Raw genomic sequence first — 57,671 nt, forward strand, 5'->3', positions numbered from 1 at the left:
AGAAGATTTTGCCCGGCGGCGTCGACAGCCCGGTACGCTATTTCGAGCCGTATCCGTTCTTTGCGGCTTCCGCAAGGGGGAGCAAGCTGGTTACTGCCGACCACAAGACGCTCACCGATTACTGCATGGGCTACGGTGCCATGCTGCTTGGGCACGGCCATCCTTCCGTCCTTGACGCGGCAAGAGCGCAACTTGACAACGGCACGCTGTACTGCGTGCCGACGGAACTAGAAATAAAACTTGCAGAGCTGATAGCAAAGGCGGTCCCCTGCGCCGACATGGTCAGGCTGGTCAACACCGGCTCGGAGGCCACGATGAACGCGATACGCCTCGCAAGGGCGTTTACAAAGAAAAAGAAGGTGATAAAGTTCGACGGCGGGTACCACGGCGCGCACGACTATGTACTCGTAAAGGCAGGGTCCGGCGCCGCAAGCCCGCCGGCGTCAGAGGGCGTGCTTGAAGAGGCGTCGGCGCAGACAGTGGTTGCGCCGTACAACGACGCGGTCGAGCTAGAGCGCACCATCGAAAAGAACCGCGACTCGGCGTGTTTGATAATGGAGCCGGTGCTTGCAAACATCGGCCTCGTGCTTCCTGACAAGAACTACCTGAGCGACGTCAGAAAGATAACGCAGCAAAACGACGTCGTCCTGATATTTGACGAGGTGGTCACGGGTTTCAGGCTTGCGCTGGGCGGAGCCGGCGAGTTTTTCGGAATAAGGCCGGACCTTGCGACGTTTGCAAAGGCGCTTGGAAACGGCTTTCCCATAGGCGCGATTACGGGAAGAAAGGAGATAATGCAACAGCTGGCGCCGGCGGGCAAGGTCTATCAAGCAAGCACTTTTGCGGGAAACCCCGTGTCGGTGTCTGCGGCAATCGCAGTCCTGTCAACGCTTCTTGAGGCCAAGGATTCGATCTATCCACAGGTCGCAAGGACGTGCGGAAGCATCGTGGAAGGAGTCGAAGAGGAGCTTGAGGACATTGGTGGCGTCGACTGCACGATAAACTCTATCGGCTCGATGTACCAGGTGTTTTTCACCGCTGAAAAAGTGAGGGACGAAGCGAGCGTGAAAAAGGCAGATTCTGTCAAGTTCAGGAGGTTGTTTGACGAACTGCTAAAGCGCAACGTGTTCATACCTCCTTCGCAGTTTGAGACGTGCTTTGTCTCGTACGCGCACGACGAGGACGATGTCGACAGGACGGTGGACGCGTACGGCGAGGCTTTCAAGAAAATAAAGGAACAAAAATGAAGAATAATAATAATATCATTAGGGTAGGAACGAGAGGGAGCAGGCTTGCGGTGGCGCAGACAGAGCTGGCGCTTGCCGCGCTCAGAAAGGCGCATCCGGGAGCAAAGTTCGAGGTCGTGACGATAAGCACGAAAGGAGACGTCGATAGGCGGCCCCTGTTCACGATGGACGAAAAGGGGATTTTTGAAAAAGAGGTCAACGAAGCCGTGAAAAAGGGCGAGGTCGACTTTGCGGTGCACAGCCTCAAGGACGTCCCCTCCGACCTTTCAGAAGAATTGATAGTCGCGTGCATACCGAGGAGGGCAAGCCCTAATGACGTGCTGGTGAACGAGAAAGGGCAAAAGCTGGAGGAGCTTGCCGCCGGCTCGGTGGTGGGTACGAGCAGCCTGCGCAGGGCGATCCAGCTGATGAAAGAAAGGCCAGACATTTCAGTAAAACCTATACGCGGAAACGTCGAGACGCGCGTGAAAAAGGTGATAAGCGGCGAGTTTGACGCAGTCGTGCTTGCAGAGGCAGGTCTAACTCGGTTAGGCATGAAGGACGTGATAGTGGAAAGGTTTAGAGTGCGCGACTTTGTCCCGGCGCCGGGTCAGGGCGCGATTGCCATAGTGTGCAGGCGCGACGACAAAAAGACGACAGAGATGCTCCGGAGCATCGAGGACCCGAGGTCGAGGGCAGAGGTGACTGCCGAGCGCGCGCTCATTGAAAAGGTGGAAGGAGGGTGCAGGTTCCCCCTTGGCGCGGTCGCCGTGACAAAGGAAGACAAGATAACTCTTTATGCAAGCGTGTTTTCGGCAGACGGGAGCAAGAACATCAAGGTGAAAAAGACGGGCAGCGCCAAAAGCGCAGAGAAACTGGGCAAGAGCGTCGCAAACCTTCTCATCAAGCAAGGCGCGCAAGAGATGGCAGAGGGCTGGCGCAAGGCAGTAGAGGAGTGGAACAAAAAGGCATGAGTACAGCAACAGGCAAAGTGTACATCTGCGGCGCGGGACCCGGCGACCCGAAACTTATGACGGTGCGTGCGATGGAGCTTTTGAAGAGCTGCGACGTGGTGCTGTATGACCGGCTCGTGGGGCAGGAGATCGTAGACCAGATACCAGAGAGCGCGGAAAAGGTGTACGTGGGCAGGGCAGTGGGCGATCCGACGACGCACCAAAAGCGCACGAACGAGCTGATGGTCAGGCACGCGAAAAAGAAAAAGAGCGTGCTCCGGCTAAAAGGAGGCGACCCGTTCATCTTTGGCAGGGGCGCCGAAGAGGCTGAATACCTGCTGGAGCGGGGCGTCCAGTTTGAGATAATCCCGGGCATCACGTCTGCGATAGCAGGCCCGGCATACGCCGGCATCCCGCTGACCCACAGGCGCTACTCATCTGCCGTCGCCATTGCCACTGGGCACGAAGGGGTGGACAACAAGGGCGAGGTGTCGGTCGACTGGAAAAGGCTGCCGGGTGCAGTTGACACCGTCGTCGTGATGATGGGAATCGGCCAGCTGGAACAGATTTCAAAAGACCTGATAAAAGGCGGCATGAAGAAAAACACAAAAATCGCGATAATCGAAAACGGCACCACCGCAAAGCAGCGTGTAGTCATGGGGACGCTCGCAACGGCCGCCAGAGTCGCGGCCAAGAGCGGGATAAAGCCGCCTGCGATTGTAGTGATAGGCAAGGTCGCTTCGCTTCACAAGAAAATCGCGTGGTTTGGAGGAAGAGGAGAAGAAGGAGGCAGTGGCAAGGGTGCCAAGCCTTGAAGGCAGGACCCTTGCGATAACGAGGGGCAGAAAGGAAGCAGCCGAGTTTTCAAGGCTCGTGAAAAAAGAGGGCGGAAGAGCACTCCCCGTCAAGGCCATTGAAATTGTGCCGGAGGGCCGCAAGGCTGCGCAACGGTTCCTGAAACTCCTCAATGAAAAAAAACACGACTATTGCGCGTTCATGAGCGCGCAGGCAGTCGCCATGCTTTTTGATCTCGGCGGAAAAGAAAAAATCGCTTCCGCGCTAGGGTCTACAGAGGTCATCGCAGTCGGCCCAAAGACGAAACAGGAGCTTGAAAGGCGCGGCGTCAGAGTCGGCATGATGCCCCGAGCTTTTTCCTCTGCGGGGCTCGTGGAGATGCTGCTGTCATCGTCAAAAAAAAGCCAGAAAGGCAAAAAGATCATAATCCCGCGCAGCGCGGAGGCAGGCGACTATGCCGCAAAGGCCCTTTCGGATACTGGCATGACAGTCGACGAGATGTTCATGTACAGGGTGCGCCCCGCCAGGGTCACGCAGACGTGGAAGAAATTCTACAGGATGCTTTTAGACAAAAAAATCGACGTGCTGGTGTTTACCAGTGCTTCAAACGTCCGGTCGTTTTTTGAGATTATTGACAAGCTTGGCGGCAAGACGCGGATCGACCGGCTCGTACAGGTGGTGTCGATAGGCCCTTTTACAAGCGCCGAACTAGAGAAAAGAGGGATAAAGTACCGCGAAGCAGAGGACCACACAATACAAGGGACTGTACGGATCGCGATGAAGCTTTTTACGGGCCGTTCAGGGTAAAGACCAGTTTGACGATTGCAAAGACGATTATCGCCGCTCCAGCCGCAGCAGCGAGCACAAATTTCATCTTTGCAGGCGCCATCAGGCAGGGTTTGACCAGGGCAGCTTAAAAGTTGTCCGAAAGGAATTACCGTTCATAGATGATTGTTATATAAGCAGCTACAGTCTGCAATCCATCCTGTACCCGCGTACAGAGCCTGACAGGAGTAGACGATAACAGAGCCGAGATTGAGTTTGCTTAAATAAATCATGAACGTTGCTACAATATGACAAACTCAGACGACGATTTGTACGCCCAGCTCCGCTTGCTTGGAATGAATGTAGAGTTTTTCAGGCAGACCAAGCCTTCGAGAGAGCAGCTGTCAGAATTGCTCACCAAGGCGACAGAGCTGACAAGAAGATATCGCAACGTATAGCCATCATGATAATCACGCTTGAAAGAAAATGCAAAGGCAGGCGGGCTTGACAGTATCAGCGAGACGCCGCCTGCTGCCGCCACAATTATAGAAACTGATATGCTTGTTATGGGAATAGCTCTTTTCAAAAAGCGGCCACGATGATGTTTGTGAGCTGATTGCCCTGCAATTCCAGATTCTTTCCGCGTGCTCCCCATTCCCAGATGTTTATCTCACTTGGCAATTTAGGCAGTCCAGAATTAATGAGAGAGGCGTCTAGGAGCGTCATAAAGAAGAAGAGAAGAGAGAGCGGTTTCCATCGTATTGTTCAGTTAAACGGTCCACGTCTTGCATTGACGGCCAAGCATGAAAATGACATTCCTGTTTATTAGCAAACGCAGCTTTAGCTAGAAGCAATGCCGCTAATCATTGACAACAGAGAAGTTGGCGCAGTCCTCGAAGCTTTACGCGCGATTTCTGTTTACCTAGGCAACGAGTCAGAGTACAAGCGCTTTATATGGTGGGTGAAACAGGCAGAAGAAAGCGAAGAAAAGCCGAGCCTCGACTATATTGCAGAGAACACTCCGTATTTCATTCGCGCCCTTGCGCCTGCATTAAGAAGGCTCTACGGCGACGGCTACAACAGCGGCTTTGAAGATGCAGGCGTTTTGTGGCGCAGCATTTTTTCGCCACAGGCATAGCGGAAGAAGAGTTCAGCAGCTGAAATATCTCTCCTCCTAGTTCTCAAGTACCAGATTATCGCTTTGCCGATACGTATAAAAAAATGCGCGTTAAATTTTCTAGAGATAGTAATCAGAATAAACGGGGAGTGGGATGCGGCGAGACGAGCTTACGATTTACTTTTTTCCTTTTTCTTTTTTCTGTTCAGGTCATCTTCTGTCTTGCCGAAAAGAACCCTGGCAAGGGGAGTAAGAGCTCCGTCCACATTTGCGGACCACATAGGCAGTGGAAAATATGGATCGCCATATGGAACTGGTTTGGATTTTTGCCGGCGGTGAACTTCATAGTGCCTCTCCAAGTGCTCCTTGTCTGGCAGTTCTAGATCGCATATCTTGCATTTGATGGACTTTTTCTTTTCCAAAGGGCTGTAATTGCCATCGATAGATGCATTTGCTTGCAAATAAAGCAAGCTCCAGCCTCGAAAAAATCAAGGCTAAAAGACCGGGGAACCTGCTACTACCGAGACAGGGATTGCAATCTGTTTGGTAAAAGACTTGCATCCGGGTGCTTGTGCCGTAGTCTAGACTTTATCTCGTCTTGATATAGCGCCTATCACGGCATTATCACGCGAGCCTGTGGCTTTTCTGTTGTTATCTTTGACCCCGTTATTGCGCCGATGATGCCCGCAAGCGCGCTTGGAAGAGCAGTCATGCCAATGACCTGCCAAAGTGTGGCATACATGCTTGGCAGGGTGTCAGCGATGGACGCATTGGGTTGGTGCAGGATTTCTGCAAAAGCCATTGGAAGCATTGGATAGTTAAAGACATAGAATGTAACTCCGATCAGGGCTCCTGCAATCATCATTCCTGTCCGAGTGCGCACCTTGTGGATGGCAACGTCTGCTCCAATAATGGCGGGGATGATGCTGAGCAATTGCCAGGGAAGGAATGCCCCCAAGGACTGGTATGCCGGAACGGTGTTTGCAAGCACGTTCATGCTGATTACAGCGCCTGCAACTGCGGTCGCTGCGCCCAGCCTGCCGATGGTCCTGGCTGAAACCAGAAAAATCAAAGCGCTCATGAATGGGAGAGCGGTGGTTGCAATTACTATAGCGGCTGCAGGGTTGGGATTGAACGTAAAGTGCTGGCCGTTTGAGAGAGGCAGCACAAAGAAAAAGATGTACCAGATAGTTGAAAACCAGAGGGCTGCAAATGCCGGGACCAGCGCGGTTTTAGCTAGCCTTTGATTCCTCTTTGATTCTAAATGCGGCAGAATCCTTGCAAGCCCGACTACGGTTGCAATAGTACTGATTAGAATGCCCGTTGCAAGCGACAAGTGCGGCGGGCTCATGAGACCGTCGACGCCAAAGGTTGAATGCCACATAAAGTCACTGGGCCCAGAGACGAGCTGGATGGCCGCTCCTATTATCAATAATTTAAAAGCAGTGTAAAACGACCAGCTGCGGATTTCTTGCTTATTTTTCAGAATAACTACCAGACCAATGGTCGCGGCAACAACAGTCAGGCCCGCGCCCATGTAAAGCACCGCATGGGATGGCGTGAAAAACGTTTCTGGCTGCCTCATGATGTGGGATGTAATGTCCCAGCTGGCGCCGCCTATCTGCAGGATTCCGCCGGCAGTAGCCAAGAGTAATGCTGTCAGAAGGATATTCATGCGGGAAGCAGACAACTTTAACGACATGGCAGTTAATACGATGCGGCTATTAATAAATATGACTGACTGGTCAGTCATATTAATAAATAAGGGTTTTACATTACAAACACTGAAAGAGAAGACAAGTACGATGCGAACAAAAGCCACTTCACAGTACAGGGCAGAGCTCAAGGAGAGGATCATCCAGTCGGCAATCGAGAATTTTGCCAAGAATGGGTTTGACAAGACAAGAATGGAAGATATTGCCGCGTCGTCCGGGTTGGCCAAGGGCACGCTGTACCTTTACTTCAAGAGCAAAGAAGATCTCTTTATCGCCTTATGCGAGTACAACCTGGAACAATTGAGAAATCAGCTATCCAGATCATTCAGCAAGAAAGAGGACATCATGTCAGATGCCGAGAGGTTTTATGACGAATACAGGAAGGTGAGTCTGGGCAGCGACGCGTTATGGTTTGAGATGATTGCACTGTCCACGCGCAACCCAAAGTTAAGGAAAATACTGGCTGAAAATCAGGGCAAGGTATACCAGACAGTAAAAGAATTTCTAAATGCCCAGATTGAGAGGGGCTTTTTCAGAAAAGACATCGACGCCGACGCTATTGCTGTGGGCCTCATGGCCCTCTACAACGGCCTGACGACAAATAAACTGCTATTACAAACGAGTAACTCTGAAAACCAGAGAGTATGGACTGAAACGATAAGGGCGATAATAGGGGCAGCGGCAAGCAAGCAGTAATAACAATAGTGACGATTTAACGGGTTTTACTTTTCTTGTCGCAGTTGCACATCTCAAGCTCATGGCTTGAGGGGACGATGATCGCCGTACATATGCTAGTAGCCAGTGAATACTTCTATCCTGATCCTATCCTGGGGCACTTTGATTTTCTCTGACAAGAGCTGCCGCATGGCATTTAGCATGGCAGGAGGACCGCATATGTAAAAGATGGAATTGGCTAGCTCTTCTCTGGTCAAATATTTTGTCAACATTGCTTCGTCTATGTATCCCCTTTCGCCCTCCCAATCCGATGATGGATTTTTTGCCCCATTCTCTGAAATTGTATAGATGATCTTCAAATTGGCATTGGCTTTTGCGCAGCTGTCAAACTCATCTTTGAATATGATGTTTGCTTGATTTCTGTTGGCATCGAACATTGTTATCTTTATGGGCAACTGCTTGTCCGAAGCATATTTTATCATGCTTCTAAAGGGAGTCACCCCTATTCCGCCTGACAAAAACACCAACGACGGCTTTGAATAATTTTCTTCAGGAGGAAGGGTAAATTTGCCGGCGGGAGCCGTGATTTTTACCATGGTTCCCTCTGCCAACTTTGAAAGCTTTTGCTTGAATGGTGTGTCCCTTATCCTTGTAGTAATCATGATTGCGTCTTTTTCTGTCGGCGAAGACGCTATTGTAAAAGAGCGGGTTGGTCCCTCGGGGTCTTCTCTAGTCCCCAAATCAACTATGGAATATTGTCCTGCCCTGTAGTTCAGAGTATTGTTATTCTGGCCATCTGTACGTGAAAACCTAAAGGACATGACATCCGTTCCTGCATGAGGCACCTTCTCCAGCAACTTTAATTCAAATTTCAGCGGTTGTGCTGGTACGACACCATCTTTTTCCTCCGCAACTGCAGTTTCCTGCGGCGCGATGCCGGGGCTATCGCTGCCGCTATCCGAATGGGACGCGCCAGGATTTGTCTCTATTGAAATCAGTCCGCTTGCGTCTTCGATGACGACTCTATAAGAATGCAGGTCCGTAACCCAATCAGTTTCAGGAGACGCTTTAGCCGTACGTATGTCAAAAATTCCTTGGTGCCAAGGACAAATAAGGGAATAGTCTTGAATCGTCCCATCTTCCAGCGGACCCCCTTCGTGCGAACAAACCGCATCCATCGCATAAACCTTGCCTGATACCAAAGCTAGAACGATTGCTTTGCCATCAACATCTACCCTGACGGGTTTGCCCTCCTGTAAATCCCCTTTTCTAAGCGCCGTAGAGTACCTCGGCATAAATGGTGTTCATCTCTAATCGATATAAGGAATTCCTCAAGCGAACACGTCTACGGATTCTATAGAAATTTACGTTAATCGCTCTGGGCAGGCGTGTACACATTATTGTTTCTAACCCGCCAGTTAAGTATCAGACATGTGTACATGAAATCATCATATGAGCAGTAGCAATAAGGACGCTGAAAGAGAGGAAATGAAAGAAGAGACGCATGAGGAGGAAGATCAGGAACAAGACGAAGAGGAAGATGAAGAGGAGGAGGAAGTAGAGTAAGAACAGTGAGATAGTGTTGCCCTTCACGATCTATTCTGAATGAGCTTTTTATATCCAAATATTCAATTCTTCACGGATTTCTCTACCCATATTTGTTGAAAAGATGTGAACTAAACCCTTACATGAAAACTACTCTAACTTGAGAGTTGTGAAGACCGTAGCAGTTCTATATCCCGGGGGCGAGATAGCAAGAAAGACGCCGGAGTTACTGGGTTGCGCAGAGAATGCTTTAGGATTGACAGATTTTCTGAAAAGTCAAGGCCACGAATTTGTCGTATTAACCGATAAGGAAACAGAGCTTGACAAACAACTTCCTACCACCGATGTATTGATTACTACCCCGTTTTGGCCAGCTTATGTTACCAAGGAAAGAATTTCAAATGCTCCCAAACTCAAGTTAGCAATAACTGCAGGAGTTGGCTCTGATCATGTTGATTTGGAGGCGGCAGCTGCACACAACATTACTGTGGCCGAGATTACCGGTAGCAACGTAGTCAGCGTGGCAGAGCAGGTGGCAATGCATATTTTAGCACTTGTGCGCAATTACATTCCTGCTTACAAACAGGTTCCCGAAGGAAAGTGGGATATTGCAGAAATTGCGGCAAAAGCGCACGATTTGGAAGACAAGGTTGTGGGAATATTTGGAATGGGAAGGATTGGGCAGCGCGTGTGTGAAAGATTGAAGGCATTTGATGTCAAGATGATATACTATGACTATCACCACTTGAGTACCGTAGAAGAGCATGTACTTGGAACGCGTTATGTCATTTTGGATCAACTTGTCGAACAGTCCGACATCATCACTATCAATTCTCCTTTGACACCTCAGACAGACGGATTGTTTAACAGAGATCTTCTTTTCCGTATGAAAAAAGGTGCATATCTTGTCAATTGTGCCCGGGGCAAGATAGTGGATACAAATTCTCTCGTGGAAGCACTAGAAAAGGGCCATTTGGCAGGCTATGCAGGCGACGTTTGGTATCCCGAACCAGCTCCTAAGGACCATCCATGGCGGCATATGCCAAATCAAGCAATGGTCCCACATTATTCCGGTACCACACTGGAAGCACAAAAAAGGTATGCAGATGGAACAAAGGATTGCCTTGTCAGGTTCTTTGATGGGCACCCTATTGAAAGAGATTATCTTATTGTAGACCAGGGAAAGGTAGTGAGTCCTAGCTATAGTTACGCGTTTAAAACAAAGTGAGTGAATGTTGCGGTTTAAACACTCGCTTTGTCCTATGTTGTAGTCTATTGTACAAATGGTGTAATTCCCAGCAAGCTTGTGTAGCCTAGTTTATACTGTACAGATTCAAAAGATAAAGCGGGTCCGGTGGATTTGAACACTGCATATACAAGGGTTCAGCTTCCGAGTCATTAACTAATTCTCTCGTCTGCACGTGTTGTCTAGAAATGCTGCATTCCCAAACCTAGTTTGGGATGTAGAAAGAGATATGCAAGTCCTCGAAGATAAAAAAAAGTAATCGCGCAACGGATATTTTTTGAGTTATCGATTCATCATCTCGTATTTTCTGCCTTCTTCTTTGATTCCTCTCGCGTAAAACCAAAGGTGCCGTTTTGCTTTTTCATTGCATCTTCTATTCTTTCAATGGCATGAGTCAGTGCCCTTTCTGCTAGCTTGAAATTCTCTGCCTTTATTGTAATCCTGTATTTTGGCGCGCCGATGTACACTATGCTAATTTCGGTGCTACTGCTGCCGCTCTTGCTTTTTTCAGCATCCGACAACACATTTTTTATTATCTCGACCCCGTTGGGCTTTTTGGATGAAATCTCCAAGATTCCTCTTACCTCTACGAGCGGGAGCTGTATCTTTTTGCTTTCTCCTTCTATAGCCTCAAGTACCTGAGCATCAAACCCAAGATTCTTGATAGAATCTATCCCCTTTATCGCAACTGTTTCAAAAAGAGAATAAACGTCATCATATTTCTGAAGAGCAATATCCGTGATCTGCTGTAGCTGGGCATCATTGAGATTTGCCTTGGCCTTGACAGTATCCATAAAGCCAGAGGCTTTCTCACTTTTTTTTATTTCGATAAGTTTCGCTTTTCTCTCTTCTCCAGTAACTTGCTTTAGGGATGTGTCAACTTCTGCCCTCGCCTTGTTGACCCTAATTACTTTTAGAACGGCCTTTTGCTTCGGCCGTACATACCGCTGGATATTGCGCACCCACCCGGTCGCGATCTCTCTAACGCCGAGAAAACCGGTAAGCCCGCCATATTCATCTAGGCTTACATACGCACCGTGGCCTGAAACGTCCCTGACGGTAGCAATTACAATATCTCCTTCCTCTGGAAGATGCCGTTTGAAGTCGGAATTTGTAGACAATATAAGAAGGGGTCGGCGTCATGATACTTTAAGCGTTCGCAATGCTTCTTTGCAGTAAACAACGAGCGCTCAGAGGCGCCAGCATAAGCAAATCCTAGCTCCTTGAAGCATAGATGGACAGCTGTCCTCTCGGCAGTCATATATCATGGTGACAGGGCGACTCGGATTCCCTAATGATATTACGAGACTCTTTGCTAGAAGCGGAGTAGCGTGTAATAACTAATTGTAAATTGACAAGACGGTTATAGATTATAAGTGGCCGCCCCAATCATTGCTTTCGGTCCTTTTTTATGCAAAATAGTTTTCCAATGAAAGAATGGCACGCCGCACACATGGAAAAGATGGTCGTAAAATACGTGAAAGGCTTGTCTGAAACTGCTTCGGCATTTGAAAAAAGAAATCACAAAAAGTACGGCACCCTGACACATGTCTGCAAGCAGATCGAGTACGACATCAAGCACGGTGTTACCCATGAACAGGTTATCTCTTTGTTTCATAAAGTGCGCCATGATTCGTCATTTTCTCTCCTTAGAGAAGATGCAGGTGCGATGGCAAGGCTAGATGAAGTGGAAATTCACTTTACTACCGCCAAGGTAGACGCATCATCAGCGCCCTGGATTAGCAATGGTAGTAGCAGCAGTAGCAGAAGGACGACATAACGTTGGATTTTTCCAGTGCGGTTTTTCTATAACGACAGATTGCGATGTAAAAAAAGTCGACACCAAGAAGAAAAATCAGTAAATTAAATGACCTCTGTTCAAGCAAGCGAGAGTTCGATTGGTAGATCCACGGTTCCCTAGGCGAGCTCTGGAAAACGCTTGGCGACTCGGGCTATGCCCTGTCTGGTGATGGACACTTCATTAAAACCCGCATGAGGCCTAAGCAACCCTTGGTCTATCATCCAGCGCGTGATCCTGTAGAGATTGCGCCGGTAACTGTCACCTGCATTTATCCGCAGATATTTCTCTAATTCCTTTTCGTTGCCCCAATACTTTTTCAATTGTATATACTCGACGACTTTGGTCATAAGCACAGTTCTTCCTATTACTCCGCCTTTCATCTCGTATATGCCGCGCATCAGCCACGGCAACAGGATCTCGTTATCATCATGATCCCAAGTGTCTGACATAGTGTGTACTGGGATATACAATCAGTCGCATATATTTTAGGTAGAATGATACATTTGGAGATGGTACAGGCATTTGATATTGAAGCCAAGCAAAATTTGGATATGCCTGGGTCTAGCCGAGTTAGTGAGTAAAGCGGGTTCGGTGGAACACGAATCTCCAGAGTTTTTGGCTCTGGATTCCATGTCATAACAATTAGGTGACCTTAGCTTAAAGGATATCGCCCATAAATGATGGCGCCGGTTCGTTCGATGGAAGAATAAGAGGAGAACAAAAACACTGAACCCACAAAATCGACAGAGTCAGCGGGATTGAGTCTTTCCATGTTTATGTGTTCAACACCAAAGTATTTAGCTTTTCTGCAATGTATTCACGCGAATCTGCCAACCCTGTATGAGGAGGTACCACCACCGGAGAGCTCCTAACGAATTCACCGACAGTCAACAAAAAGGGAACGCCCCCCTCTCCCGCACGAATTTGTGCCGCTTTTTCATGGCTCGGCTCCCACTTTTGACACTGAAAGGCGCATAACGTAAGTAATGACTGTGTGAGAGGCTAGGCTGCTTATTCTATTTTTAAAGGATGTAAGGATGTTCGGTACTGAATGCTCAGAATGCATACATAACATGGCATCTAATCATAATCCCACGAACATCGAACGACTTGTTGAGACGATAAGACATGAGCCAACATACAAACTTGCGCTATCCTACTGTGGCTGTTGGATAGGAATTACAGTAGTTGTATCGCTGCTAAATGTAGACCCTATAAACTATGCATTTACACTATTCCCTTTGGCAGGAATGATTATGTTACAATCGACAAGGCGCGGTTGGGGAACAAAACATGCCGGCCTGCTTGCCACGCTGGTTGTCTTTGAGGCATTCTTTCTGTTTGCAAGCACCTTCGCTGCCTACGATAGTACTCAATGGATGCTAGACAAGAACTCTTGCAGTTCTGCGTATCCAGAAGAATTAGGTACGCAAACATGCAGAGAGCTGATTCCGCAGGTCCAACACAAGCAGGTTCTGTACGGGATACTACTCGGTTTTAGTTATTCAAGTGCGATAATCTTGCTTGTCTACTTTCGTAAGAACATGTAGTTTGCATTCTGGCAATTACTGCGCAATCCTGTACAGCCGTATCCGCTATGCGTCTATTTATTTAACGAATAATGACCAGCAAAGCTAAAGCTAAGTTCGTAATTGCTTCCGTTATGACGGTAGCAGGCCAAAAGAACCACTATAACGTAAAACTGCTAAAGGGTTATGGCGTTTCAATTAATCTAAAGGACAACAGGATATGCCTGAAAGGCGGCCGCGACCCTTTCACAGGTGAGCAAGAGACTGAGGAATGGTTTGTAACTCAGATACCTTATGAGAGAATCGTAATTTCTGGTAAGGGCTATTTGTCAACAGAGGCAATTAAACTGCTGACAGAGCATAACATCAACATCATCCTGACAGACACGTATGGCAACCTGATAACAGCGATGCACAAGGTAATGTCAAGCCCTACTGCAACTCGCTATCGCATCGCGCAGTACGATACCTTTCGCAATCCAGAAAAAGTCGCGTACTTGCAAAAACAAATTCTAAAAGCAAAACTGGAAAGCCAGATTCAATTCCTAACGTCAATCCACAGACCAGAAGTCCAAGAAGCGATTGATGGCTTGGCGTTATACAAGGAAAAGATTGACAAGGCAAAGGACAAGCGCGATCTTTTAACGATAGAATCAAGGGCAGGCCACCTTTACTTCAGGAATTATGCCAAATTGTTTGACAACAAGAAATACGGCTTTATCTCAAGGCATGGCGGCGGGATAAGGCTTAGCAACAGGTATGCCTCTGACCCGATTAACGGCCTTCTAAATTATGGATATACGGTGCTTGCAGGAGAAATTGCAAAGTACGTCAATGGGCTGGGTCTTGACCCTTACTATGGCTTTTTCCATGTTGCACACAACTCCTTTCAGGCTTTAGTCTACGACCTGATAGAACCTTTCAGGTGGCTAGTAGAATACGCAATTTACAAGATTGCATCGGATACAAACCACAACCATCCAATAACAAAGCATGATTATGCATGGACTAGAGAAGGCAGGATTATCCTTGATGATGATTTGATAAGGCGGTTCTTGGAGTTGCTTGAAAGGAAGTTTCAGACAGAGAGGCCATACAAGTTCAAGCACGGAATCAAGAGAAGAGACGGGATGTCCATGTGTCAGGAGATAACTATAGCAAAAATCAACGTGAACGCGCTTGCTGAATATTGTATGGGAAAGGAAAAGCAATTCTTGCAGAATAATGGCAGATTCGCAACGCCGCCACTAACAATAGAAGTGCAGGAAAAATAGGGATCCCCTCGTTTACGCTCAGAAATCTGACGCGTTTTGCGCCAATGGTACGGAAAACTTACCGTAAGCAAGGGATCGCCCTGTTTGAGCACGAAAATCTGACGCTCCGGAAAACTTACCGCGGCGACGGAGGCAATACTATCACAGTCCCTCGCATCCAAGGATGAGGTTCGCTATGGTAGTGAATTTCGCCGGGTCTGTTGAAAGTAAATTCAAAACTCTCTCCAGGCTGCAAAAAGTTTGTTGCATTTACGGGTATTGAGCCAGATGGAATTTGGGTGGCTGCTGCAAAGTCTGGATCCTCCTTGGCATTGTCTGCAACTACCGATGATAAGACATCATCGTTGTTTGTCCACCTTACAGTGTTGTTTACTCCGATTACTACCTTGATTGTACTGGGTTCAAAATTCTTGGCAGATGATGGAGTACTTGCACCTTTTGGAATAGCGACCGTTGCGATAGTTCGTTCTGTCGAAGACGTACTAGGACTATGAATGTTCAACGCAGGTGTGACCCATACCGCAAAAATTACGATAATGCCGATCCCTACAGCAAGACCTGCTACTACGGGCACGGTTGCAGTCTCAGACATATGCGTGTATGATAATAATAGAAGGTTCTTAGTAATCAATCTTTGTCCTAATCGCAGGCATTCAACCTTCGGATTTTGGGTCATTTCTCTCATTTTTGTTGGCGTTTTACAGAAAGGTAGCACACCACCGGCAGGCTTATAGCTGTCAGCGTACATGGTATCTGCGATGGGTGTAATGAGGTGGTATTTGATACGGCAATAACCGTACTTTCAGTGGCAAAATCCTACTCTAACCGGGGCAATCACCGCCATCGACAGGGGACGAAGAAGCGTTGGTACCTGTATTACATCGACGAGGAAGGCAATTTCCGGACGCGGAGAATAAACGCTCTTGAAGCGCTATACTACCGGGGCAAGAAAGTCCATCGCTACAAGATAACATGCCCGGAATGCGGTGGCTTGTCAATAGCACTGATAAAGTCCTTGAAAGGCGAGGCCGAATGCCCGCATTGCGGCGAGATGATAGAACTGGAAGACTTGGACGATGAGGATGTCGGTGAACTGGACGACGAGGATATGTAGGCCAGCATGAACTAAACACTATCCTGTTTTGGCATCGGCGGATATGTTCGGATACACCACTCCAAATCGTGCTTGTCGTAAGTGCATTTTGGTTCATGACGAATAGCCCGCATCGCTTCCTTCCTTGTCTGCGCTGTTGCATAATTCCAACATATGTCACACCTTGCTTGCCATACCCCTGTGGTACGTCTTATCTTGGGAGGCATTCGCAAGCCTTTGCGCGTCCTGTACAACTGCTTCACATCAGCCTCAGCAGCGCGGGAGGCTGCCATCTCTTCGAGGTCGTTAAGCAAATCTTGCAGCTCTTCTATCTTTTTCTTGAAGAATCTTGTTTCCTTAAATCTTGAAGTGTAGTATCTAATGACCGCCTGTGTTAGTACCCTAGCGATAGCCTGTTTGACATTTTCCTCGGTGAGGCTAGTATCAGGTATATGTACCAGCAGACGCCCGACAAAATCAGACAAGTTTTTGCTGTCCTGTCAGCGCTAAAGCATCATCAGATATTCACAAAACCACAGGACATGATGTAAGTTATGACACTTCTATTCTACCCTTCATCCCTTCCTCGGAGTGAATGGTGCAATGATATTCAAAGACCCCCTTTTGGTCGAACTTGTACTGAAAAGACTCGTTGTTTTTGAAAAACCCGCTATCTATCGCCGTCTCACCGGATGCACTCTTGTATGTACCGACCACATTATGTGGAAGATATGATACGTTTATCCATTTCACTGTCGACCCTGTCTGCGTCGCAGCCGCATCAGGCAAGAACATGTTCATCCCTGCGTATACGATGTCTTTGCGTAATTGTTCTGACATCACGCGCTCGGGCTGACTTGCAATATCGAAGACCTTTTGCTTGTCCATGTCGACAAACACATTCCATATCTGCTGATGCGATTCGCCTTGCCTGCCAGCAATTGTGGAAAAACTCTCTGCGTTAGAGTAGGGCCGGCCATCGACAAGTTGCTTGTTTACGGTGATTATTACCTGTCCCGAGCCGCTCTTTATCGCCTTGCCATCCGGACCGACAAAGGCATTTGGCTGCACAGCGGCAATCGTAACTGCACTCCCCTTATGCTGTGACAGGAGATCTTGAACTCTCGAGTCCTTCTCGGCGATTTCCCATGCTTGCTTGGCAACTGGGTTTACGGCATAGATGTAGGTGTTATCATTTGCAGTAGGGGTTCTGATTACAACGTTGGTAGTGTTTAGGAATAGGTTAGATAGGGCATTGAAATTCTTGGCATTTTCTTCAGGAAGAAGTCCTGAATAGACCAGCGCCACTCCGCCAACTACAAAGACGGCCACGATGCCAGCCATAATCAGAAGCTCCTTTTTCATCCGACAATCATTCGTGATCAATTGTTATATGCTATTCTGCGTCCCGTCAAGCGGCCAGATATTGTAATGCTTCTTTTTTCCTTTCAGAGTCATTATAGTATCTAAATCGTTGCGGCCAAGTAGCCATTCCCTTCCTGAGGATCTGAAAGGATTGCATATCCATGACGCTCTCTGATTTATAGAACAAAAGACATCCGGCGCTGCCAAGACATCAAATACAGCCGCACGCAAAATTAGGCAAAGATAACAACAAGTTATTGATGACATACACTCTGCAAAGAGAGCGCTGCCTGCAACACTTGCGTCCTTTTCACAAAAAAACCTCGGAATAAAATCCTCTTTATTTCCATTCATACGCAAATGTCTTGAACTGCTTGGTCGCCGGATCAAAATCTGATTCTAAGGCCATGATCAGATTGTTGATCCATGATAGCTTTTGCGAATTTGTGAACGCAGACACAATGACTACTCCTCTTGTCCTGCCCCCCTCCGCCAATTTGCTCTTCTCATGGCCCCACCACATGAATTGGTCGCCTTCTGCCGTCGTCACAGTACCTTGAAAGCTTGCATCAGCGATGCCGTGAGGGTACTGTATCATTATACCTGACCCGATGTTCTTGCCGCTTGGGAACTTTCCAATCCCCTTGAGATCTGCTGTAAAACTGACTTCCATAGTTGTTCCTTCAACTGGGTGGACCTTGGTTAGCCTAAATCCGACTACGCTTCCAGCCTCTTCAAAGAGTTTCTCTCCGAGAGCCATATGCTGTAAACTAGACGCCTTATTTGATAAGGATTTAGGTTAAATAGGTGAAAGAAACTACCTTTCTACTTACCCCTCTTCTCCCCCTCTTCCGATGACAAAAGTCAACATTCTCGTCTGTGATTATTGTACTTCTTTTTTCAATTAGGCCACACATACATCCCGATTCGTTGCAAGGTACACGGGGAGCAGGCACTAGAACTGGTTGATGTGAAACTCAAAATATTTTTGTGGATATTTCTGTAATATGAGAAGCATCATACGACTTGTTTCTAAGTCCACTTTTGTATTTTTGTGGTTTCCCCACTCCTACAATTGCTCCAGCTGACGTTTGGATAATCAAATTGATCCGCCTCCCTTGTACGTCTTGAAGACTGCGAAAGATTGGGATTGGCCTCAAAAAGCTGCAACTCGTATATAGCACGAATTGGAAAGTGTTGTTGAATTGTCTAATTGATATCCAACACTTTTCATCGCCTATTCAAAACATGGGAGAAGGTGCCAGATGTATGCGACGGCGATTGCTAATGCACGGGCCACCATGTTCTATGTTGTTGTTCTTACTCGTGGATACGTCACTTCTTTCACTTCTACTTCCAATCAACTACAGTCCGGTTGCGAATTCCTTCGCACTGACGACGACAACAACAACCACGAATCAGAATGACGACGAAGCCGCGGCGAGGGCAAATTCTTCCCAAGCAGCCGCGCCTTCAATTGCTTTCAATACTTTTCATTTGCGTGGCGGCATTGGGAGCCTAGTTACAAGCATCCTCAATCCATCAAACATTTTACACAAAGATCTGCAACAGTACGTTTTCTCCTCTACTACTGACAAGTATGTTGTTGTCGGAAACTGGACAATGGATGTAAGAGATGGCGCCATGGAGTATTTTAGAGCGGTTTTCATCATGGGATTGATAAATGGAACTCAGATGCATGTATACGATATCGGCAATCTTAGAAACGTGGTGATAGTACCTCCGAAACCAGGCATAACGGAGGGCGTGCCTAACCAAAAAATTCCTACCGAAATAACAATCAGCCAGGCAGATAACTACAGTTTGTCGCTCTTTGGTTATGTAGATGTTCTTGAAGATGACAAGGTCCGGTGGCAAAATGTGCCCGTAACGATCGACATAATCAATGGAAACGTAATCAGCATCTTTCTAGAACCTTCAAACACAGACAATCACTTTAAAGGAGTACCAATTTATGGTGTCGTAGTGTGGGTATTGGATGATAATTATTTGCCGCTCAGGCCGTCATCATTTGCATATCATCAAGTAAATGCAAACGAATCAGAAAAGTAGCCTAGACGCCCATTACGATGACAAGATCGTGGGAGACGAGGTGTTTGTCATGCGTAACCAGCTGTTCAAGCATGATGGCATTTTTTACATGCTTGCAAATCATCCGGAATGTAAGTACTGGAACGAACATGTGCATAGTTCTAAAAGGTACATCTCCCGGCTAGACGGCTTTTCCTACACTGAACTTTCGCAAGTCGACTTTAAGCACGTGATTTACGCGACAAGATAAAGAGATTTTCGAGGAATACCTATTGGGGGGGGAGGCGTCCGTCCCGGGTCTGAAAGAACAAGGCCACCGCGTACACCTAGATGGAGAACTGGACGGCGTAGGGATATTTATCGCTGTGATTTCATACCTGATATACGCATCGGCCTGATAAAAAGTGAAAACGCCATATGCTAATGCCAATAATAATAGTGATGTCGTCGCCAAGATATTTAGCTAGCTAAACTTGGAGTGACGCTATTATTATTATCATTTCATGTAATTGCTAATTGTTGGTAACTCTATTAAGTTAAAATGGGGATTTTATTTTTGATGGTTGAGCCAAATCGTGTCGGCGGATTTCCTTTTCGAAAGGCAGATCCAAAAGTGCGAAAAACCAACTTCTCAGAAGTTCAGCAGCCCTACTCTGACGAGGAGGCAATGCAAGAGGCTTCACGATGCTTGCTATGTGGAACTCCTGTCTGCATCGATGCTTGTCCTGTCCTGCTAGATGTCAGAGGAATGAATGAAGCCGTTGCAAGAGGAGACTTTAAGACGGCCTATGAGCGTATCAGAGAAACAAATCCACTATTAGGAGTAACCGCACGATGTTGCCCACAATTGCAGGGATTATGCGAAGATGCCTGCGTAGTAAAGTGGATAGGTCAACCTATAGGTATAGGTCTGATTCAAAGGTATGTCGCAGACTGGGAAAGAAAGCACAGACAAGAGCCACCTGTATCTATTCCACAGGATACTGGAAAGAAGGTGGCAATCATCGGTGCTGGTCCGGCCGGCCTTGCCGCTGCAGACCTCCTTAGAAGATATGGTCACAAAGTCGCAATATATGAAACATTACCTATGCCGGGCGGAACGGCATGGTATGGCGTGCCGGACTATCATCTTCCCAAAGATGTTTTGCTTGATGAAATCGAAAAAATCAAATCCATGGGCGTTAAGATTCGCACAGGTACTCTTATAGGAAAGGATGTTGCTCTTTCTCAACTTCGAGATGAGAATGATGCAATTCTAATTACTACAGGCTCAAAAGATGCCTCTAACCTTGATGTTCCCGGTGTTAACTTGCAAGGGGTGCTGTTGGGATACGACTTTCTTGCAACTGTTTTCATGAATGGAGTAGATAATTACCTCAAGAATCCCAAGTACGATCTTGGGACAGAGATCGTGGTGATAGGTGGCGGAGATACTTCACTTGACTGCGCAAGAACCGCTCTGAGACTTACAAAAGGAAAAGGAAACGTTACCATACTGGCTAGGCAACCTGAAACCGAACTACATGTCGACCCGATCATGCTTGAAGAGGCAAAGGAAGAAGGGGTGAAATTCAGATTTTTAGTGCAGGTTAGGTCATTTGAAGGTGACAACAACGGGCATATCACGAGTGCGATAGTAGATAACCTGCGCCCTGCCACTCGAAACGAGCAATACGGAAAAAGAAGTCTAGAGCCCATACCTAATAGAGAATTCAGAATGTGCTGCTCGACCGTTCTCGTGGCCATTGGAAGAGGACCGAATTCCTTTCTGCAAAAACAGGAAGGTCTCAAGGCTGGCAAGCGTAATGCGATTGTAATTGGTGAGAATTACAAGACATCGATGGAAGGCATCTTTGCAGCAGGAGACGTTACTAGTGGTGAAACGCTCATTGTGAAGGCCATGGAAAGTGGACGGGAGGGAGCACAAAGGGTTCATGAGTACATCATGCATTTAGAAGCCTACCATGTGTCGTTTTACGAAAAATATTACAAAGAAAGATCATACGACAAATTGTATGCGGGAGTCAAAGAGAATGAAGGACCTCCTCCCGACTAGTAGTATCAGATATGGTTTTATCCTCAGGTTCGAAAACTTGCTTTGAAAAGCAGTCGATGTGAAGTTAGCGCAACCCGTGTTTTATACGATAACTTTCAGGGTTTGGGTCACCACAATGACTACAACAAAGTTGTTGAAGTCGTCGCGATGGACCCTTCCTCTTTTCGTCGTGCGATCCTTTTATTTTCCTTTTTCTTTGGTCGAGTATGCAAATCTCTGTGCTAGAATAATTATCCCAATTAACGCACCCATGGTCAATAACGTACTTCTCAGATCAAAAAACTCTGGCACCGCTACAACTTGATACTTGACATCTTCTATGAAAACCCCGGTGTCTTTGCCTGCCACAGAATTAACCTTCACTGTTATGTCATATGTTCCTGGCTTCTCAAACACAACTGGTAATGGCCTCCCGACACCCTCATTGGCTTGCTCATTTTTGAATTCTTTGATAATTGTACCATTTGCATCTGTGATGGTAAAATCATAGCTTGCAAAATTTAGCTTTTTGCCAGTATTATCTGTTAGGTTAACCACAAAGGTGGCGTTCTTTCCTGATTCAATCGATCTTGGCTGCCAACTCAGGACAATATTGTATGTTCCACGCGCTGTCTGCTTGCTCAGCGGAGGAGTTGGCATTTCCTCTACGCTCTTTGGAAGTGGGGGTTGGCCCATTCCAGTCTTTTCCAGTTGATATGCATACTGGATAGGTGGCTGCCCTGATGCGACCTCGGCATAGGTTTGCGCCTTTATTGGATATGGAAAATCTTTCGCAACCCATATGTTATTATCTACACTTTTGTGATATCGGATGACGGTGGTGTCAAATGTCCCTGCAGGTACAGTGACTTTTTCCGTGCCGCTTGGCTTTATCTCTGATCCGCCTATCGCAGCAATGACACCCCAGGAAGATGCGCTCAGCGATTTCGGATCAACTTTGGTCGCATAGGCCTCTAACCATGTTAGGGAATTGCGGTATGCATTAACATACGGAGTCATTTTAGCCGGAATGTCTGAGCCCTGCCCTCCAAGGGGTGACAGAGAGATAGAGCTCAACTTGAGCGTTCCATTAAGAACTTGGCCGTTGTCCACAACAAATGCAGGCGCGATCCAATTGCCATTACTATCCTGGTCTTTGAAATATATGGTCATCTCAAAAGGTCTTCCGTTGTTTGTATCCATGTGCTGAATGGAATAGGTCACAAACATATCCTTCTTTACATTCTTTCCAAGGTACCACATGTCATCATCGCCTGCGGCGAAGGCATATCTCAGGACCTTCCAATTGCCATTATCATTATAGTTGTTAGCAATGTGAGCAGCATTATGGATGGAAGTAGCCATGCTCAGAATACTTGCAATTAGAATAAATGCCACAATCATTGTAAATGAAAACCTGAGAAGGATTTGGCTATACACCTTCAATAATGTTGAAAGCGCTGATCTGAATCCATATCTGTTTTGATCTTTCACAGATATCATATTTTCTTATGGTTACCGCGACTCATAAGATTATGGTAATCATGTTCATTTTCTGCGATTGTTAGAATATAATTTACTCGGCTGATGCCTGACGCTATTGTTCAATTCAATTCGCTAGCGGGGGGGTAATCTAGGAAGCTGCTAATGGCAGCCTAGTGCTTGCCAATAACCCTTAACTCAAAGAGAAACGTAGTAAAACTGTGAAGAGAAGTGATTCTACGACAGCGATTCAAGAATCGTCAGTCCTGTTAGCCTCCTCTCTTAGCAAAGACGAGATCACTGATAGGTTGCAGAAATACTCTGCTACCGAATGCAAGTCAATAATTGCGAATGATGAATTATTCGACTCAGAGACTAGGAAAGAAAGGCTGATTTTCACAGGGGAGAAAAAGTACTGTGGATGAAATGATAGCAGAAGTCGAAGGCATTTCCCTGAAAACTATTCTGGTGCCATTGGACGGATCGGAGCCATCCTTTCGAGCTGCAAAGTATGCTATCAAGATCGCCAAGATGGCGGGGGCGAACTTGATCGCTTTTCATGCAGTTATAAAACTGCCTCCCTACAACCTATACATTACACCTGATCTTGTTGCTAGATTTAAAAAAAGTGCAAAAGAAGATGCGGAAAAGTGGTATAGTGAGGTAAAAACTATTTCGGAGAAGTTGGGCGTCAATGTTGCGTCTGAAACCGTATTTGATGTGACCTCGATTGCCGATTTCATAATCAATTACGCCAAGGAACACAACATAGATCTGATAGTAATCGGAATAAGAGGAATGACGGGAGAGAGGAGGTTTGTCTTGGGAAGCGTGGCAAGAAACGTGGTTACTCATGCAATGTGCCCCGTGCTCGTGGCGAGGTGACCTTGATCACTCATAAATAGAAAAGAATGACTTTTCGCAATTTCTAGTGAACTATTAAGACAGGACAACTAGCACGCTCGGCAACACCCCTTGATACGCTACCTAGTGCTTTGAATTTAATATAACCCCCCTGCCCGATGCTTCCAACAACAATCAGATCTATCGCGTTTTTCTCAGAGTATTCCACCACCCGTTTGACCGGGTCGCCGATCAAGACTTCCGTACTAACCTTAAGACCTAGCTGTTCATAAGCGATCGCCTTTAGCTTTAGCATACGCTCAATATATTTTTGGGATTCCTCGTAAATCAGTCGCAGGTGTTCAGTGATGGGCAGAGAGCTGCCGGTCTCCGAGGCTTTTGACGTATCTGCAATGATTGGAAACGTGGGAATTTCTGATATTACGTGAAGCAGAATAATTTCACTTTTGTGCACCTTCGCCAATTCATATGCATGGGATAAGGCCTTTTCCGAGTGAAGGGATGCATCGAAAGGGATAAGGATTCTGCCATACATTATATCATATCTCTCTCTATCAAATTAATAAACATCGGAGCTTACTTGGATCTCCAACACCGGTGATTAGATGGCCTCTGTCTGCTAATTGGTATACCTTGGCGGTCGTAGCACACATTTTATTTTGGATAAAGTGGCTGAAGATAAGTAAAAGGATCCTTCACTTTTACTCAGATTTGTGTATTTCCCCTCACACACAGCGCGCCATATCTCCGTTCTCGATAAAGCCGCAGAACTCAAAGACAAGAAAAAAGTATGTGGAGGCTTGACGCCAAAGGCTAAAAGCAACGCAATGCCTGCTGCATTGTATGCAGCAGAGCAATGCGGCGTATTGATGGCGCCAATACAAGAGCTCCGCGGGGCATACGCTAATGGAGCTGCCGCCGTTTTTGCATTATGACATAGATGGTTGTATCAGGACACACAATACATGCAAGCTGTGCTGCTACAGGGCCATTGTGATCGGCGTCAGGTCTGCCATCTGATGGAGCATTGAGCACTGGCCAAACAAATCATTTATTTTGTTTTTACTGATAAAATAAACAATTGCAGCAATATATTCTGCAATAATACTAGAAAAGCACATATCCACACTATTAAATATCTGAAATATCTATTTAATTATGGAAATGTGCATCTTTGATTTCCGAGTGGCTAATTCGCATGACTGATCTGGTGCGTAACCAAGCGCCTGTCGTCTCGCAGGCTCTATTAGATCTGATAGATCAACTGGCAAGCAGTTTTTGTACGGCAAAAGAATTGATGGAGAAAATAATTCAACAGGCAGACGCGGAGGGAGTCCCTATCGCCAGCGTTAGAGAACTGATTACCCATGCCTTGCACAAGCGCGGCTTGGCTGACAGGTCTATCCGCCTATATTTGCCTGCGCGATTCAAAGATCAGGTAAAGGTACGGGCTGCAAAAGCGAGCCACAACGGTCCTTCGCATGCAGCAAGCATCGCCGCACCCGCAATAGACGAGTCGCAGTCCTATTTGAACGCAGGAGGCTCGACAGCAAGCAACAACGACTCAGTCATAGTATTGCAAGATATGTGCATTCGTGATCAGGAAGAAATATCTCGGCTACAATCGATGCTAAGTTCGCTGCTGGATAATAGTAAGTCTGCGAATAATGCCACAATGGATAGTGAATACCGCAGGAGGCTCGAGGAAATCAACAAACACCTTGTGGAGGAGAACCTTCAGTTGCGTGAAATCATTGAGAAAACTGATAATGGGGGGTTCCTCACTACAAGGAGCTTGCACTTTGTACCTCAAAGAATTGTTATCGCAGCTGAGTTATACGCGCCGATCACGACCTTCATAGGCAGCAAAGCATTTGCTATAGGCATACATACACAAGGGGCCGAGGCCACAAGCGTAGACTGGCTAGATGCTGATTGTCATATAGTGAAATCATGCCACAAGTAGCCACGATCCGCGCAACGATAGGACTTGACCGTGGCAAACAAAATTGTCAGGAATATACAACATGCTTCGAGTCGAAATGCGCAAATTCATCTCTTTGCACAGTGTCGTAGAAGCAGGAGTTGTGTCCGAGCAGCCTACATAGAGCAGCTTGCCGTATACACTTTCAAGAACCATGGCCGGGCAATTACGATTGATGGCATAATAAGTGCGGGACTAGCAACAAACAAACGCTCAGCAGGTCACAAACTTGCACGAGTAAAAAAAAGAGGAATGTTTGATTTACATATATGGCAAAAAGATCCTCTGCACTAGGATCCAACCCGCCTTTAGCCTCGATAGATGAGGGCGAGGCAAGGAATGTGCAAAAAAAGGCGGGGGCGCACCTGCCGTTTTATTAGCCCACATATGACGAGGAAACACAGATTCTTAGGTTGTACAACGTGTACCAGGCCATGTGGGCTGGGCGGGGGACAGCAGCCAATGCAAATACACAAGGTGAAGCTACGCCTTGTGACAAACTCTGAGTATTACGTAGATTCCACCTCAAGTGGGACAAACGCGATACTAGAGGATATGATGAAGGAATTTCTGGGCTGCACCCCCCCCCAGAAACGATACAGTTGGCCAAAACTGAGCTTAGACCATATTTTAGGTCAAAAGTTGGAACAAATGAATGTCAAATATAAGCACTCAGGTAACTGATTCTCGCACGCTGCGCCCCTGTGCTCTCCATAGATTTTATCGCTGTGACAACCATACGAAGAACCGACGGAAGCGAAGTTTTACCTGCGAATCGCCCTTATGTAACGATGAAAACAAACCTGCAGAGAACAACTTTTCAATTTTGGTGTCGAACGCAGGTCATGGAAAGTCAAGGATCCGCGGATGTTACCTTGCATATAGTACTAAAGCGGATGTTGCTAGATGAAGAACAAGAAGAGATAATGACGGAATGGGTGAAGCTCTATGATTCTGCGATAACAGACATGTACTGCCTCTTGCCTCCAAAGAAAACATATGATATTAGAAAACGAATAGAGGAAAAAGAACATGAACTTTGCAGAAGAGGAATAGATGTCCAGCTTCGTAAGAAAGCATTAAGCAAAGACATCAAATCCCTAAAGTTGCGTTCTCATTGGAACAAGTTGCTGTTGCGACCGTAAATACGTATATGGAGCTATCGATTTTTGAAACCAAGAATCTTATTCTTAGTTTACCCAAGAAGCATAGCCTCTTTTATTGTAAATGTGGCCTCAAAGGGACGACCATTTCTGAGCACTGGTGTGGGTGTGCGGCAGTTTGAACGTATGATTTGCGCAAATTGCTTGCGTCTCGCCTTTCCATCGAAGCCAGAATAATAGTAATAAAAAAGAATCGAAAAAAAATCGGCTAGAAATTCGTGGAAATAATAGTGATGATATCGTTAGGTTCTAAAGGCCAAATAGTATCTTATGGATTGAAGTCAGGTGTGTGCTTCTTCTATTTGCGAGCTTTTACAACTTGCTGGAACCTGCTCTTAAAACTATAAACTACAATATCTAGAGTCTGCCAGCTGCTCTGGCGAATCAATATTATTTAGATCGCCCTGTGCTCAAGGCTACCCTCTATTATCTATCCATCAATCTATCTATTCGAACATTTAGTTTGAGACTCTGAAGAATGGTTCAGTCTCTTGCAAAACATTTTGGAGAAACTCTGTGACCTTTCCTTACGAATACTTCCTCCATCCCATCTCAAAAGATATTGATTTGGCAGAAGGTATGGAAATGCTAAGAAGAGTGAGTAATTACCATCTATAGAGATGAGGTAATTGATGCTACATTGAAAATAACGTGGTCGTTTTTACATTTATCACTTACATTTCCATTCCGCCCATGCCTGCACCCGGAGCAGGCGGACCGCCTGCAGATTTGCTCGAAGCAACTACATCGTCGATCCTTAGGAGCATCGATGCCGCTTCTGTGGCGGACTTGATTATCTGCTCTTTGACTGCAAGAGGCTCGACAATATCAAGTCGGTACATATCTGCAATTATGCCATTCTTTGCATCTATTCCTGTAGAAGCGGAAGAAGATTCCTTGCTTTGTTTTGCACGAAGCTCCGCAATTGTGTCTATTAGGTTCATTCCTGCATTCTCTGCCAATGTAAGTGGTATGGCCTCTAGCGCCTCCGCGAATTTTTCTGCAGCCAACTGCTCCCTTCCTGAAAGTGTGCCGGCCCAAGTTCTTAGATTTGCTGCTGCATAAAGTTCAGCAGCTCCGCCGCCTGCTACAATAGCCGGCTTTTCTAGTACGTCTTTTGAGACCATTAACGCATCATGGATGGAACGTTCTGCCTCATCGACAACTCTTTGGGAGCCTCCTCTTACAAGTATGGTGACGGACTTGGGATCCTTACAGCCTTCGATAAAGACCCATTTGTCTGTCTCTACCCTCCTTTCTTCCACAAGGCCAGCAGCTCCAAGGTCATTTGAAGTTAGATCCTCAAGGTTGCTCACAATCCTCCCACCGGTAGCCTTTGAAAGCCTAATCATATCACTCTCCTTCACGCGTCTCACTGATAGTACTTCTGCCTTTGCCAGGTAGTGTTGCGCAATGTCATCGATCCCTTTCTGACAAACTGCAACATTTGCTCCGCTCTGCACTATTCTGTCAACCATTGATTTGAGCATCTTGTTTTCTTCGTCGATGAACTTTTGCATCTGCTCCGGCGAATTGATGTTTATTTTGGCATCAAACTCGGTCTTTTCAATTTCAAGAGCAGAATTTATCAATGCAATCTTGGCATCTTTGACTTTCTTCGGCATTCCTCCATGCACGACCTCTTTATCAAGGATGATCCCATAGATAAGACTGGTATCAAGAATCGCGCCTCCCTCCTTCTTTTCCACTTTTACGTCGTCTATATCTACCCGATAACCAGATTCATTTGTCTTTTCTGCTACTTGCATTGCAGCACTTACAACAATATCGGCCAGAAGGTCTGCATCTTTTGATATTAGCTTTGTCTGCATTGATGTTCTAGCAATTCTGACTAGCTCACGTTTCTCGTTTCCATGTATCTTTTGTGCTACGTTATTGAGTAAATCTATTGCCTTGACCGCACTTCTACTATATCCATCAACGATTATCGTTGGATGAATTTTCTTGCCTATTAGTTCTTCTGCTTTTTCTATCAATGCCCCGCCAAGCACTACTACTGATGTCGTGCCATCTCCCACTTCATCATCGGTCGCTTTGCTTATCTCCACCATCATCTTGGCTGCGGGGTGTTGAACATCCATCTCTTTTAGAATAGTGGCGCCGTCATTTGTAATAGTCACATCCCCAAGGCTATCCACCAACATCTTGTCCATTCCTCTTGGACCTAGAGATGTACGTATGACCTCAGCGATTAATTTTGCTGCAGTAAAGTTGTTTCTCTGAGCATCTCTTCCTTTGCTTTCCTTTGCCCCTTCCTTTAGGATTAGCACAGGCATTCCGCCGCCTGCACTAGTCTGCAATGACATAATCTCTACTCAGATGAAAATAATAAAACGGTTTATGCTGTGCATATATATGTACGACAAATGCCAAGACACAGAATTTCTTAAATTCTTTGTTCAAATATTTATTACGAATTGCATTTTTGCTAACCATTCTATTTCTTCTTTGATAATTACCAGGTTGCGGCTCCGAACTGCTTGAGAGAATCTGTTAAAGATGCCTTTGCATACGCAATTTACTGCTTGGAAGATATCTTTGTGAAGCTTGATTTCACGACGGAATCTAGTCGAGATAATGACCTTGGAACAAGTACTCCTTGCTTGGTTGTCATCTTGCAATGAGGACCGGCCGTTCGGAAGAATTTGCAATCTTATTGCTGATGCTTCCTAACACAAGTCCCGACAAGCCGCCTTTGCCTCTACTTCCAAGAACGATGAGGCCGCATTTTTTTTCATTTGCTGCATCCAGAATTCTCTCTGCGGGCTTACCCTTTGATAGTAGCATCCTAACCTTTAGGGATTCAGTCTTGTTGAGCTTTCTTGCATATGTATCCAAAATGGATTGCCCTGCAGCCCTAAAGGTATCCTCTTCTTGACCGGAAACAAGAAGTCCGTGTCCTGTAGTACCCGGATAGACATGGAGGACAAACAATGTGGAATCAAATTTCCGTGCCATTTCTAATGCTATATCAAATGCTAAATCCGAATGTCTGGAGCCATCCACTGCAACAAGTATGCCCTCAAACATGGATTTATAAAAGCGCTTCATTTGTATAAAGACTATCTTCGATTAGTTTTGTTGGCCGATAGGTTCACTTTTCTCTGTTGTTCAATTACTTCTACATGACGGCTTTTTCAGCTGCTGAACATCAGATTAAAGTACTTCAGTGATGGTAACAAGATACGTCTGCCAACTCGGAAAAGGAAACATTGATTGCAAAAGTGAAAAAATGGCTGGCCGAAGAGAAATTACACCTTACCACTAGTCCTCAGTTGTATTTCGACTTTTACACCCGAGTTAATGATGATGTTCGCAAATTCGAGTATGGCATCGGCGTCGAAACTGACCGCAACGACAGCGTTTTGATCTCCGCAATTATCAATTTGACAGATCCGGACAAGAAAGTATTTAAAAATTTCAGCAAAGCAAAGAGGGTGGCCTTCCGACATGCAATAGTTGAGAGTGTCTTTTTCATCGACATTTTCTTTACATGCAGGCCCAGTTTTGATACACCCGAGGCCTTCATCCTAGAGGAAAGAATCTATTTCGATGGGCTTACCAAAGATAGATTTTTTAAAAGCGTTAACACCATTTGGCGTGCTTTCGTACTTCTTGAAGAAACCTACAAAGAACATATCTGGTACAGGTCAGGAGACGTCCCACTATAGCTTCGCAATTTGTCTGCAAACAGAATAAATATTTCTCGTATTCCTTGAGATTATTTACAAATGTGGCTAATGTCCTTTCTTTATAGAAGCTGTGAGATTCACAACTAGCATCATAGCTAGACAGAACGTGCCCTATGATAGAAACTACATACTTTTGTGCAGCAAAAAACTAGGAATGCCACGACGCGACGCAACTTCTTCGCAACTATCTGCAAAACCAAATTTTGCGGAGTGTGAAATAGCAAATGCTAATTGGAGGAATTGGTTGCTCTTCGGGGATTCATGTCGCGATCGTATATGAGAGTCATTCTGTTTGTTGTGTTTTTGTCGGTAATAGTTAAATCGAACGGAGGCGCCCATAATATTGTAGTACAATGTGCATACTTTGTCTGAACAACTGCACTCGCAATTGCTCTATATCTTCTCTACATGTCATTAAAAAGACTGGTGAAAATGGTCCAATTGAAAAAAGTTAGCAGAGCGGTACAAGAAGGCAAATCTGTATTCGTAAGATTATCTCGCGCTGAAATTGGAGACCTGGTGGCAGGCCTGAATCTTTATCTAGACAATGAAGCCGGGCTATCCCGAGAGGCAGATGGTCGAGTTCTTCGCCTCAGAAATCGATTGCGTAAGATTAGAGAATTAAAGGAAGAAGGAAAGTAATTATGGAAATTTGACAGGTGAAGAGCTGTGGTCGGATTATACTATCTAAAAGAGTGATCATCTATCTGCCCTCATCAAATCTCTTTAAAACTATGAGGTTGAAGATCGCGGTATGCCAATTGATCCCGATTTCCCAAAGAACCATCAGGTAATAGGAAAGCATAAACATGCTGATGGAGAACACTTCCATTTTGTATGGGGGCCGGGAAGGTTAGCAGAGGCAGCAGAAAATGAGGAGGTAAAGAAGGCGTATGAAGCAAGGGGCGAACAGATTATGCCCTTAGGTGTTCACGGCACGATGGTCGCCATCGATTGGGACTCTTGCGTCGCAGACGGCGCCTGCATTGAAGCCTGCCCTGTACAAGTGTACCAATGGTACCGGACAGAGCAAGACATACCTGCGACAGAAATGCAAAATGCGACAAGTGCTGGCAGGGGTGAAGACCATTCAAAAGAAGGACGCATGGATTACACAGACAAATCAGACCCAATACGAGAGCACGACTGCATATGGTGTATGGCCTGTGTATCCGTGTGCCCGCCGCAGGCAGTCAAGGTTGACCAAGCCAATCTCGAGTATCATGAAAAGGCTGCAGGTACATTTAATGAAGAGCTTGCAAAGGGAAGCGCGCCTCCACCCCACGCACATTAGTAAACGTGCGGATCGCTATTCTTTATTGTCCTTGAAGAAAAGGTACACTTACAAGATATGAGTTGACATGCCCTAGATTTTGTGGACTACTATTTTGTTCTTGTCAGTGTGAAAAATGTATGGAATGTCTTACAAATGTCTGTAAAAGCACACAAGACGTAATACACGCTGCCACATTGTTTCTATACATTTCCAAAAAGCAAGAGCCACTGATATACCTATGTAAGAAATAAGACAGCTGAAAAATAGAGAAATAAAAGTTAATCCCGTCAATCCGCGAGCATTCTGACACAATTGTTTCAGCAATTTATTGATGACACAAAATCTTATTTGTCGGCGTGCAGGCAATAATTGTATTAACATTAAAGTATGTGAACATATACACGCGTTTCACTTTAATAATTATCTGTGCATTCTAGAGTATGGGATCTACTCAAGTAGGATCCGCTCAAGCAGCAGCTACATCAACAATGATGGCGAAGATCCTAGTACCTCACGATGGAACAGACGCGTCCGACAAAGCTCTGGCCAAAGCGATCGAGCTTGCAAAACCCTTCAATTCCGAGATAATAATTCTGAACGTTGTCGACGACAGGTTTGTCCCCCCAAGTGTCACATTGGCATTTTTGAGCGATAAGACTCCGTTGGAAACGGCAAAGGAGCAGGTGATCAAATATCTAAAGCAAGGTGCAGAAGCCATGTTAAAAGATCAGGTCGAGAAAGTTAAAAGTCAAGGTCTCAAGGTCCGCTTTGTACTTGCTGTGGGCTCTCCATCGGAGGAAATAGCAAAAGTTGCACAAAATGAAGGTATAGGACTGATCGTAATGGGAAGTAGACAGTCAAAAATCAAAGAAAAACTCGGCATGCTGGGTAGTGTCTCCAAAAGCATCTCTGAAATTGCGCCATGCCCAGTATTGATTGTCCGCTAGAAGATTAATTTGCAAATTTGAGATATACTATAACTCAACCCAAATGGAAACTGTTGTAAGTCCTAACGTTGAGAACGTGCTATGAGCATTAGAGATAGCGACTTTGAATCTTGGTTCAGAAGATCGCCCTTTGATTTTGGAAGATCTGGAGGGGGTGTTGGAAACATAGTCAAGGAATTTGATGATATGAAGAGAGAAATCGGAAGAGTATTTGAAGAACAGTTCGGAGACATAGAGTCAAAGGCGCCAAGTGAACTTGTTCGGGAATACGAAACACCGACTGGTGCGAAGGTCAGGGAAATAGGTCCACTAGTCTATGGATATTCTGTGACAATTGGCCCGGATGGCAAGCCGAAGATAAAAGAATTTGGCAACATAAAGCCCTCACCGCGGAGTCTTATGGAGCAAAGTGGAACACGAGAGCCGCTTGTAGACTATGCATATAATGAAAAGGACGGAACGGTCACCGTAACTGCGGAGATGCCAGGCGTTTCCAAAGAAGACATCAAGGTCAATGTATCTGAGGACAACGTAACAATCCATGCTGAAAAAGGTCCAAAGAAATACCACGCGGATGTTCCTGTGGAACAGAAACTTGACGACAAGAGCACAAAAGCAACATATGCCAACGGCATATTGGAGCTCAGGATAAAGACGAAAGGGGCAGGCAAAGCAAAGGGAACAGAGGTCAAGGTAGAATGAGGGCAAACAAGTCAATGACGATCATCGCTAAGAAGAAAGGACAGTCTCACGTGTCGTGGTCAGAGGTGCAAAATAAATGAAGAGGGGCAATAACGACAAAGAGGCAGATAATGTCGGAACGCTGAAAGTTGCCGAAACCGACTCTAGGTTTGTAGGAAAGAGCCTAGGCATGGTTGATCCCAAGGTTATGGAAGAATTAGGGCTGACGGTAGGTGATGTAGTAGAGGTCACAGGACGCAATAAGAAAAAGAGCTATGTGCTGCTGTGGTCTCCACGCGAAATGGATTATGGCAAGAATCTGATAAGGATAGACGGTTATACCAGAAACAATCTCGGAGTCGGAATAGACGATACTGTATCTATCAAGAAGGTCGAAGCAAAGGTAGCAGAACAAGTCGTAGTCGCGCCTACAGAAGAGGTTAACATCGTAGGAATAGAAGAGTATCTACCCGAATTACTTGAGGGTCGAGTCGTGGCGAAGGGAGATGTGATCCCAACTAATATTATGGGTAGAAAGGTTGATTTTATTATTACCAATGTGATGCCCTCTAATGTGGCATCTCTCATAGGCGCAAATACCAGATTTGTGATCGGTGCTCCAAAAGCAGCTGCCAAGGGCCTGCCTCGTGTTACATATGAGGACATTGGTGGCCTAAAGAATGAGGTACAGAAGGTCAGAGAGATGATAGAGTTGCCGTTGCGCCATCCCGAGATATTTGAAAGGATAGGAATTGAAGCTCCCAAAGGGGTGCTTTTGTATGGTCCACCTGGTACAGGCAAGACTTTGCTGGCAAAGGCCGTCGCCAATGAAACCGATGCCAACTTTTATTCAATAAGCGGTCCGGAAATCATGAGCAAGTTCTACGGTGAAAGCGAGGAAAGGTTAAGGGGCATATTCAAAGAGGCAGAGGAAAATGGGCCATCAATAATCTTCATAGACGAACTGGACTCAATTGCTCCAAAGAGAGAGGAAGTGTCCGGCGACGTTGAAAAGCGCATTGTGTCACAGCTTCTAACATTGATGGATGGCATCAAATCACGAGGCAAGCTCGTCGTCATCGGGGCCACTAATAGGCCAAACGCAATAGATCCTGCCCTGAGACGTCCCGGCAGATTTGATAGAGAAATAGAGTTAGGAATACCTGATGAAGATGCAAGGCTGCAAATATTGCAGATTCACACACGTGGAATGCCACTAGCAGATGACGTTAACCTATCCTCTATTGCAAAGATAGCGCACGGCTTTGTTGGAGCAGATCTAGAAGCTCTGAGCAAGGAAGCAGCAATGCGCTCCCTCAGAAGAATCTTACCGGAAATAAACCTAGAACAGCCAAAGATTCCTGCAGAGATTCTCAATAAGATCAAAGTTACTAACAAGGATTTCGAAGAGGCTCTAGGAGATGTCCCACCTTCAGCAATGCGCGAGGTGTTGGTCCAAAAACCAAACGTGAAGTGGGAAGATATTGGCGGTCTCAAAGAAGTCAAAGAAGAGCTTCAAGAAGTGATAGAGTGGCCATTGAAGCGTGCTGACCTCTTTGCAGAAGCCGACATCAGTCCGCCAAAAGGAGTACTACTTCACGGTCCTCCCGGCACAGGTAAGACCTTGATAGCCAAAGCAGTAGCAACTGTGGCGGAATCAAACTTCATTAGCGTAAAAGGGCCAGAGCTTTTGAGCAAATGGGTGGGAGAATCAGAGAAAGGTGTTCGCGAAACATTCCGAAAAGCAAGACAAGCAGCTCCCTGTGTGATATTCTTTGACGAACTGGATGCAATTGCTCCCCGGCGAGGAGGATCTATGGGTGACTCTCATGTTACAGAGCGTGTGATAAGCCAAATACTCACAGAAATGGATGGCTTGGAAGACCTAAAACGAGTAGTAGTTGTAGGCGCAACAAACAGACCAGATATTCTAGATGAGGCGCTGCTCCGCCCAGGTAGGTTTGATAGGATACTAGAGATTCCAATACCTGACAAGGATGCAAGAAGACAGATCTTGCAAATTCATACCCGAAAGAAACCGCTTGATAGTTCTGTTGACCTGGAAAAGCTGGCAGAGTTGACTGAAGGCATGACTGGCGCGGACATTGCTGCAATGGTCAATGCCGCGGCTATGAGTGCAATAAAGGAACTCATCATCACCACTTCCGACATGAATAGTAGCAGCATAGATGCAACCTCCAGTAAACTTGGTCCAGAAAACAAGAATGAACCATCAAAGCCCAAGGTTAAGATTACAATGAAACACTTTGAAAGTACAATCGAAAAATTAAAGAGCCAAAGGAAAAATGCCGGAAAGCTTCATGCACTGGCCTGAAGGATTGTTTGGTCTATAATAATAATGGATGAGAGAAAAATAATATGATCAATGAATCAGAAAAAGGAGGCAGATCCAGTAGCGGCGACAACCGTACTTTGGAGGCAGATAATCCATCCCCCGCAATGAATAGCGATCCCGAGCCGAATTTCCAAGGTGTTGAAAAGATTGTTGGAGATTTCCAGTGTTTTGTATGCGGAGCAGTGTTCACGACTGATGAAGACAGAAAGCAACATTTGGAAAAAGAAGCGCATGGGCAGCTGCACGAAGATCTTAGTAAAAAAGAAAGAGAAGTTGCCAAAAAGCAAGAGGAATTAAACGAGAGCCGTGAACACATCATTTGAGCCAACTCGCAGCCAGAAGGGTATTCCCAGGCGATCAGTCGTACTGAAGGACGCCGCTGTAAAATCCCATTAGCTGCGTATCGTCAAAATTGGGATATCCTGCCATAAGTGAATGCATCGACGAAGAAGCTTAAGCTGTTCACTTCCTTATTCTTTATCGGCATTCATAACTCTTTTACCGTTGCGCCCGATATTAATTTGACAAGAGATGTCGGGGATAAAAAAAGTCGAGCTAATCATTCCAAATAGATGGGTAACCGAGGTGGATAATACATTGAAAGAGATGCATATAGGAGGAGTGAGTGTAACCAAGATAGAAGGCCGAGGACGAGTAAAGCCGGCACCTGTTGCAATTGCCAGAGGTACGGGTTTGGTTACACCCGAGTTTATCCCAAGAACCAAGATCGAAATCGTTGTTAGAGGGGAACTGGTAGAAGAAATATTAGGAAAAGTACTTGACAAATTTGGAGGCGATCCAAACTTGGGTGGAAAGGCATTCATCTCCGACATAACTGGTGCCGTTGACTTTGTAACAAAGAAAAGAAACGAGGAAGCGATCTAAAGAGACAGATATTATTCTTAGATGACAAACTGGAGCGCCTCTTCCGTTTAACATACCTCAATTAGAAAGCGATTTTTCATCAAATGTCATGTTTCTACATTTCAAATAATTGTCCTTAATGAGCACAATACCGCACTCCTGTTGCACCTAGGCGATCGAGGTAGAATATATGCAGAAAGGAAGCAAGTGCGAGCACGACATCAATGCAGGCATATATGCCTAAGCAGCATCCGATTCCCACCTTTTCCCATCACGCTTGGTACCTTCTGCGACCGGCCCCATGGGCACATAAGAAATGCCGGCAACTCCTGCGGCAATATATGCCGCACCATTTATCAGCAATGTAGCAGCCACTACAGAGTACAGTGCTAGAAATCCTAGCACAGGAGACACAATTACCAAAATAGAGAGAACTATTGTCAGGGCTCCTACTCCAATATACAAGGCCTTGGCCCACGAAGAAAGATATTTTTCAGATATTCCTTTTGCTATTCCGGATGCACCTAAAAAGAGCAGGCCTACAGAAAGCAATGCAATTGAAGCCAAGAGTGCTACAGAAGGAGCAACAAGTGCGAATACCGATAATGCAAGAGCAATTACCCCACCCACCAAGCGAAGGACTCGTTGACCGCGTGACAAGCCTTTACCAGCTGCACCTACCATGATCCCTTCAATGCCTGCAAACAGCAACGATACTGAAAGCATGAAAACTACAATAACCGCAGCTAAAGCGGGAAAAGCTAAAACCAGACCTGCAAGAACCAACGTTATGGTGCCTAGAACAATTTCTACAACGCGGATAGAAGTAGGCACTCTTACTACTGGCTGATCACTTTTCATTTTCGGTTCGTATGAAAAGAACCATCATATTTTGATATAAGGATTGTGAAGAATTGTAACCATGATGTTATCCTAGTTATTGTCCGGTAAAGCAAGTAATCAAAAATATTTGTTGTTGATTGTTCACAACATAATGTGCATAATTCCTCCAACCGCAACAATATTGTTGCGAATTTGTGATTCTACTTCTGCCTATAATTATAGCACAAGCATTACTTTTGAGCGGAAAGAAGTAACTCCAGAAATCATTATTACCGTTAATTATATCAGATGATAATTCCTTCCACACTTAATAGCGTCGAACGACCATGTTAGACAATGTCAAATGAACCTGTAGTCGACTGGGATGCTACTTTCAAAAAAGGTGTCAGAACACAAGATGGTCAAGATGCTGGAATAGTAGTCGGAGTTTCATCAGGATACGTTATTGTTCAAAAAGGTGTTACACGAGAACTTCTAATTCCAAAGCATAAGGTTGAGGGATTCGATGGCAATGAACTTACGTTGAGCATTCCAAAACAGGACTTGAAGAAGTACGAGATGAAGATTTGATAGAGCATGCAAGATGAAACTTCCTCTATTTCATATCTGTCAGCGCTCTGACTACATCTGTTTTTGAAATGACTCCGATAGGTTTACTCCGTGTCGTGTCATCTTCTGAGGATTCCACGACCGGTATGCCTCCGATGTCCTGCCTTATCATTATTTTTGCTGCTTCTGCCAAATCTGCGTCCTTTTCGATTGTCGTGGGATTGGATGTGAATATGTCTTCTATGCCTACAAAGGCTGGCTCTGAGAAGGCATCTAGCTTTTTGAGCGATGACGAAAAAATAAGGCCGATATTTTCATAGGCAGATCTCAATGTTTTCGATTTAAAAGCGACAACTACTCTATAGATATCTGTTTCAGAAAGTATTCCCACAACGTTACCCTGATTATTACTTGATGTGACTACAAGTCGAGAAATATTCTTGTCTGTCATTAACTGGACCGCAGCTGGGACTTTCTCATTTATTGAAATTGTGACAACCGGGTATGACATGTATTTGTTTACCGTTGCAAAACCCACGCAGTTATCCGAATAGAACCTTGTGAGGTCAGTCGATGTGATGATTCCGGCCAATACTATATTCTTAGATCTTTGCTCTTCTTCTTTGAAAGAATCTTCGTCTTCTTCTTTAACGATTACTACAGAACTGATGTTTCGATTTGCGAGAATTCTTGCACAACTAACTACCTTTTCATTCTGGCCTGATGTAACCAGGTTCTTAGTCATTACTTCAGAGATTTGTATTTCATAGAGCTCTCGATCTGTTTTATCATTGAATACAAATTTTAGAATATCTCTTATTGTCAATATGCCAACCGGATTCTTTTTGCCAAATTTACCCGAGTTTACAACGACTATTTTCTTTATCCTATACCGGGACATTTCGTTCTGTGCAGTTAATAAATTATCATGAGGCTCCAAAGTTATGACATTTTTCGTCATTAACTCTTTGGCTTTGTATTCGTGTATCTCTTTGCGAAACAACTTGTTCAGCATGTACGATTCCAGCTCATTTCCTGGTACATTAGAGCCTTCGGCCCTATTATCTCCTCTCTCTTCTTCTTTTGCCTCACTACCATTCGCACTCGCCTGTAAATCATTCAATATTGCCATGTATGCTAGCTAGCTACCGGCGAAAAGTAACGAGAGACTCACTAGTAATCGTACTCCGACAAAACTTAAGTCATTCGGCTTGCTAAAGAAGATAGAGAAACGAAAAATGAAAGGCGCAAGAGGATCATCTCCGAATAACAGCCCAAAGAGTAATGGAGCTCATGCAGCGGACTATGACCTGAAGCCTACACTTCAACCCAAGTCGCCACTGGCCACAGGAACACCCGCACCGGATTTTTCCCTACGTACCACTCCCGACCAATTCGTTTCATTACGTGACTTTTGTAATAAGCCGGTAGTCCTTGTCTTTTATCCTGCAGACTTTAGTCCAGTCTGTGGAGATGAAGTAGCGCTGTTCAATGAAGTATTACCCGAATTTAATCAGTTTAATGCTCAAGTTCTTGGTATTTCAGTAGACAATGTATGGTCTCATCTTGCATTTGCAAAAGAACGGAAACTAGGATTTCCCCTCCTGTCAGATTTTCATCCAAAAGGCGAAGTGGCTCAGAGACATGGGGTATACAGACATCAAGATGGTGTAACAGAAAGAGCATTGTTTGTAATTGACGGCGATGGCATCATTCGTTGGAGCTATGTCTCCCCTATCGGAGTCAACCCTGGTGTAAACGGAGTTCTTACAGCACTTGAATCGTTGGATGGTGGTAGCAACATTGGTGGACAGACAAATGACAGCGGCCTCCAGCACCAAGGTATGAGAAAGAAATGATCAGCCCACACAAGACATTCTACCCTGTAATGTCTACACTCGATCCGGATGCCAGATTGGTTCCTCCCGTTTCCTTTGAACGGGATCATTTTCAAGGCCCCCGTAATGCGCCAGTCCAGATGGTCGAATTTGGAGACTATCAATGTCCTTACTGTGGACAAGCTTATGCTATAATCAAGAGGGTACAAGAAGCGCTTGATGATTATGGGCTAGTATGCTTTACGTTTCGTAACTTTCCACTCGCTCAGATGCATCCAAATGCTCAACATGCAGCTGAAGCCGCAGAAGCAGCCGGTGCGCAGGATAGATTCTGGGAAATGCATGATATCCTTTACGAAAATCAGCATGCCCTTGATGACGCAAGTTTACGCGAATATGCTGCAATGATTGGCCTAGATGTTGAAATGTTTGACAACGAGATGTTGACGCACGTTCACGCTAGACGTGTTAGAGAGGATTTCGTGAGTGGTATACGCAGTGGAGTAAATGGAACGCCCACGTTCTTTTTTAACGGCTTTAGATACAACGATTCTTGGGATGAAGAGAGCTTGCTAGCTGCAATCAAGCAATTGGCAAATATGAATAAGAAGAGATAATATTGACAATTTAAGAATGTCAAGCGTTAGAAATGGCCCCGGGACTATATTGCCCTTTGATTATCCTGTGGCTTATTTATCGATAATCTGCAAAGTGCAATACCAAAACAATGGTACCCTCCATATGGATGTCGCGCACGAAAGATCTATGCAAACACAGCCTCTCAATCAACTGCGCCATCAACACAGTCAATTGCAAAGGACATTCTTCGCTCTACTAAATTAAAGAGGGAATAAACCGCAGATATATCTAATCTTCTTCTTCCTCTACTTCAACTTCTTCTTCCTCTACTTCTTCGTGCTCCGCATCTTGGAATTCATGAAGCTCGTCCTTGACCTCCTCTCTCTTGGCCCTATGCTCTTCCTCACGCAATTCGTCGTTCCCCTCATCATCAACCTCTTCTCCCTTACCCCCGTGTGTGCTCATGGCTGTTCTCATATCAATCTCGCATACTACATTAAAAAGACCTTCTCTGAGGGTGTGATGCAATTACTATTCCGTGTAATTTTCCGCGAATATGTTGAAGATTGCATGTCGTTGTATGGCAACTCTTGTATTTTTAGCTCAATGGTGCATTGACCGTATTGCTGACATTACACTCCATAAGAGACAAATACAAATCCTCTGTGTCACCGAAACTCTATTTTTTGATCGCTTTTTCCAATTCATCTATACGAGCCTGTACTTCTATGTTATGCATGCATTGGACCTTCGCCATTCCAAGCAAGGTATGGAAAGCGATTATGATGTTCTCTGTCATAACTTCTTCGGATTCTTCAGATTCCAGTATTGATGTCACTATGGCCTGTAGTTCTTTGAAATTCTCTTGGACTTCATCTTTGGTCTTGGACAAGTATAACTTTGCAACCAATGGCTGTACGGCTCTTTCATAATGGCTCGACACATGCTCTTATACGTCTCGAAAGGATAAAAGCGTGCAGAGCAACATGACGAAAGGGGATTTCTAATAGAAATCCCCTACTTTGAATCATTGTGAAAAGCTCTTTACAATGCAATTCAGAAATAGCAGTTGCGCTTTGACCACAGAATGTATGTGTCTATCTACTTATGTCATTACCACATCATAGAATTCCATACAACTGCCTAGACCAATTGGTTATCTGCATGATATCCGCTAGTAATTCATTTGATATAATAGTCGATCGACAGCGAGTCAAGCTTCCGCTTGCTCTCTCGTTCCACCACTTCCCTTATTTTCTTCCACATGCGCCTTTCAAACTCATATGCCATGATTACTCCAACCGTGATACCGCCTATTGCACCGAGTGGGCCACCTGCTAGAAAACCAGTGGCGCCAGGAATAATCAGGCTTTCAAACCAAGAACCTGAACCTACTTCTACGGCGAAATTATCTGGATCTCCCATGATAGAAATAGTAATTTCACGCAAAGCGCCTGCCAATACAACCAAGGAGGTATTCACAGCAGTGATGCTTCGTAATGGTTTGCCATTCATCTCGCCTCTGAATTCTGCCACAATTTTTAGTTTCTTTTCCTTTTGTAATTCTTCTTTGATACTTTGATACAAATTATCCAAGTTGGTTTGAAGTCCAGTATAATGCTCTACTCTTGCCATGAGCGGCATTAAGCAATCGTCGTATTTATCCTTCATCATCAAATTGACCGTTGTTCACCACTATTCTCGCAACTGGTCTAAAGGATCTGAATCTGAGTCTTATTCAGGCTCAGAGACACGGTAACCGGAGGTTGGATTTGTACAGACCTTGATCCAAATGAACTTCATTACTAGCCTAAGCTTCTCTTTGTCTTATATCTTGGATATCTTGCTCAATGCTTTGACCTTCGCTTTGCTTAATTCGTCTTTAATTTGATTAACCATCATGTCTCTCTCAATGGTTAACTCCTTTTTAGTTGCTGAAAACAAATCATCTAGGCGTGACATGCAAGTATCAGATATAGAGTTTCAAAGCTCTTATGACTTTCCCTCATCGAAGATAGTATCCAGTTGAAAATCTTTGCACATAAAAGATGGATCACGCGCTAATTCAATCAAAAAAGGAAAAGTTATCACTCAAAGATCTAATAAATAAGAGGATAGAGTTATGACCCCTGAGCCTTCGACCTTCTGACCAACTAACCATGGATGGGATTGTTGAATCTGTCAAACAGAGACGAGACAACAACGTCTACCTCATTTTTAAAGGGTGAACGAACGTAATATTGCGCTATGATAAATGAACCTTGTTTTCACAAGGTAGGCTGCTACTTAGATCTTGCTCCTCCTGTGTTTATAGCGAACGAAGTGTTGTACTGTTCATGTTGGAATTTAGACACCGTAGTCCAATTTTCTTCGCGCTATTTTTCACCATAGCACTATCCGCAGCGCCTGCGCTGAATGCATTCTCACAAGCATCAACTAGCCAAATTAACAGCATTTTCAATCCCCAACCTGGCTACTACAAGGCAAGAGAAGACCCGTCATTTGCAATCACAATCCCATTTTCGGAGGTGGGTTACACGTCTTTCTTGCCAACAACTATCTCAATACCGAAGGACATGACCGTCATTTGGTTTAATGAGGACCAGAATCCGCATTCTGTTACAGTGAATGCAACCAGCTCCAAAATCCCACCGGGAGTAGAGTTTGACTCGGGCGTGATAGCTCCGGGAGGCTTGTTTATTCACAAGTTTACAGAAGTAGGAACATACGATTATTATGACCGCATAAACCCGACAGCAAAAGGCATGATCAAGGTAGGCGCGGGAGTTGAAAAGGGAAATAATATGGACATGCTAATTGGCGGAGGTGCTGTGCCGTTTAATCCAAGTAAGCTATCGAGGGTGACATTCTCATTTGTGCCACATGGCGACGCTGCAGTAATCCCACCGGCTCTTGGCCTTACGTATAATGTCACGATTGCAAATTCGACAACCGTTCTGTATAGGCATCAGTTTGTAGATTCAAATGGCATACTAGACTTGGAACTTGTGCCGTTTAATACAACAGGCAGCTCTGGGCACTTTGACACCTGGGGACCAGACTTGTTAGATAGCAGTGGAAGGGCAACTGAAGGCGTAGTCCATGTCCAAGGTCCGGTATTGATCGAAGATAAACCATATACTATCAAGGTATCAATCGTTGCAGTAAACGCGCACATTCTCTCTGCTCCCGTCTCTGACACATTTCTGCTACCCCCGTTCATTCCAGTGAAAGGGCTATAACGGATAGAAAGTAAGATGAGGGCCAGCAAATAAAGATCCGGTTAGAGCTATTTTTCAAGGTAGTGTATCAAAAAAATGCGAATCAGGCTTTTATTCAAGAGCAAAGGATTTGAATCAACTGATGTTTACATTTAACCGCGAGCGAAACAAGATTAAGTAAGTAACATGGCTAAGGAGCTGGCCACGTAAACTCTCTTAAGAAACAGGGACGCATTTGCAATGGGATGTCTTCGCTTCAGAGAGGGGTTGAAGATGACTTACTTAGCCAATGTCAGCATCGGATAAGGCAATCACTTGAAAGTCGATTTGAGTATCACCACATGGCAATTTCCCGCTCTAACGCGTTTCTGAGAAAGCATGATTCTCAAGAGATTCCTCTATACGTAATTTTTGTCGACATTGTGGGTTCAACAAAACTAAGCGCTGAGTTAAGCCCCCACCTGCTATCGAAGCTCATCACGATATATTCTCAGGAAATGGCTTACGTCATGGAGTCTCACGGTGGCTATGTGCTAAAATACGTAGGAGACGCAGTTCTTGGGTACTTCCCACCATATGAGAAAAGGAACGATTGTGCGGTAAATATTGTAAATTGCGCGACGAAACTGGTGCAAGTAGTGAAGGACGGCATGAACCCCGTGCTGATAGAAGAGTCCTTACCAGGTATAAGCATAAAGGCGACAGCAGACTATGGAAACAATAGCATAGTCAGGTACGGCTCTGACAAGCGAAGGGCCCACATCGATATCATCAGTTTTACCATGAATGTGACTGCAAAGATGCAGAGCATCACAAAACCGAACCAGATTGCAATAGGACGAGAGTTTCATTCACGTCTTGATCCAGAAATTCAAGGCAAATTTAGGGAAGTGAGTGATGACCATGCAGAATGGAACTATCATGCCTTTGGTGAAAGCCAACCATACAAGGTCTTTGCGTATGCAAGCATGTCTTAAGCCTGCAAGCAAACCGAGATCCTTCATATATTATTGTCATCACTTGGAAAGACTGCGCAATTCGGTTCGGTCTACTTCAAAACGCTAGAATACCTTCATTTAGCTATGACGTCGCTACAGTTTCACAATATCCAAGAACATATTCTCATCTGCAACAAGGCATAATCAAAGCTCCTTCCTAATGTGGTTAGGGATAAATTCTGCAATACACGGGGTTTATTAGTTTAGATTGGGAATTGCAATAAGGATCGGAAATAGGCAATTTGCCAACAATTGCAATCCAACCAAATAGCATTGCGCTTTGCCTTTCAATTGGATCTATTATCTTGGCGGTGCCAGTAGCAATTGTATTAACAGAAATAGCAGCACAAGGCGGTTCGGAATTGGCCTTTGCTGCAAGTACTGGAGGAAGATCAACGATAGATGGTGCAGACAACAGAATTGCACCGATCATGAGCACATGTGTCAAAAACGACGCTAACTTCAATGGCATTATTGAGTTGAATGAAATAACCCCGCGGCCAGGTCCCGGTGTCGATCTCTCTTTCTGCGATCTCTCATTTGCTAACCTATACGGCGCGAATCTTGCCAGTGCGGATTTATCGAATGCCTACCTTCGAGGCGCATACCTCGTCTCTGCCAATTTCTCTAATGCAAATCTTACTAGTGCCTACCTTACCGACTCTGACCTCTCTCACGCATATCTTTCCCATGCCAATCTCAGTGGGGCATACATTGCATATGCCAACCTTTCATATGCGAATCTCTCGCGGGCTGACCTTACGCATGCAATCCTTAACCTTAGCGACCTCCGACAGGCAGATCTCTCTGGGGCTACTCTTTCACGTGCCAACCTTGTCCACACAAACCTCTATGGCACAGACCTTTCTGGTGCGAACCTTTCCAGTGCAAATTTAGAGGACGCATATCTTTCTGGTGCGAACCTCTCGCGGGCTGACCTTTCTGGTGCGAACCTCTCGCGGGCTGACCTTTCTGGTGCGAACCTCTCGGGAGTGAGAGCGGAAGGTTGTTTTGGACCGCCATTTTGTACGTAGGAGGAACCACGTTAGACTGTTGAAAAATTAAGGCTTTTAGAACCCCAGATCATGCATTTCTACCCGAGCACCCTGGAATTAGCCCAAAAAAGAGCAACAGATATTGCAAGCATCTTGATTGCGCGTTGGCAGTTATTATCTTGATTGATATCCGTGTTTCTGTCTGCTCTATTAATTATTCTAGTTATGCTCTAACCATCCCGAAATATTCACTTTGGCATCTTGGTCAACACAAACATCGGACATTAGGAGCCTTACAATTATACAACAACATACCCGAACAAATGTTTTAACCTCTGGACTCTGTTGTCAATTTGGTGATGATGTCCTTTGGAAAGCATTATAGCAATGATAATAAAATTAACACCAACCGCAATTCTATTCCTCAAAATGAGCAAGTAATTATCGTTTGGTCAGGAGGACTGGATTCAACTGCGTTGATTGATATGATGATATTAGATTACAACTGCGAGGTATATCCCCTATTTATCAACAGAGGGCAAGGCAACTACCCTTTTGAAAAGAAAGCAGTTAATCATTACGATAGGTTTTTCAGCCAACAATCAGCATCATCAAGATACCATCATTACTGGGAAATTGCAATCCCTATTCCACTTAAAGCATTAAGAAGCAGACTACCTAGAGAGTATTGGCACATACTCTTGGAATCTGACATCATCAACCAGGCGGTGAGATATGCAGTAAGTTTAGGCACTGATGCTATCTTAATTGGGAGTGTTCCTTCTGACAGGAGGAGCATATTAGATGGTACCGTGCTGGAATACCTTACAAATAAAACAAATGAAGTTAGACTTGGAACAGGTAAGCAAAACCTACAGGTGGTAGCGCCTTTCTTGTTGCTAGATTATGATAAGAAACAGATAGTGGCATGGAGTAAGGCAAACGGACTAGATTTATCACAGACAAGAAGCTGTTTTAGAAATCGACCTGAGCCATGTGGGGAGTGTAATGCATGTGTGCGGCGAAATGAAGCGCTCGCACAATGAGATGATATCGCGGTATGTATATGGCGCTGTTTGTATTAACTCATCATCGTCGGATCAGGGTCCTTCACCTGGCACAGTTCCTTGAGCGTTTGAGCCCCAGAGTGTCTGTAAGGCAACGAAGAGTAGATGGTGCCGCATCGCCAAAGTACAAACCTATCCTTAATGCGTGGAAGGGAATAATAAGCAAGAGTATGTAAGCGACAAGCACTCTGTAGGATCTCAATTCCTTCCGTTTAACGAGTTACGATCAAAGTATCGAGAGAATAATTTGGAGAGTTAACCGCGATCCTAAGAAATTAGGAAGCAGAAAACAAAATGCGAGGGAGCGCGCCGAGTGAATTTGTACATGTTCCTATCTTAGTGATAGATCCAAGAAAGGAGACGATCAGGTGTTTACAATGCATTATTGACCATTTGTAGATGATTGCACTCATCTCGTTTTCTGTTTTAACGTCCTAAATGTTCGAATAATACGTTATATACTGAAAAATATTGGCCCACAAGAATCATGATTTTGACTTGTGTACAGGATGCTTTAACTTGTGAATCTCATCCAATATTTCGACTTGCCTTTTCTCCAAGGCCTCAAGCCTATCTTTGACATTATCGAGTATTTCGGCAAGGACCTTGATTTCAGAATTGCTAGATCGCATGAGTGGCCTTAGTTCATCGTACTCTATGCTTGGCATGTTATTGTCCATCATATTTGGTTACTGCCGCTCTTAAGTCTTTTAGGTGCTCTTTTTTTCAAGAGATCCACGGAATCTCCAAGATATGAATTGGTATCACAGCACACATGCATACATACAAGAAACATACATACGGGTTTAATCTCCAAATTAAGATACTAGAAAAGTAATTTAGATGGCGAAAGATGCAAACTTGAGGGGGGAGATGGAATAAGACTTTGAATAAACAAGCTCAGGCGTCAAGTATAGTGTCTTCGGGATTCCCTTCCTTGTTTAGTACCGTTACTCTTGCGCCTTTGTGCGGGTAAGTTAAAAGATGTGTTTGCCAGTCACCCTCTGTATCACAACCATAGCCATGATCCTTGCACCAATATTTGCACATGGAGGAATAGAGAAATCAGATTTCTAAACAGTTACTGTGGCCAACCTTCCCGCGATCTGCTTCTGCATGCAGACAAAGTAGAAACAAGAAGAAGGCGAAGCAGACCCTAACAGATAGCATTTTGCAGGTCTTCCGCAATAAAACTAAACTTTCTAAAGGCAACGGCAAACATACAATGCCGCAGATACGGAAAAATCATCGCACCTCTGTCATCCGTGACGACTTACCTACCGATCTGAAGCGGTGACTCCTGAGCGGAAACAAGTCAAGCAAACCCCTACACACATGAAGCATAGCTTTACCATGAGCCATAATGAGACAGATCACAGATATGATTTCAGGTGTTTTACGCGGAAAGTCGTACTGCTTTCGGACCTTTCAAACTCATCCTTTCGGCTTTAAGCAGCGTATTTCGCTGTTACGTCTGATTTACAGTCGCGGATATTGTCTTGCTTTTGCCATCTTTACAAATTGTATGAAAGGGAAGAATGTAGTGTTTATTCTATTATCTTGATTAATTCCTTGAGTTTTCGTCTAGATTTTGGCGGTCTTCTTTGGCCTGGATAACCTATACAAAGAATAGATGACGGCCGCAAATTTGTTCCTAAAATTGACTTAACTTTTTCTTCATCAATCATTCCAATCCAAATTGAGCTAAGACCTACGCCTGAAGCTGCAAGCTGCGCGTAGGAGGCTGCCAAGGTCGCATCTTGTAAAGAAAATTTTTCTAAAATTGCTGATGGGAAGTTCATCTTTACCCTTATCGGATCTGTAAAAAACACTAAAACAACAGGAGCATTGACATAAGGCTGATTGTTTGCTGCTTCTACTAAAGCCTCTTTTACCACTTTATTCTTTATATAAAACACTTGAAAACCTTGGAAGTTTCCAGCAGTTGGCGCTGTATCTGCCGCAGCTAAAATCTTTTCAACTTTCCATTCCTCTACTTTGAATCTTTGAAATCTTCTTGTAGAACGCCTAGTTGCGAACACTCTAAACAAGTCCGACTCCAGAAGCTCCTTTCTGGACTTTTCTTGCTCCAAAGATAATATTGTTTGAAGGAGTGATTGTTCACGCATATTAGTACTAATTTTAACAGCAGGTTCATTTCTTAATTCATCATCATCCTCTTTCTGTTTCACTTCGTATCGATGATAGAATTCCTTTGAACTAAAATCAATGTTTTTTGGTTGATGCATAATTTTAGCATATTCTAATATTTGACTGCGAAGAATGGCCGTTTCGACTTCGAGAAATCCATGTGCAAGGTTAAATTGAACAATATCCGAGTTTACCAGAATGTTACTTACTTGGTCTTCCAATTCAATTTTGCCAGTACCATTCTTTTTCAAAATTTCCACAAGTTGTTCCAGCTCTTCTTTGTTTAGGATTACAACATGCTCGTCGTCTTCATCGATACCTCTCCAGACTAGTCTACATCCAAATGGGGAGGTGTAGGGCGGTTCAACTCTATGAAATTGCATAATTTCTTTATCACTCGTGCACATAAAACAATTAATCTGTTGTTTCAACGCTCGCTAACGGAACGAGATCAGATGTCCGGATGATGCTTTTGAGCTCCTGTCGCATTGTCGTCGACGTTATTTCATATCACTGATCTACTGACTAGTGCAAAATTTACAGTGTCAGAAATCTCTGTACTAAAGATAGGTCTATTGTATCCGTATCCGTATCCATAACAAACGCCATACTAGAAATTCCGTATGGAGCAGCTCCAAGCCGCAAGGTCTGTTCGATAAATAATAACAACAGGTCAAAACTTTTTTGAATTTGGTTTTCACTACAAAGATCACGGTAAATCGGGTGCATAAGGAAGTAACAGTTCTCGGCATAATCGCTATAGTTCTTGCTTTACTGTTGGCTATTCAGGTTACCCATGACGGCAGTCTCGCTCTGATTCAGTTAATTAATACCAAGCCAGCGACATTTCAGAATACTGCAATGTCATCCCATGATCTGCAATGCCCTGGTGGTAGCAGCAATAGCAGGGATGGCAATACTATTGCTACTAGCAATACCATTGAAAAAAAGGTAATAATGGTCAGTTCAGGAACCTTTGATAACATCAGCAGTGGTAGTAGTAGTAGTAGTAATGATAATAGCAATGGTAGCAGCATCCAGGGCAATGATCCATCGGCGCTCCTTGATGCCGAAAGTGCAGTATTCAATCAGGTTTTCAAGAAAACAGAGAATTCCATAGTAGAGATAACAAGCAAAGTCAACACGGTTGTTCCAGATATCATAACTAATGATAACCCCTTTCGCGGCCCTTCGACCCGGCTAGGTTCGGGGTTCATTTATGGCAATGAGGGCGCTACTAATGGTCTAATCATAACAAATAACCATGTCGTCCAAGGCTCCCAGACAGTTGATGTGACTTTTATAGATGGCAATACATTCTCTGCGAAAGTTATTGGGACGGACCCCTTTAGCGACATAGCAGTTCTGCAGATAACCGACGACTTTTCTAGTGAGCATCTTGTTCCTATTCCATTTGGGAACTCTTCGCAACTACAGGTTGGGCAACAGGTAATTGCAATCGGCAACCCATTCGGCTTGAGCCACACCATGACGAACGGCATCGTAAGCCAGGTTGGACGGCTATTGCCAAATCAGGAGATGGGCTCCTCGATATCCAATGCTATTCAGACTAATGCTGCAATAAATCCGGGCAACTCGGGCGGTCCGCTTTTAGACATACACGGCAATATGATAGGCGTCAACAGTTTAATAAGATCCAAAACAGGCGAATTCTCTGGCATCGGTTTTGCAATACCGTCAAATACTGTTGCAAGGATAGTTCCGCATTTGATAAAGGATGGCAAGTATGATCACCCATGGCTAGGAATCTCGGGTGTAAACCTAACACCGGATCTTTCCCAGCACCTCGGTATGTCAAGGGATTCCAAAGGCGTAGTAATAGCTTCTGTAACACCGGGAAGTCCTGCAGATAAGGCTGGAATTATTGGCCAGATTCAAAACGACGGTACCCCGTTTGGCGACATCATTACTGCTATCGACGGGCACCAAGTCAAGAGGATAGAGGACATCATTTCTTATATAGAAGAGTGTAAATCAGTCGGAGATAAGGTAACGATCACTGTGAATAGGAGCGGGCAGTCGCACGACATCGCCGTCCCACTGCAGGCAAGGCCGATTCAGATGGTGCAGTAAGGCAGATCGAATGAGAGAGAGAGAGACAAATTCGATTGCGATGATCTCTAATCCATTATTTGTCTTTTCTTCTGTGTCTCTACTTTACCCAATTCTAGTTACGTGAATTGGTGCCTGTGTGTGTTTTTTTGTGCTTACGAATGAGGTATATGCTCTTTTCTAAATCCGCCGCTACTCTTGCTTTAGCGGCAATATCCTTCACAGGCAAGATATTCAAGATACACATATCGGATATTGCAATGTGCAGAATCTTGCTTATTCGATATTTATTCTAGTTCCTAGCCTCTTCTTTGGCAGCCTGATCTCCAATATGCCATTTTTGAAGATAGCCCGAGCTTTGGATAGGTCTATCCTTATTCCCAGAGGCAATTTTATGTTCTTGCAGTGACCCTCAAACTCTGCTTCGTTTCCGTCTTCATTGTATAACTTTATGGAGTGATCCATCTTTGCACGAATCACGAGGCTGTCATCCGCTGCGTCAACCTCTATGTTCTCTTTTGAAACACATGGAAGGTCAACAATCACAACTACCTCATCATCAGTCACATATACGCGTGATAGCGGCCGAAGGAGCTTGCACGGTTCGTCATCATGTTGATCCTCCTCTGGATTCACCAACAGATCACTTATGCTCTTTCTTCTTCCAAGAATCGTGACTATTCTCTTATCAACAAGATCTAACAGGTCTGAACGATCCCTATTTTCCATAAATCCGCTCCCCTCTTATTCCTGCTCCTGTATGTACTAGCCTTTTCTTCTGAATCACTTTCTCAATCTTATAACTCATTTCTGTCGTTCACCCGTATATTCCATCTATATTTCCGCCACCGCCAATCTTATTGTCCTCGACCATCGTTTCGTCTGTCTGTTTCATAAGCTCTCTTGCCTTCACCCTTACCATTTCGGCATTTTCCTGAAGTGCAGTAAGGGGTATATTTTCACCAGTCAATCTACTAATGAGTTTCAAGGCTTCAACAGAAGCAGCCGGGTCGGGGAAGTGAGGATAGGCTTGAACAAGCAAAGTCAATGTTGGTATGTCATGAGTCATACACGCCTTTATCAGAGCGGCATAAGGCCCTCCTAGCGCGCCGTGGCTAAACTTGGAGATGCCCAGAGAGGAGATTAGGTCATTTGGTTGAGTATCATTACTAGTCCCGATGCTCCTGATGTTACTGCTGCCACTACCAGGTGTTGACAAGCCGATAACCTCCGGTGTTTCGATCTGCTGACGATTCTGAACTGCAATCCCACTAACATTGATTACAAGTTTAGGGTGGAGTTTGTGCATCAAGTCAACGAGTGCTTTGGCAAATTGGACATACATGGTCGGTAGTAGAGAAATGTCTGAAATTATGACGAAGATATCCTTGCCCACACTACTGCTATCAGTAAAAGGGGAGGAGGTGTTATCGGAAGGAGCAACGGGTGGAGGTGCAGTAGCAGGGGCAGGAGCCCCATAATGGGCATTGTTTGGGCTGTTGGCCCTATTGTTGGTACTGTTGTAGTATATTCTAACAGGGTTTTTGATCTCACCATTGCGAACGGTCAGGCTGGGAGGAAACAATTCAGAATCGATGTATCCTACTTCTTGCATTGATAGACTTTCAACCATGTATGTGAGTGCGATGCTGCCTACCAGACCTGCATCGGGAATTCCGACAAAAACATACGACGCTTTTCCCTTTACAGGTGCCGTCTCTACTATCCGAATGTCAGTAGCGTTACTCAAAAAGATATCATAACCTTTCTCTCCACTGGTTATTGATCACTCCAACTCTAAAATACTTTAACCAATGGCAGGGCTGTTGCTCGCTATATGGAATCTCTTAATTCTACGCATTAGTTTAACTTTACTTTCCTATGCAGCGTAGTGCTCTGCCAGATATCATCCTTGTACAAATGTACAATGTTTAGCACCTGTATGGTTATTCTGCATTTGGTACCAAGATCCTCTGTTCAACAGCTGATCAGACTCGGATTAACCGTCTGGTAGACCTTTTTATCTTCACTAGGGATTTCAACAAGAGTTTTGAGTCATCGTACTTGATGGGCCCACATTACTTGGGTAAGGCTTGGAAAGTGAGGCAGCGAGAGCGAGTTAGGTGGAGAGGTAAAGGTTTAACCATCTTTGCCGTAGTTATACTGCTTGGAATACAGGATAGGATATTCATCGCGGCCATATTCGGCATTGAAGGGCCACTTTTATCCAAGCCACTTACTCAATGCTAGATGGCGGAAGTACAATTTCGAAGTGTTTGACTGCGTCGCGATAGACTCGGCGTTTTATTCAAGTGCTAGCTTGTTCAGATTAAAAAAAGGGGCCATCAATAACAACAAGCTTGATAAATACAATAAGACGTCGGGCACTGCCAGGGCGTCACATAATCTCAGGCGCGGTGCTGGCAGTATCAATAGTTACAAGAACCTGCCACAGCGTGCGAATGCGGCGCCGCTGCCGGTAGATGCCGGCGAGGATATCAAGACTGGCATCAGGATTGCATTTATCAATGTCAGAAATGACTGCAAGGTCAGAACGCTTGTACGGGCCACGGCAGAAGATGTGGATAATGATGAGTATTTCGGGAACATGGAATCAATGCTTGACCAAGCGACATCTCCGCCTGGATTCCACTTTGATACAGGAATAGGCAATTCTGGCTAGAAAAACATAGGTACATGCTGGGGATTGGTCATGGAAAAACTAAGATGCAACATCTGCGAAATTAACATCTATGTCAATGATATGAATGACAAAGTGCAGATCGGTGAGGAAAAGATTCCTCTTGAAGTAGCTGCACACATCCGTAAAAAGGAGCATATTGCAAGAGAAATTGACTTGCAAAAAGCCATAAAAAACCAGCGGTACGGAGCGCTTGAGAGCGGCCCTTCTGCATTGAAGTTATGGATGGATGTCCTAACATGAAATGCCAGAGAAGAATTTAGCAGGCGGCATCAAGATATCTGAAAAGAATAGGATAAGGAAAGGCATCGTTGTGTCTGAGGAGGAATGTATGGAATTTCATGGCGTAAAAGCATCTAGCAGGTGAATTAACAGGGAGATGATAAATACACACTTGGATGCCGGAATCAAATAATGGAAAGGAGAAACTTAATCGGACGGGGGGGGAGCAAGCTGGGCAGATAGTAAACCAAGCATAATTATGTCAGAGTATTTCCCGCAGATGATATCCAAAGATTGCCATTTCGGCGCGTAAAGTCTTGGATCGATCAGCCCTCATTTTAGAACTGCGCGAACGTGGTCTCTTGATACAGCATTTATCCACGAGGTTCTGTTCAGGGGCCGGAGAGTCAATCAATCAATCTACGGAGGGGTTCAAGCAAGCCACCGTCCCTCATCTAGACACTCCCTTCCACTTAGAGTACCTTACCATAATTATGGCAGTTTGATTCGGAGCAAAGTCTAAGTAGCATGTTTGGATATCGTTTTGTGGATATGAAGGCAGTAATAGAGGTTCATGTTTATGCAGATTTCAAAAGTGTGGATGGAGGATATCACAATTATTTCGTAGGTCTAGCCTCAGTAGAATGTGAAAATATCGAAGAGTATTGGAAAGGCGTAGACCTCGTCAAAGAGATCTTTTACTCAGGATTGAAAGAAAAACTTGGAGACAAAGGAGCGATAACTATCATGGCACATACCAAGTAAAAGCTTGTCTCAGACACAATGGTTCTCTTGCAACATCTGAATCCTTCTGTCACATACATGTACCGTTAACAAATTCATTAAATTACTTCTCCGCGAGCCGCCTTACTTCTAAACGTCCCTCCAAGCTACATGGACTGGATTTATCCGAAGAACTTTCATTGTAGCTGCAGATCAATTAATCGTGGTTATGCATACATGATATTCATTGCCTTTAGTTTCTTGTTTGATTTTTAACGAGAGCTTTGCTACTACTACTGCTACTACTCTTCGTTACCTAGGTCTTCGTACAAGAGTGAAGCGGATGAGGAGATGCGTTCTATAGCGCGTCAAGTAAATTTAAGACGGAACTGGCGCGTGTATGTGCATTAGAAGGGGTAAGGCTGGTTAGCCATCATCGATTCCCTTGTGACGCGCCTCAGTTTCCTGCTTTTCGTTTTCTCTATGCTCCTTCAGCGATTCTACAGTATCAAATACCATTCCACATTCAGGGCAACGCAGCAGCTCTGAGGACATTGAAGAATACCGTCGGCACCATATTCTAAAACAGTTGTCTTCAGAAAGCCAATCCGTCAAACCTTTCCTACTCGATGATAACACTCGGAAGGTGCGTACAAAACAGTTATCCCAAGATTAATCGCAGTACACGGCCAGAAATACTGTAGAGGCTGACGCAATTCGGCAGCTGAAGGCGGAGGGTAGGATAATGAAGGCAGGTGAGATACTACGCTATATTATAACCAGCTACAATGATGTAAAATCCCAAAGGTCTCGCTGGAGAAGCGTACCTTTAGAGCTACTTGATGCAGGCACGCCATACGATGTTGCTCAATATACAACGCTTCTTGCAAGAGTGTATGATTCTGCTACACTGCCCTTTGGACACTCGGTTGGCAAACTCATTCCAAAATATAATGGACAAATGACTTTGTTGTAGGAAAGTTAGCTTTCCCTCATTTTTCGAGGATTATTAATAAAGGATGTCCTGAGGGACACTGGTCAAAATTAGGGTGTTTTTCAGGGTGTTAAGCGTCGGGTGGTAGTGGCGAAAGGTAGAATAGACCTATAACTTTCTTACATGTTGGGCTGTCGCCATAATAGGCGGATACGGCTATTCCCATGTAGCGGGAGTGCCTCGAACACTCCTGTTGTACTGATCCGCCCGCCTTGTGGGAACGGCAGCTCGTAATCCTTTCAACATTTTCCTTAATATGGTAACGCAGCTTCTAGAGCTATCTTATATACAAGAATTAGTTTAAGCTGGCTAACTTGGGCCTGTTCGATTCAATCTTTGGCAAAAGGCACAACGTTGAACGCGGTAAGGATGTGGAAAAGGATTTTGAGGCTCAATCTAGGATGCAGGGCTATGATGTCGAGCGCACAGGCATAGGTTCGGATCACAAGCGTAGTTACCGCGACCTGTCAGGCAAGAAACACACCGAGGTTTGGGAGTCAAAACGTAATAACTCACCACTCTCGAAAAAGCAAAAGGAAACACCCGGTTTGAAGGTATATCGCAGCTACGACCCATCACCGAAAAGACCTTTCGGTGAAACGAGGGTAGAGGATAGACGCGGCAATGAACTTCAGCGTGATATATTCACAGGTAAGTACAAGCGCGTACCAAAACAGCAAAGCGATCCTTTCGGCTTCAATTCCTTCGGTGCATCTTCTTCTGGACAGGGAAAGAAACGCCGTAAAAAGGACGATTTCGGCTTCTTCTAGAATAGGTCTGAAAAGTCAAATCCGAAAGGGCTCTGACTGCGCTTCTTTCTAGCCATGCGCTCTGCTTCTTCGGGCGTATGACCGTATGCGATGATTTTTCCAGACTCATCTCTTACACGGTAGAACTTTGGATCCTTGCTCCTCTTTGCATATCCGTGTTTGTCGTATGGCATTGATATGAAATAGGTTGATTATGGCTAGCTTTAGCTTTTGCCGTCACTTTTCAAGCGCAGCCTTTTGGATCACTGTTATCCACTTGTTATCACCTTCGATTGCTATCCCTGCCGCTTCCGCTGGTGTAATTCCTTTCAACGCTTCATGCGGGCGGAAGTAATTGTGATAGAGTTGCAAGCCTGTAAGCAATGGAGCATCCATCTTCTTTAATCCCCTCATGACCTTCTCACGATCAAGGATTTCGCCGTTCATCCTCTCCATCTTGTTGTTATTGTGGTCGCCTGCTAGGTGGCTCTGCTGGATATGCTGCGCCCTTGGTATGGGGTGCGTGAAATACTCCCACATGTACGCGTTGTGGAAATTTGGCACCCCGCCGGATATTCAGACATTTCAGAAGGTGGTGCCGTTGGTGTCTTGCTATGGCAGGTTTAGCAGCTTGCGCAAATGTGCAATGCGATTCCTGTAAACTAACATCCCTTGCTGGTCGCCTTTGCTCTGCGCAATCTTGAAGCCCTTCCAGCATTTCCTCATGCAGGCCCATCCGCTAGATACAGTGAAAGTTCGGTCAGAATTTGAGTTGTTACTGCCACTTTCATCAGCATCATTGTCACCAATGCAGTTATCCTCATCGTCATAATTATTATCAGAACGATAATTATCATCGGCGGAGTACAGAGTACTGTCGCCGCTATCCACATCGCGCTCAAAGTCAGAGTACCCGTCAGGTTGGCTCGTTCGATCAGTACTATTCATCCTCATCGTCGTCGTAGTAGAAGGACTGATATCTTGCAGAGTCTCGTTCGCATAGCGAACATATCCATCTCTGTCCACGTACGATGAACCCGGATTCTGCCTAAATGCGGAACGAACAGGTTTCAGACTTTCATCGCCGACAAAATGATCTTGTGTCACCTGAGGGACATGGGTGGCAGTAGTTGCAGAATCGAACAGGCCGCCGTAACCACAAGCGCGACCAAAAGCTGCAGCGTTGGCCGCAGCTCTTCTTTTTCTCTCTGCAATATCGCATGCCTTGCAGCGACCCTTTCCATGCGCGCTCTTGTGGCTAACCCATGCGTTGCAGTCCCTGCACCACCTGTTTAGCCGCTTTACCGGAGGGTACATCTTTTCTGCAATCCTGAGGCAATGGCAGCTGCGACATCTGGTGCTTCTTTTGTCTATCGGCGACTGGCAGTCAACACACCATGCATTGATCCCTTTTTCTATCTGTTCCGAAAGCGGTGGAATTGTCGGCATTGC

Annotated in this window: 60 protein-coding genes (1 of these 60 cut by a window edge); 36 read left to right on the forward strand and 24 right to left on the reverse strand. The window is 45.0% G+C overall.

The window, feature by feature from the left end; all coding sequences use genetic code 11:
• The 6 genes from ACYOR7_RS09020 to ACYOR7_RS09045 form a co-directional block, all read left to right on the forward strand.
• Positions 1–1,247, forward strand: partial view of an aspartate aminotransferase family protein gene (locus ACYOR7_RS09020; protein ID WP_366137329.1) — the 3' portion only. It extends 34 nt beyond the left edge of the window; the window shows 1,247 of its 1,281 coding nt (coding positions 35–1,281); its start codon lies off the left edge, out of view; the stop codon is at positions 1,245–1,247.
• Positions 1,244–2,200, forward strand: a complete 957-nt coding sequence (gene hemC, locus ACYOR7_RS09025; protein WP_294804324.1) for a hydroxymethylbilane synthase — start codon at positions 1,244–1,246, stop codon at positions 2,198–2,200. The genes ACYOR7_RS09020 and hemC overlap by 4 nt, the downstream gene beginning before the upstream one ends.
• Entirely contained in the window at positions 2,197–2,994 is a 798-nt protein-coding gene (gene cobA, locus ACYOR7_RS09030) for a uroporphyrinogen-III C-methyltransferase (protein ID WP_294804326.1), read from the forward strand. The genes hemC and cobA overlap by 4 nt, the downstream gene beginning before the upstream one ends.
• On the forward strand, positions 2,945–3,781 hold the full coding sequence (locus tag ACYOR7_RS09035; protein WP_294804327.1) for a uroporphyrinogen-III synthase: 837 nt from the start codon (positions 2,945–2,947) through the stop codon (positions 3,779–3,781). Before cobA ends, ACYOR7_RS09035 begins: the two co-directional genes overlap by 50 nt.
• Before the next feature lie 266 nt (positions 3,782–4,047).
• A complete protein-coding gene (locus tag ACYOR7_RS09040; RefSeq protein ID WP_294804329.1) occupies positions 4,048–4,197 on the forward strand; it encodes a hypothetical protein in 150 nt (49 codons plus the stop codon).
• Between the two features lie 395 nt (positions 4,198–4,592).
• A complete protein-coding gene (locus ACYOR7_RS09045; RefSeq protein ID WP_294804331.1) occupies positions 4,593–4,877 on the forward strand; it encodes a hypothetical protein in 285 nt (94 codons plus the stop codon).
• A 149-nt stretch (positions 4,878–5,026) separates the two neighbouring features.
• Here the strand turns inward: ACYOR7_RS09045 and ACYOR7_RS09050 are convergent, their stop codons facing one another.
• A complete protein-coding gene (locus tag ACYOR7_RS09050; RefSeq protein WP_294804332.1) occupies positions 5,027–5,278 on the reverse strand; it encodes a hypothetical protein in 252 nt (83 codons plus the stop codon).
• A 191-nt stretch (positions 5,279–5,469) separates the two neighbouring features.
• Complete coding sequence (locus tag ACYOR7_RS09055) at positions 5,470–6,546, reverse strand: hypothetical protein (RefSeq protein ID WP_479913661.1); 1,077 nt, start codon at positions 6,544–6,546, stop codon at positions 5,470–5,472.
• Positions 6,547–6,661: 115 nt separating this feature from the next.
• On the opposite strand from ACYOR7_RS09055, the gene ACYOR7_RS09060 reads away from it, so the two are divergent.
• Positions 6,662–7,267 carry a TetR/AcrR family transcriptional regulator gene (locus tag ACYOR7_RS09060; RefSeq protein ID WP_294804336.1) on the forward strand — a complete coding sequence of 202 codons (606 nt, stop codon included), beginning with the start codon at positions 6,662–6,664 and terminating at the stop codon, positions 7,265–7,267.
• 95 nt (positions 7,268–7,362) lie between these two features.
• Here ACYOR7_RS09060 and ACYOR7_RS09065 read toward each other — a convergent pair whose 3' ends face one another.
• Positions 7,363–8,541 (reverse strand): Rieske 2Fe-2S domain-containing protein, encoded by a 1,179-nt coding sequence (locus ACYOR7_RS09065; RefSeq protein WP_479913662.1) that lies wholly within the window; start codon positions 8,539–8,541, stop codon positions 7,363–7,365.
• A gap of 419 nt (positions 8,542–8,960) precedes the next feature.
• Between ACYOR7_RS09065 and ACYOR7_RS09070 the strand changes: the two genes are divergently transcribed.
• Positions 8,961–10,019, forward strand: a complete 1,059-nt coding sequence (locus ACYOR7_RS09070; protein ID WP_479913663.1) for an NAD-dependent formate dehydrogenase — start codon at positions 8,961–8,963, stop codon at positions 10,017–10,019.
• Positions 10,020–10,330: 311 nt separating this feature from the next.
• On the opposite strand, the gene ACYOR7_RS09075 is transcribed toward ACYOR7_RS09070, so the two are convergent.
• Positions 10,331–11,158, reverse strand: coding sequence for a translation initiation factor IF-2 subunit alpha (locus ACYOR7_RS09075; protein WP_294807495.1), 828 nt, complete (start codon positions 11,156–11,158; stop codon positions 10,331–10,333).
• A 308-nt stretch (positions 11,159–11,466) separates the two neighbouring features.
• On the opposite strand from ACYOR7_RS09075, the gene ACYOR7_RS09080 reads away from it, so the two are divergent.
• Complete coding sequence (locus ACYOR7_RS09080) at positions 11,467–11,817, forward strand: hypothetical protein (protein ID WP_479913664.1); 351 nt, start codon at positions 11,467–11,469, stop codon at positions 11,815–11,817.
• 137 nt (positions 11,818–11,954) lie between these two features.
• On the opposite strand, the gene ACYOR7_RS09085 is transcribed toward ACYOR7_RS09080, so the two are convergent.
• Positions 11,955–12,287 (reverse strand): hypothetical protein, encoded by a 333-nt coding sequence (locus tag ACYOR7_RS09085; RefSeq protein WP_294807501.1) that lies wholly within the window; start codon positions 12,285–12,287, stop codon positions 11,955–11,957.
• 1,214 nt (positions 12,288–13,501) lie between these two features.
• Between ACYOR7_RS09085 and cas1 the strand changes: the two genes are divergently transcribed.
• Entirely contained in the window at positions 13,502–14,641 is a 1,140-nt protein-coding gene (cas1, locus tag ACYOR7_RS09090; RefSeq protein ID WP_479913665.1) for a CRISPR-associated endonuclease Cas1, read from the forward strand.
• A gap of 115 nt (positions 14,642–14,756) precedes the next feature.
• On the opposite strand, the gene ACYOR7_RS09095 is transcribed toward cas1, so the two are convergent.
• Entirely contained in the window at positions 14,757–15,389 is a 633-nt protein-coding gene (locus ACYOR7_RS09095) for a cupredoxin domain-containing protein (RefSeq protein ID WP_479913666.1), read from the reverse strand.
• A gap of 24 nt (positions 15,390–15,413) precedes the next feature.
• Between ACYOR7_RS09095 and ACYOR7_RS09100 the strand changes: the two genes are divergently transcribed.
• Entirely contained in the window at positions 15,414–15,755 is a 342-nt protein-coding gene (locus tag ACYOR7_RS09100; protein ID WP_479913667.1) for a hypothetical protein, read from the forward strand.
• 11 nt (positions 15,756–15,766) lie between these two features.
• On the opposite strand, the gene ACYOR7_RS09105 is transcribed toward ACYOR7_RS09100, so the two are convergent.
• The 3 genes from ACYOR7_RS09105 to ACYOR7_RS09115 all read right to left on the reverse strand — a co-directional run bounded on the left by ACYOR7_RS09105 (position 15,767) and on the right by ACYOR7_RS09115 (position 17,859).
• Entirely contained in the window at positions 15,767–16,219 is a 453-nt protein-coding gene (locus ACYOR7_RS09105; protein WP_479913668.1) for a hypothetical protein, read from the reverse strand.
• A gap of 67 nt (positions 16,220–16,286) precedes the next feature.
• On the reverse strand, positions 16,287–17,099 hold the full coding sequence (locus ACYOR7_RS09110; RefSeq protein ID WP_479913669.1) for a cupredoxin domain-containing protein: 813 nt from the start codon (positions 17,097–17,099) through the stop codon (positions 16,287–16,289).
• A 340-nt stretch (positions 17,100–17,439) separates the two neighbouring features.
• The gene (locus tag ACYOR7_RS09115; protein WP_479913670.1) at positions 17,440–17,859 is read right to left on the reverse strand and encodes a hypothetical protein; all 420 of its coding nucleotides are present in this window, start codon (positions 17,857–17,859) and stop codon (positions 17,440–17,442) included.
• A gap of 488 nt (positions 17,860–18,347) precedes the next feature.
• Here ACYOR7_RS09115 and ACYOR7_RS09120 point away from each other — a divergent pair, with 488 nt between their 5' ends.
• Together ACYOR7_RS09120 and ACYOR7_RS09125 are read left to right on the forward strand one after the other, a co-directional pair.
• Positions 18,348–19,172, forward strand: a complete 825-nt coding sequence (locus ACYOR7_RS09120) for a hypothetical protein (RefSeq protein ID WP_479913671.1) — start codon at positions 18,348–18,350, stop codon at positions 19,170–19,172.
• A gap of 538 nt (positions 19,173–19,710) precedes the next feature.
• Positions 19,711–21,207: an FAD-dependent oxidoreductase gene (locus ACYOR7_RS09125; RefSeq protein WP_479913672.1), complete on the forward strand. Its 1,497-nt coding sequence runs from the start codon at positions 19,711–19,713 to the stop codon at positions 21,205–21,207.
• A 180-nt stretch (positions 21,208–21,387) separates the two neighbouring features.
• On the opposite strand, the gene ACYOR7_RS09130 is transcribed toward ACYOR7_RS09125, so the two are convergent.
• The gene (locus ACYOR7_RS09130; RefSeq protein WP_479913673.1) at positions 21,388–22,689 is read right to left on the reverse strand and encodes a hypothetical protein; all 1,302 of its coding nucleotides are present in this window, start codon (positions 22,687–22,689) and stop codon (positions 21,388–21,390) included.
• A gap of 405 nt (positions 22,690–23,094) precedes the next feature.
• Here ACYOR7_RS09130 and ACYOR7_RS09135 point away from each other — a divergent pair, with 405 nt between their 5' ends.
• Positions 23,095–23,553: a universal stress protein gene (locus ACYOR7_RS09135; protein WP_479914462.1), complete on the forward strand. Its 459-nt coding sequence runs from the start codon at positions 23,095–23,097 to the stop codon at positions 23,551–23,553.
• A gap of 43 nt (positions 23,554–23,596) precedes the next feature.
• On the opposite strand, the gene ACYOR7_RS09140 is transcribed toward ACYOR7_RS09135, so the two are convergent.
• Positions 23,597–24,067 carry a universal stress protein gene (locus ACYOR7_RS09140; protein ID WP_479913674.1) on the reverse strand — a complete coding sequence of 157 codons (471 nt, stop codon included), beginning with the start codon at positions 24,065–24,067 and terminating at the stop codon, positions 23,597–23,599.
• A gap of 663 nt (positions 24,068–24,730) precedes the next feature.
• Here ACYOR7_RS09140 and ACYOR7_RS09145 point away from each other — a divergent pair.
• Together ACYOR7_RS09145 and ACYOR7_RS09150 are read left to right on the forward strand one after the other, a co-directional pair.
• Positions 24,731–25,498, forward strand: coding sequence for a hypothetical protein (locus tag ACYOR7_RS09145; protein ID WP_479913675.1), 768 nt, complete (start codon positions 24,731–24,733; stop codon positions 25,496–25,498).
• Positions 25,499–26,361: 863 nt separating this feature from the next.
• Complete coding sequence (locus tag ACYOR7_RS09150) at positions 26,362–26,661, forward strand: hypothetical protein (RefSeq protein ID WP_479913676.1); 300 nt, start codon at positions 26,362–26,364, stop codon at positions 26,659–26,661.
• Between the two features lie 692 nt (positions 26,662–27,353).
• On the opposite strand, the gene thsB is transcribed toward ACYOR7_RS09150, so the two are convergent.
• Both thsB and ACYOR7_RS09160 read right to left on the reverse strand, forming a co-directional pair.
• Positions 27,354–29,006: a thermosome subunit beta gene (gene thsB / locus ACYOR7_RS09155; RefSeq protein ID WP_479913677.1), complete on the reverse strand. Its 1,653-nt coding sequence runs from the start codon at positions 29,004–29,006 to the stop codon at positions 27,354–27,356.
• A gap of 304 nt (positions 29,007–29,310) precedes the next feature.
• On the reverse strand, positions 29,311–29,730 hold the full coding sequence (locus ACYOR7_RS09160; RefSeq protein WP_479913678.1) for a universal stress protein: 420 nt from the start codon (positions 29,728–29,730) through the stop codon (positions 29,311–29,313).
• Between the two features lie 182 nt (positions 29,731–29,912).
• Between ACYOR7_RS09160 and ACYOR7_RS09165 the strand changes: the two genes are divergently transcribed.
• The 7 genes from ACYOR7_RS09165 to ACYOR7_RS09195 all read left to right on the forward strand — a co-directional run bounded on the left by ACYOR7_RS09165 (position 29,913) and on the right by ACYOR7_RS09195 (position 36,537).
• Positions 29,913–30,371 carry a DUF2299 family protein gene (locus tag ACYOR7_RS09165; protein WP_479913679.1) on the forward strand — a complete coding sequence of 153 codons (459 nt, stop codon included), beginning with the start codon at positions 29,913–29,915 and terminating at the stop codon, positions 30,369–30,371.
• 775 nt (positions 30,372–31,146) lie between these two features.
• Positions 31,147–31,686 (forward strand): 4Fe-4S dicluster domain-containing protein, encoded by a 540-nt coding sequence (locus ACYOR7_RS09170; RefSeq protein ID WP_479913680.1) that lies wholly within the window; start codon positions 31,147–31,149, stop codon positions 31,684–31,686.
• 470 nt (positions 31,687–32,156) lie between these two features.
• Entirely contained in the window at positions 32,157–32,615 is a 459-nt protein-coding gene (locus ACYOR7_RS09175) for a universal stress protein (RefSeq protein ID WP_479913681.1), read from the forward strand.
• An 81-nt stretch (positions 32,616–32,696) separates the two neighbouring features.
• Positions 32,697–33,317 carry an archaeal heat shock protein Hsp20 gene (gene hsp20 / locus ACYOR7_RS09180; RefSeq protein WP_479913682.1) on the forward strand — a complete coding sequence of 207 codons (621 nt, stop codon included), beginning with the start codon at positions 32,697–32,699 and terminating at the stop codon, positions 33,315–33,317.
• 76 nt (positions 33,318–33,393) lie between these two features.
• Positions 33,394–35,631 carry a CDC48 family AAA ATPase gene (locus ACYOR7_RS09185; protein ID WP_479913683.1) on the forward strand — a complete coding sequence of 746 codons (2,238 nt, stop codon included), beginning with the start codon at positions 33,394–33,396 and terminating at the stop codon, positions 35,629–35,631.
• A gap of 44 nt (positions 35,632–35,675) precedes the next feature.
• Positions 35,676–35,975 (forward strand): hypothetical protein, encoded by a 300-nt coding sequence (locus ACYOR7_RS09190; RefSeq protein WP_479913684.1) that lies wholly within the window; start codon positions 35,676–35,678, stop codon positions 35,973–35,975.
• Positions 35,976–36,183: 208 nt separating this feature from the next.
• Complete coding sequence (locus ACYOR7_RS09195) at positions 36,184–36,537, forward strand: P-II family nitrogen regulator (RefSeq protein ID WP_479913685.1); 354 nt, start codon at positions 36,184–36,186, stop codon at positions 36,535–36,537.
• Positions 36,538–36,756: 219 nt separating this feature from the next.
• On the opposite strand, the gene ACYOR7_RS09200 is transcribed toward ACYOR7_RS09195, so the two are convergent.
• Positions 36,757–37,377: an HdeD family acid-resistance protein gene (locus ACYOR7_RS09200; RefSeq protein ID WP_479913686.1), complete on the reverse strand. Its 621-nt coding sequence runs from the start codon at positions 37,375–37,377 to the stop codon at positions 36,757–36,759.
• 318 nt (positions 37,378–37,695) lie between these two features.
• Between ACYOR7_RS09200 and ACYOR7_RS09205 the strand changes: the two genes are divergently transcribed.
• Positions 37,696–37,929, forward strand: a complete 234-nt coding sequence (locus ACYOR7_RS09205; RefSeq protein ID WP_479913687.1) for a hypothetical protein — start codon at positions 37,696–37,698, stop codon at positions 37,927–37,929.
• A gap of 25 nt (positions 37,930–37,954) precedes the next feature.
• Here the strand turns inward: ACYOR7_RS09205 and ACYOR7_RS09210 are convergent, their stop codons facing one another.
• Entirely contained in the window at positions 37,955–39,040 is a 1,086-nt protein-coding gene (locus ACYOR7_RS09210) for a CBS domain-containing protein (RefSeq protein WP_479913688.1), read from the reverse strand.
• A 106-nt stretch (positions 39,041–39,146) separates the two neighbouring features.
• On the opposite strand from ACYOR7_RS09210, the gene ACYOR7_RS09215 reads away from it, so the two are divergent.
• On the forward strand, positions 39,147–39,767 hold the full coding sequence (locus ACYOR7_RS09215; protein WP_479913689.1) for a peroxiredoxin: 621 nt from the start codon (positions 39,147–39,149) through the stop codon (positions 39,765–39,767).
• A gap of 29 nt (positions 39,768–39,796) precedes the next feature.
• The gene (locus tag ACYOR7_RS09220; protein WP_479913690.1) at positions 39,797–40,363 is read left to right on the forward strand and encodes a DsbA family protein; all 567 of its coding nucleotides are present in this window, start codon (positions 39,797–39,799) and stop codon (positions 40,361–40,363) included.
• 250 nt (positions 40,364–40,613) lie between these two features.
• On the opposite strand, the gene ACYOR7_RS09225 is transcribed toward ACYOR7_RS09220, so the two are convergent.
• The 3 genes from ACYOR7_RS09225 to ACYOR7_RS09235 form a co-directional block, all read right to left on the reverse strand.
• On the reverse strand, positions 40,614–40,790 hold the full coding sequence (locus ACYOR7_RS09225) for a hypothetical protein (RefSeq protein ID WP_479913691.1): 177 nt from the start codon (positions 40,788–40,790) through the stop codon (positions 40,614–40,616).
• Positions 40,791–41,004: 214 nt separating this feature from the next.
• Positions 41,005–41,217, reverse strand: a complete 213-nt coding sequence (locus tag ACYOR7_RS09230) for a hypothetical protein (protein ID WP_479913692.1) — start codon at positions 41,215–41,217, stop codon at positions 41,005–41,007.
• A gap of 290 nt (positions 41,218–41,507) precedes the next feature.
• Positions 41,508–42,002 (reverse strand): hypothetical protein, encoded by a 495-nt coding sequence (locus tag ACYOR7_RS09235; protein ID WP_479913693.1) that lies wholly within the window; start codon positions 42,000–42,002, stop codon positions 41,508–41,510.
• A 659-nt stretch (positions 42,003–42,661) separates the two neighbouring features.
• Between ACYOR7_RS09235 and ACYOR7_RS09240 the strand changes: the two genes are divergently transcribed.
• The 4 genes from ACYOR7_RS09240 (at position 42,662) to ACYOR7_RS09255 (ending at position 46,585) form a co-directional block, all read left to right on the forward strand.
• Positions 42,662–43,567 carry a cupredoxin domain-containing protein gene (locus tag ACYOR7_RS09240; RefSeq protein WP_479913694.1) on the forward strand — a complete coding sequence of 302 codons (906 nt, stop codon included), beginning with the start codon at positions 42,662–42,664 and terminating at the stop codon, positions 43,565–43,567.
• Between the two features lie 320 nt (positions 43,568–43,887).
• The gene (locus ACYOR7_RS09245; protein ID WP_479913695.1) at positions 43,888–44,523 is read left to right on the forward strand and encodes an adenylate/guanylate cyclase domain-containing protein; all 636 of its coding nucleotides are present in this window, start codon (positions 43,888–43,890) and stop codon (positions 44,521–44,523) included.
• Positions 44,524–44,786: 263 nt separating this feature from the next.
• Positions 44,787–45,578 (forward strand): pentapeptide repeat-containing protein, encoded by a 792-nt coding sequence (locus ACYOR7_RS09250; protein WP_479913696.1) that lies wholly within the window; start codon positions 44,787–44,789, stop codon positions 45,576–45,578.
• A 320-nt stretch (positions 45,579–45,898) separates the two neighbouring features.
• Complete coding sequence (locus ACYOR7_RS09255) at positions 45,899–46,585, forward strand: 7-cyano-7-deazaguanine synthase (RefSeq protein ID WP_479914463.1); 687 nt, start codon at positions 45,899–45,901, stop codon at positions 46,583–46,585.
• 506 nt (positions 46,586–47,091) lie between these two features.
• Here ACYOR7_RS09255 and ACYOR7_RS09260 read toward each other — a convergent pair.
• Both ACYOR7_RS09260 and ACYOR7_RS09265 read right to left on the reverse strand, forming a co-directional pair.
• The gene (locus tag ACYOR7_RS09260) at positions 47,092–47,289 is read right to left on the reverse strand and encodes a hypothetical protein (RefSeq protein WP_479913697.1); all 198 of its coding nucleotides are present in this window, start codon (positions 47,287–47,289) and stop codon (positions 47,092–47,094) included.
• A gap of 864 nt (positions 47,290–48,153) precedes the next feature.
• Positions 48,154–49,140 carry a nitroreductase family protein gene (locus tag ACYOR7_RS09265; protein ID WP_479913698.1) on the reverse strand — a complete coding sequence of 329 codons (987 nt, stop codon included), beginning with the start codon at positions 49,138–49,140 and terminating at the stop codon, positions 48,154–48,156.
• Between the two features lie 307 nt (positions 49,141–49,447).
• Between ACYOR7_RS09265 and ACYOR7_RS09270 the strand changes: the two genes are divergently transcribed.
• Positions 49,448–50,851: a S1C family serine protease gene (locus ACYOR7_RS09270; RefSeq protein WP_479913699.1), complete on the forward strand. Its 1,404-nt coding sequence runs from the start codon at positions 49,448–49,450 to the stop codon at positions 50,849–50,851.
• A 255-nt stretch (positions 50,852–51,106) separates the two neighbouring features.
• On the opposite strand, the gene ACYOR7_RS09275 is transcribed toward ACYOR7_RS09270, so the two are convergent.
• Positions 51,107–51,559: an Hsp20/alpha crystallin family protein gene (locus tag ACYOR7_RS09275; protein WP_479913700.1), complete on the reverse strand. Its 453-nt coding sequence runs from the start codon at positions 51,557–51,559 to the stop codon at positions 51,107–51,109.
• Between the two features lie 88 nt (positions 51,560–51,647).
• Positions 51,648–52,580 (reverse strand): proteasome assembly chaperone family protein, encoded by a 933-nt coding sequence (locus ACYOR7_RS09280; protein ID WP_479913701.1) that lies wholly within the window; start codon positions 52,578–52,580, stop codon positions 51,648–51,650.
• 417 nt (positions 52,581–52,997) lie between these two features.
• Here ACYOR7_RS09280 and ACYOR7_RS09285 point away from each other — a divergent pair, with 417 nt between their 5' ends.
• The 5 genes from ACYOR7_RS09285 to ACYOR7_RS09305 all read left to right on the forward strand — a co-directional run bounded on the left by ACYOR7_RS09285 (position 52,998) and on the right by ACYOR7_RS09305 (position 56,240).
• On the forward strand, positions 52,998–53,513 hold the full coding sequence (locus ACYOR7_RS09285) for a hypothetical protein (RefSeq protein WP_479913702.1): 516 nt from the start codon (positions 52,998–53,000) through the stop codon (positions 53,511–53,513).
• Positions 53,514–53,543: 30 nt separating this feature from the next.
• Positions 53,544–53,774 (forward strand): hypothetical protein, encoded by a 231-nt coding sequence (locus ACYOR7_RS09290; protein WP_479913703.1) that lies wholly within the window; start codon positions 53,544–53,546, stop codon positions 53,772–53,774.
• Positions 53,775–54,305: 531 nt separating this feature from the next.
• A complete protein-coding gene (locus ACYOR7_RS09295) occupies positions 54,306–54,518 on the forward strand; it encodes a hypothetical protein (RefSeq protein ID WP_479913704.1) in 213 nt (70 codons plus the stop codon).
• A gap of 703 nt (positions 54,519–55,221) precedes the next feature.
• Positions 55,222–55,452, forward strand: a complete 231-nt coding sequence (locus ACYOR7_RS09300; RefSeq protein ID WP_479913705.1) for a hypothetical protein — start codon at positions 55,222–55,224, stop codon at positions 55,450–55,452.
• Between the two features lie 332 nt (positions 55,453–55,784).
• On the forward strand, positions 55,785–56,240 hold the full coding sequence (locus tag ACYOR7_RS09305) for a hypothetical protein (RefSeq protein ID WP_479913706.1): 456 nt from the start codon (positions 55,785–55,787) through the stop codon (positions 56,238–56,240).
• Here the strand turns inward: ACYOR7_RS09305 and ACYOR7_RS09310 are convergent.
• Both ACYOR7_RS09310 and ACYOR7_RS09315 read right to left on the reverse strand, forming a co-directional pair.
• Positions 56,237–56,413: a hypothetical protein gene (locus ACYOR7_RS09310; protein WP_479913707.1), complete on the reverse strand. Its 177-nt coding sequence runs from the start codon at positions 56,411–56,413 to the stop codon at positions 56,237–56,239. The two genes, ACYOR7_RS09305 and ACYOR7_RS09310, sit on opposite strands and share 4 nt — an antisense overlap.
• A gap of 43 nt (positions 56,414–56,456) precedes the next feature.
• Entirely contained in the window at positions 56,457–56,783 is a 327-nt protein-coding gene (locus tag ACYOR7_RS09315) for a hypothetical protein (protein WP_479913708.1), read from the reverse strand.
• Positions 56,784–57,671: the final 888 nt, after the last annotated feature.

It is taken from the genome of Candidatus Nitrososphaera sp. 86-2 (assembly GCF_056726185.1).

Coding starts and splice junctions, on each gene's coding strand:
- ACYOR7_RS09115 (WP_479913670.1), bottom strand. CDS start 17,859: ATGGCTCTCGGAGAGAAACTCTTTGAAGAGGCTGGAAGCGTAGTCGGA.
- ACYOR7_RS09135 (WP_479914462.1), top strand. CDS start 23,095: ATGATAGCAGAAGTCGAAGGCATTTCCCTGAAAACTATTCTGGTGCCA.
- ACYOR7_RS09210 (WP_479913688.1), bottom strand. CDS start 39,040: ATGGCAATATTGAATGATTTACAGGCGAGTGCGAATGGTAGTGAGGCA.
- ACYOR7_RS09220 (WP_479913690.1), top strand. CDS start 39,797: ATGTCTACACTCGATCCGGATGCCAGATTGGTTCCTCCCGTTTCCTTT.
- ACYOR7_RS09095 (WP_479913666.1), bottom strand. CDS start 15,389: ATGTACGCTGACAGCTATAAGCCTGCCGGTGGTGTGCTACCTTTCTGT.
- ACYOR7_RS09120 (WP_479913671.1), top strand. CDS start 18,348: ATGGGAGAAGGTGCCAGATGTATGCGACGGCGATTGCTAATGCACGGG.
- cobA (WP_294804326.1), top strand. CDS start 2,197: ATGAGTACAGCAACAGGCAAAGTGTACATCTGCGGCGCGGGACCCGGC.
- ACYOR7_RS09300 (WP_479913705.1), top strand. CDS start 55,222: ATGAAGGCAGGTGAGATACTACGCTATATTATAACCAGCTACAATGAT.
- cas1 (WP_479913665.1), top strand. CDS start 13,502: ATGACGGTAGCAGGCCAAAAGAACCACTATAACGTAAAACTGCTAAAG.
- thsB (WP_479913677.1), bottom strand. CDS start 29,006: ATGTCATTGCAGACTAGTGCAGGCGGCGGAATGCCTGTGCTAATCCTA.
- ACYOR7_RS09200 (WP_479913686.1), bottom strand. CDS start 37,377: ATGAAAAGTGATCAGCCAGTAGTAAGAGTGCCTACTTCTATCCGCGTT.
- ACYOR7_RS09225 (WP_479913691.1), bottom strand. CDS start 40,790: ATGAGCACACACGGGGGTAAGGGAGAAGAGGTTGATGATGAGGGGAAC.
- hsp20 (WP_479913682.1), top strand. CDS start 32,697: ATGAGCATTAGAGATAGCGACTTTGAATCTTGGTTCAGAAGATCGCCC.
- ACYOR7_RS09175 (WP_479913681.1), top strand. CDS start 32,157: ATGATGGCGAAGATCCTAGTACCTCACGATGGAACAGACGCGTCCGAC.
- ACYOR7_RS09170 (WP_479913680.1), top strand. CDS start 31,147: ATGCCAATTGATCCCGATTTCCCAAAGAACCATCAGGTAATAGGAAAG.
- ACYOR7_RS09195 (WP_479913685.1), top strand. CDS start 36,184: ATGTCGGGGATAAAAAAAGTCGAGCTAATCATTCCAAATAGATGGGTA.
- ACYOR7_RS09045 (WP_294804331.1), top strand. CDS start 4,593: ATGCCGCTAATCATTGACAACAGAGAAGTTGGCGCAGTCCTCGAAGCT.
- ACYOR7_RS09245 (WP_479913695.1), top strand. CDS start 43,888: ATGGCAATTTCCCGCTCTAACGCGTTTCTGAGAAAGCATGATTCTCAA.
- ACYOR7_RS09160 (WP_479913678.1), bottom strand. CDS start 29,730: ATGTTTGAGGGCATACTTGTTGCAGTGGATGGCTCCAGACATTCGGAT.
- ACYOR7_RS09215 (WP_479913689.1), top strand. CDS start 39,147: ATGAAAGGCGCAAGAGGATCATCTCCGAATAACAGCCCAAAGAGTAAT.
- ACYOR7_RS09265 (WP_479913698.1), bottom strand. CDS start 49,140: ATGCAATTTCATAGAGTTGAACCGCCCTACACCTCCCCATTTGGATGT.
- ACYOR7_RS09255 (WP_479914463.1), top strand. CDS start 45,899: ATGATGTCCTTTGGAAAGCATTATAGCAATGATAATAAAATTAACACC.
- ACYOR7_RS09260 (WP_479913697.1), bottom strand. CDS start 47,289: ATGATGGACAATAACATGCCAAGCATAGAGTACGATGAACTAAGGCCA.
- ACYOR7_RS09290 (WP_479913703.1), top strand. CDS start 53,544: ATGGAAAAACTAAGATGCAACATCTGCGAAATTAACATCTATGTCAAT.
- ACYOR7_RS09190 (WP_479913684.1), top strand. CDS start 35,676: ATGATCAATGAATCAGAAAAAGGAGGCAGATCCAGTAGCGGCGACAAC.
- ACYOR7_RS09080 (WP_479913664.1), top strand. CDS start 11,467: ATGAAAGAATGGCACGCCGCACACATGGAAAAGATGGTCGTAAAATAC.
- hemC (WP_294804324.1), top strand. CDS start 1,244: ATGAAGAATAATAATAATATCATTAGGGTAGGAACGAGAGGGAGCAGG.
- ACYOR7_RS09150 (WP_479913676.1), top strand. CDS start 26,362: ATGGAAAGTCAAGGATCCGCGGATGTTACCTTGCATATAGTACTAAAG.
- ACYOR7_RS09040 (WP_294804329.1), top strand. CDS start 4,048: ATGACAAACTCAGACGACGATTTGTACGCCCAGCTCCGCTTGCTTGGA.
- ACYOR7_RS09185 (WP_479913683.1), top strand. CDS start 33,394: ATGAAGAGGGGCAATAACGACAAAGAGGCAGATAATGTCGGAACGCTG.
- ACYOR7_RS09085 (WP_294807501.1), bottom strand. CDS start 12,287: ATGTCAGACACTTGGGATCATGATGATAACGAGATCCTGTTGCCGTGG.
- ACYOR7_RS09240 (WP_479913694.1), top strand. CDS start 42,662: ATGTTGGAATTTAGACACCGTAGTCCAATTTTCTTCGCGCTATTTTTC.
- ACYOR7_RS09060 (WP_294804336.1), top strand. CDS start 6,662: ATGCGAACAAAAGCCACTTCACAGTACAGGGCAGAGCTCAAGGAGAGG.
- ACYOR7_RS09295 (WP_479913704.1), top strand. CDS start 54,306: ATGAAGGCAGTAATAGAGGTTCATGTTTATGCAGATTTCAAAAGTGTG.
- ACYOR7_RS09275 (WP_479913700.1), bottom strand. CDS start 51,559: ATGGAAAATAGGGATCGTTCAGACCTGTTAGATCTTGTTGATAAGAGA.
- ACYOR7_RS09125 (WP_479913672.1), top strand. CDS start 19,711: ATGGTTGAGCCAAATCGTGTCGGCGGATTTCCTTTTCGAAAGGCAGAT.
- ACYOR7_RS09140 (WP_479913674.1), bottom strand. CDS start 24,067: ATGTATGGCAGAATCCTTATCCCTTTCGATGCATCCCTTCACTCGGAA.
- ACYOR7_RS09065 (WP_479913662.1), bottom strand. CDS start 8,541: ATGCCGAGGTACTCTACGGCGCTTAGAAAAGGGGATTTACAGGAGGGC.
- ACYOR7_RS09110 (WP_479913669.1), bottom strand. CDS start 17,099: ATGAAAAAGGAGCTTCTGATTATGGCTGGCATCGTGGCCGTCTTTGTA.
- ACYOR7_RS09310 (WP_479913707.1), bottom strand. CDS start 56,413: ATGCCATACGACAAACACGGATATGCAAAGAGGAGCAAGGATCCAAAG.
- ACYOR7_RS09205 (WP_479913687.1), top strand. CDS start 37,696: ATGTCAAATGAACCTGTAGTCGACTGGGATGCTACTTTCAAAAAAGGT.
- ACYOR7_RS09130 (WP_479913673.1), bottom strand. CDS start 22,689: ATGATATCTGTGAAAGATCAAAACAGATATGGATTCAGATCAGCGCTT.
- ACYOR7_RS09145 (WP_479913675.1), top strand. CDS start 24,731: ATGACTGATCTGGTGCGTAACCAAGCGCCTGTCGTCTCGCAGGCTCTA.